Genomic DNA, 57,671 nt, shown 5'->3' on the forward strand with positions numbered 1-57,671 from the left:
TCGATCCAACTGCGCTTCGGGAAGCGGGTACGTGCCCTCTTGTTCGACCGGATTTTGAGTCGCCAAGACCATGAACGGCGGCGGCAAATCGAACGACTTGCCCACGACGGTGATCCGTTGTTCTTGCATCGCTTCCAACATCGCCGCCTGAGTCTTGGGAGGCGCGCGGTTGATTTCGTCGGCCAAGATGATGTTGGCGAACAACGGACCGTGCGCGAACTGAAATTCACGCCGGCCTTGCCCGTCGTCTTGCAGGATATCGGTGCCGGTGATGTCCATCGGCATCAAGTCGGGCGTGAACTGGATACGGCTAAACTTCAACGACATCGTTTCGGCCAACTTGCTGACCAACAGCGTCTTGGCCAATCCGGGCACACCCATCAACAGCGCGTGCCGCCGTGCAAACAGACAGACCAACAACTGATCGATTGTATCGCGTTGCCCGACGACGACTCGCGACAGTTCATCGCAAAGCTGGGCGTGGGCTTGGCCCAAACGATCGACCGCTTGAACGTCATCGTCGCTGAGCGATTCGTTTGCTGCCGAGACCGTCTGAGACATCGTCAAGTTCCTTAAACTAAGAAAAGTTTGGCTACGAAATTCAAGTTTCCAGGCATCCCGATACGGCTACCGTTATAGTCGTTTGGAAGATCGCAATCACGCTTTCGTTCGCGTTCGAGTCCATTTTTTGATGGGAGTTCTGTTCGATGTGGATTTCTGGTTTTCGCCTAGCTGGTTGCCTACCGTGTTTTCTCACCGCGCTGATGACCGTTCCGCCGAGCGGATATTCGCAGGATACGGCGTTGCCGGATGTTGTTGGGCCCGACCACGTTCCTGATGATGCAATCGCGATGGCTGTCGCTTCGCCGAGCGAGTTGATCAAGAATCCGGCGCTCGAATTGTTTCCGGTCGAAGTATTTCGCGTCCAAGTCGAAGAGCAAGTCGGGTTCGACCCCGCCGACATCGAATCGGTCCGTTTCGTCGCCGGTATGTCCGCGAACGGCGAACCGCAATTCGGCGGCGTTTTCACTCACCAGGGTGAAGTCAACGTGGACTTGCTGGCCAGCACCTTGGGCAGCAACGGTGAAGAATCAGAACAAGGAGCACTCCGTTTACGTTCGATCGAAGGCCCACCCGGAACGGTTCTTTGCAACGTATCACCGACGATGATCTACATCGGCATGCGTGACTATCTTGCGCCGATGCTTGCCGCCAAAAACGGCAAGGGCCCGTTGCCTCTTCTGGCTTCGACGATCCCGGCCCGTCCTGGACTCAACGCGGCGATCGCGATGGAGTCGATTCGACCGATGGTCAGCGGCGCGGCGATGGGACAGGCGCACTTGATGGCGCCGTCATTGCAACCGTTGGCCGAAATCCCCAGGTTGACCGACGCGATCAAGATCTATGCAAATTTGGACGGCGCATCAGGGACTCTGGAACTCACTTTCTTGGGCACCGACGTTGACGCGGCAGTTCGGATCGAATCGATCTTGAATGAGTCCTTGGTTGCGGCACGTGAGTTAGCGATCGCCGAAGTCGGCCGCAGTTTGACCACATCAGGTGAATCCGATGCGATGCGCGATGCGATCGACTCTTACGCGGCGCGGGTGACGAAAACGGTGATCGAAACTCTAGCGCCCCACCGCGACGGCGTTCAAGTGACGCTGCGAATCGATTCACCCGTCGGCATCGGCAGTGCCGGTATGATCGCGGGCCTACTGATGCCGGCCATTCAATCGGCTCGTGTGACGGCCGGTCGCATGAGCACGGCGAACAATTTCAAACGAGTCGGACTAGCGCTTCACAACTATCACTCCGCCTACCGAGAATTGCCGCGTTCGGCGATCGCCGACGAGGACGGCAAACCACTTTTGAGTTGGCGCGTTGCGATCTTGCCCTTCATCGAAGAACAAGAGCTGTATCAAAAGTTTCATTTGGATGAACCTTGGGACAGCGAACACAACCTGCCGCTGTCGAAAAAGTTGCCGGCCGCTTTCGAGACGCCGGGAACTCAGCTTCGTGCTGGCGAGACGGTGATCCAGGCCGTTGTCGGGAAGGACATCGGAATGCGTCCGATCGAGTCGACGAAGTTTCGAGACTTCTTGGATGGGCTCAGCAATTCGATTCTCTGTGTCGAAGTACGTCCCGAGGCGGCGGTTCCCTGGTCAAAGCCCGCCGACGCCGAATTTGATCTGGAAGATCCCTTGGCGAATTTGAAAGGGACACCGGACGACGGTTTCCATGTCTTGATCGGTGACGGCGCTGTTTCATTCTTGAATGACAAGATCGAACCGGGGCTGTTCAAAGCTCTTCTGACCCGCGCGGGGAAAGAGATAATCCAAGAGGTGTTGCCGTAACGCGGACGCCCGTCACCTGGGTCCATGGAACTTCATGCGAAAACTTTGACGATGCGGTAAAGTTTGCGGGTTCCGACGGCCGATCAATTGAAACGGGGGTGGGGATGATGTGCGCAGTGTCCACTTGCGCCGGCAAACCACCGTGAAACTTCAAACGACTCTTGGCAACACCTTCTTCGCAGCCGTGCTGGGCATGGCGGTGATGTTGGGTGGTGGCTGTTCGCTGTTCCCGGAAACTCGGCAACGAGATTCGGTACACAATCCGTTTCCACAATTGAAACGGATCGCGATCCTGCCGTTCTATAACCAGTCCAACGAGCCGACGGTCGACACTCAATTGGTCGCCGAAAAATATTACGCCTCATTGCAGGCGATCCCCGGATTCGAAGTGCTGCCCATCGGAGTCACCAAGGCCCAGTGGTTACAGTATGCAATGGCTTACGGTGAACCCACCACCGGCGCCGACTTCCAGCGGTTGGCGCGAATGATGGGCGTCGAAGCGATCGTTGTTGGTTCCGTAACGGACTTCGATTCGTTCTATCCGCCACGAATGGCGATGACGGTTCACTGGTATGCGGCCAACGACGGGTTTCACACCATCCCCGCCGGTTACGGATTGCCGTGGGGCACCGAAGCCGAGAAGCAAATCCCGAAGCGCATCACTCGCGAAGCCGAGTTTGAATTGGCGCGCAGCCAACTAGCGACTCAAACACCGATATCCAACGGGCCCAGCTTGCTGCCGCCGCCCAACGCAACCTTGTCGCCGCCGATGGTGGATCAAGCATCCGTGGAGATGGAAACGCAATGGGAAGATGCTCCCCACGGCGACGTTCCCTATGACAATATGCCGTACGGAGATATGGCATACGGCGATGCCTCGGCTTTCGACTACGCCGACATGGCGGCTCCCCTGCCGCCGGCTTGGCCCGATCCAACCGACTTGATCCCCGATCCACCGTCACCGGTTCGACCGGTTGCGATTGCTAGCACCGAACCGGTGCTCACTCACACACGAATCTATCGCGGGGATGACCCGTATTTCACAAATCGCCTCTCTGACTTCGTTGAAACGGGCGATGATGCGCGTTCGAGTGGTTGGCAGGGTTATCTAAGACGTAGCGATGATTTCATTTCTTTCTGTTGTCACTTGCACATCGTCGAAATGCTTGAATCTCGGGGCGGTGCCGAGCAAAGCGACCTCATCTTGCGTTGGCCCCTGAGCCGATACTGAAGCCAGGTTGGCTAGGCAATATTCTGGCACGCCGGCAAGCCTGGTCGCTTCTTGCATTTTGGACATGGACGCAATGGACACAGAAATCAATGTTCTCGCTTTGGTTAAAGGCGAAGAACGTTTCATTTTTCTTTTCGACGATGAAAACCGTGACGAAACGCTTCGCCAATTGGCGCGTTTCGCGGCCGATCCCGAGTTGGATTTTTCGTGGTACGACGCTGCGATGCTCAGTCGCAAGATTCGCGACGCGGTCCCCAGCGAAGACGATTTCCTAGCGAACGAATTCGACAGCTTGTCGATCGACGACTTCCATTGATCGCAATTCCTGGTTGAGGGACAGTATTTATGCGGAGGGCGATCGCGAGGTTCTTGACGTACTTGGCGTCCGAACGAAACGCTTCGGATTTGACCATCAAGGCCTACCGCGAGGATCTTTTCGGGCTGGTCGATTGGTTGGAATTGAACCACGGCCGAATCCCGGCGCCCAGCGAGTTGTCGCCTCATGATTTGCGAGCCTATCAAGCGGCGTTGCAACAAGCTGATTACGCTCGATCGACGATCTCAAGAAAATTGGCATCGCTGCGTAGCTTCTATAAGTTCGCCATGCGAGAAGGCATCGCGAAAATCAATCCGGCCAAGCCGTTGCGCAATCCGCGACGACAACGCAAGCTGCCCCACGTTCTAACCAACGACGAAGTCGGACGGTTGTTGTTAACGCCGCCCGCTGGTGACGCCGCAGGCCTGCGCGACCGCGCGATCCTGGAAACGATGTACTCGGCCGGGCTTCGGGTCAGCGAACTTGTCGGACTTCAAGACGGCGACTTCGACTTCGATGAACAGATCGTTCGCGTCCGCGGCAAAGGTCGCAAAGAACGGATTGCCCCGCTGGGCTCGTTCGCAATCAAGGCGATACAGCGATACCAGCCGTCTCGCATCCGCGATCCCAAGACGGAATCGCTCGGTCGCCAAGCACCGGTTTTCGTCAATCGCTTCGGCAACATCCTGACCACTCGCAGCGTCGGTCGAATGTTGGAAAAGTACATCGGCATCGCGCAGCTGGATTCACGCACCAGTCCACACACACTGCGACACAGCTTCGCGACTCACCTGTTGGACCGCGGCGCCGACATCCGCAGTGTCCAAGAATTGCTTGGTCACAAAAGCTTGGCGACCACGCAAATCTACACGCACGTCAGCGCAACGAACCTGCGCCAGGTCTACGAACGTGCTCACCCGCGCGCCAACATCTGATTCGTTGGGAATTGACTTGTCGAATGTCCGAGATGACATTGGGATCGCCGACATCCCATCCGACGACGAAAGGCCATCGTGTCCCAATTCCATGCCAAGTTCACGCACCTTTCGAGAATGGCTCTGATTCCGTTCATCGCTTGCATCGCGTTTTTCCTTCAAGCTTGCCTAGCGACACCGGTACAAGCCGCTTCGAACGATTGTCCGAACATCGTTTTGATACTCGCCGACGACCTCGGGTTCTCGGACCTCGGGTGCTATGGCGGCGAAATCGATACGCCGAACTTGGATCGTTTGGCCGCTCGCGGCGTTCGCTTCACCCAGTTCTATAACACGTCACGTTGCTGGCCGACTCGGGCTGCGATGCTGACGGGCTACTACGCACAACAGGTCCGCCGCGACGTTTTGCCGGGCGTCAAAGGTCGAGGCCAAGGCGATCGACCGCACTGGGCGCCGCTGTTACCAGAGATATTGGCGTCCGCCGGTTACCGAAGCCATCACAGTGGAAAGTGGCACATCGATGGCGAACCGATCGAATCGGGTTTTGAACGTACTTACTATCTTCGTGATTTGGGACGACTGTTTCGGCCGCGAACTCACTCGATCGACGGCGACGCGATCGCCCCGGTGACATCGGACGATGACTACTACGCGACGTCCTTCATTGCCGATCGCACGATCGAATTTTTGCAAGATCATCAAGCAAAGTTCGCCGACCAGCCATTTTTGTCCTACGTCGCGTTTAGTGTTCCCCATTTTCCTCTTCAAGCGTCACCCGCCGACATCGCTAAGTACAAGGGCCGTTACGATCGCGGTTGGGACGTGATGCGAGAAGAACGATTCGCAAAGCTGAAACGCGAACTGAAAATTCCCGCATCGCTATCGCCCTTGGAGTCCGACATCGGACCTCCGTACCACTTTGACAATGTGCGCGAGACGTTCGGTGACAAAGAGATCGAACGCGAGATTGCGTGGGACGAATTGACGACCGAACAACAAGAATTTCAATCGATGAAGATGGAAATTCATGCCGCGATGGTTGACCGCATGGACCATGAAATCGGACGCATCTTGGAACAGGTCGACGCCATGGGGGCGACCGACAATACGATGGTGATTTTTCTATCCGACAATGGCGCATCGGCCGAATTGATGGTGCGTGGCGACGGCCATGATCCCCAAGCTGCCAACGGCAGTGCGGAAACCCACCTGTGTCTGGGCCCCGGATTCTCGCGCGCCGCGAACACGCCCTTTCGACGCCATAAGACTTGGGTTCACGAGGGCGGTTCGGCGACGCCGCTGATCGTCAGCTGGCCGGCCAATATTTTGGACGGCGGTGGGTTACGAGACCAAGTCGGCCACGTGATCGATCTTGTTCCAACGATTGTCGAAGCCGCCACCGGGAAAGCACCCCAGTCCGTTACCGACGATGCGCCGCCCCTGCCGGGCAAGAGCTTGTTGCCGGCAATGACTGGCAACCAAGATATCCAGCGAGACTATCTGTGGTGGCTGCACGACGGACACCGGGCACTACGGGTTGGCGACTTCAAGATCGTTTCGAGCGAGGGCCATCCGTGGGAACTGTACGACTTGAGTCTGGATCGGTCGGAATGCAGCGACTTGGCGGCCGACCAGCCAGGCCGATTGGCGGCAATGATCGAGACTTGGCAACGACATGCCGACGAAACGGCGAAAGTGGTATCAGCGATCAATTCGACTTCGAAATCGGGGAAATGAACGGGTTCCGCGACTCGGGTGGTGCCTCCATGACCGCCTGCGTTACTCTTGTCGGACGAATCACGGTTAGCAAACCGCGGGCGATATTCGAATGCGTTGTCGCCAATGTGTCGCTTAGCTTTCCGTCGAACTTTCGCCCAATACGAAGATCATGAAGATGGACCTGACATCCGCTCGGCAATCGGATTTACCTGTGCCGACTGCACCTACCGAGTCGAGACCGACCGCCGCTCGTCCGTTGCCCAACAAAATCGGGTCGACACGGGACTTTTTTCGGCGGCTGTATGGTCCAATCGAACTGCCGCTTGCCGCCGTCGAAGATCGTATCGCGAGTGAATTGCAGAGCCCCTACGAAGCCGTCGGCGAAGTGCTGAGGCACGGTACGCAATTGGGTGGCAAAAGACTGCGTCCGGCCCTGGTTCTGCTGTCTGGGTCGGCCGTTGGAGACATGAACGATGATCATATCGTGCTGGGAACAGTGATCGAGATGGTTCACACCGCGACCTTGATCCACGACGACGTTCTGGACGACGCCGAAACGCGTCGCCACGTCGCGACGGTCAATGCAAAGTGGAACAATCACACCAGCATTCTGTTGGGCGACTACCTTTTCGCACAGAGCTATCGGCTTGCCGCGACGTTGTCGTCAACGACGGCGTGTCGATGGATCGGTGAAGCCGCGCGGTTGGTGTGCGAGGGCGAATTGCGACAGGTGCTGGGCCGCGAGAAACTGGACATCGACGAAGCGAGCTACTTCGACATGATCCGTGGCAAAACGGCGGAACTTTGCCGTGTCGCGTGTGAACTCGGCGCACATCACAGCGGCGGCAGCGCCGAGCAAGTTGCGGCAATGGGCCGTTACGGAAACGCCGTCGGCATCGCCTTCCAGATTGCCGACGATTACTTGGATCTTTGGGGGGATGACGAAACGGTTGGAAAAACGTTGGGTACAGACATCGAGCAGGGCAAAATCACCCTGCCGCTGATTCGATTGCTGGCGACGGCAAATCCGTCCGACCGGGGCCGAATCGAGCGAATCCTGCGAGGACCGGCGAAGGACCGCGTCGAACTGATTCGGCCATTCTTGCAAGCCAGCGACGCTCGGGAATACACGCAATCGGTGGCCGAGCGATTCAGGGGCGATGCGATTTCGGAACTGGATTTCTTGGAAAAATCCCAATCCAAGGCGTCGCTGCTGGCAATCGCCGACTTCAGCGTCGACCGTCGGTTTTAGTTCTGATTGGGCGGGCGACGGGTATGGTTGATTTCCTTGCCCAGAGCGTCCAATTGCGGAGGAGTTCGTGGCATAATAGGGGCCGTCACCGGTTTCCTACCTGAACCTCCCACCCCACCGACCCAGATGCCAAAACTCAATCGTCGCCACTTTTCATCGGTTGCTGCGTCCGCGCTCGCCGTCGCCGCGACCTCACGCCAGACATACGCCCAGAACGCCAATGACCAGAACGCCAATGACCAGGCCCCAAATGACCAGGCCCCAAATGACCAAGCCCCCGGCCCCAATGAACAGATCGAAGTCTGCATCGTCGGCGTTAATAGCCGCGGGATGGAGCACGTTCGAGGGTTCAACAAGGATCCGCGAACAACCATTCGCGCGATCGTTGACGTCGACCGCGAAGTCGGTCAGAAACGAGCCGAGAAGATCCTAGAAGTCCAAGGCAAAAAACCAGAAGTCTTTGTCGATGTGCGCGAGGCTCTTGAATCGGGAACCTTCGATGTATTGTCTTGCGCCACGCCGAATCACTGGCATGCCTTGTGCGGTATTTGGGCGATGCAAGCCGGCAAAGACGTCTACATCGAAAAACCGATCAGCCACAACATCCACGAGGGCCGCGCGTTGGTCGCGGCCTCGGCAAAGTACGGCCGAATTTTCCAAACGGGAACCCAGTGCCGAAGCAGCACCGCCTGCGCCGATGCCGCCAAGTTCATTGCCGATGGCGGAATCGGTGAATGCAACTTTGCTCGCGGCCTGTGTTACAAACGCCGCAAGTCGATCGGAGCCCTGGGGGACTATCCGGTGCCGTCAAACGTGGACTTCGAATTGTGGTCGGGACCGGCACCGTACACCGATCCAAAAGTGACTCGGAAGAGTTTCCACTACGACTGGCACTGGCAACGTCACTACGGAAACGGCGACTTGGGCAACCAAGGCCCTCATCAAACCGACGTCGCCCGCTGGGGATTGGGTGTGAATCGTCACCCCGAATCCATTATCAGCTACGGGTGCCGACTCGGTTACGACATCGAACGCAAGGACCCCGATTACGTCGATGCAGGCGACACGGCCAATACGGAAGTCTCAATTTACGATTACGGCGACAAGTGCTTGGTCTTCGAGACCCGAGGCTTGGATGTTACCGAATCCGCCGGCCCCGAAGTCGACGCGATGTTCGGCAAGGGTGGCGGCAACAAGATCGGCGTCATTTTCTACGGAAGCGAAGGATACGTGGCTCAAGTCTCCTACGATCGCTGCATCGTGTTTGACAAGGACATGAAACCAACGAAAGAGTTCAAGGCAAGGAACGTCGGCGACGCCCACTTCGCGAACTTCATCGACGCTGTTCAGTCACGTGACGCCGCGTCGATCAACGCCGACGCATTGACGGGCCACTTGTCCGCAGCGGTCAGTCACCTGGGCAACATTTCGTACTACCTGGGCGAAGACAACCATTCATCGGTCGACGAAATCAAGAAGGTCGTTTCGGGGATCAAGAGTCTCGACAACAACATCGAAACGCTTGAGCAAACGATCGCGCACCTGGAATCCAACGGCGTCGACTTGAACAAGACTCCGTTGTCGCTAGGGCCAAAACTGAACTTCGATCCCGAAAAAGAAACGTTCGTCGACAACACAGCCGCCGACGCATTGCTGACGCGGGTCTATCGCGAAGGTTTCGAAGTCCCCTCGGCCGACAAGGTCTAAGTTCGTCAACGTTCTCCCGTCTGTGAAACGGCAGAACTGCGAAGCCCGAAGCCCGAAGCCCGAGGTCGCGCGGCGCGCGACCCCGGGCAGGACGCGACGTGACCAATCGTGACAACGCAGGGGTTACACCACGTGAGATCTGTTGATGGGGATGTCGCGACCTTTTTCGAATCTTGCGATTCGCCGAACTGCTTCGGATGACATCATTCGGCAGCATCACTAGTGGTCGCCCGCCCCAGCGTGCTGCTGACTTCCTGCTCGTCGGCCCTCTGTTCGCTTACCACTGTCCGTTTACTTCTGTTCGCTTACCTCTACCTCTGTTCGATGAACTCGGGACGGTTAAGTTTGGGTAGAATGGGTGGCATGAAGATTCGAAATACAACGCTGCTATTGTTCACTTTGTGCTGCTGGAACGCCACCATCGCGGGCGAGACGACGCGGCCCAACATTCTGTTCATCTTTGCCGATGACATCGGACAGGAGGTGTTGCAGTGCTATGGAGGCCAGTCCTACGAGACTCCGAACCTGAATGAACTGGCACGGACCGGCATGAAGTTCACAAACGCTTCTAGCATGCCGGTGTGTCACCCGTCGCGATTGACATTGATGTCAGGAAAGTACCCGTTTCGACACGGCAAGGTGGGCTGGGGAGACTACCCCAAGGAAGCCGAAGCTCACACGTTTTCAAACCATCTGCAACGGGCGGGATACAAGACCGGCATCGCTGGCAAATGGCAGCTTTGTTTGCTGGGCGACGACCCGCTGCACCCCAGGCGAATGGGATTCGACCACTGGGACCTATTTGGCTGGCACGAAGGACCTCGGTACTACGAGCCGATGATTCATCAGAACGGCAAAGTGCGAACCGATACGCTCGGCCACTACGGTCCGGACTTGTACGTTCGAAGCGTCATTGATTTCATGAAGCGGAATCGTGACCAGCCTTTCCTGGCCTACTACTCGATGGCGGTTGCCCACGAAGTCACCGACGACCTGACACCACCGGTGCCACATGGACCGTTCGGGCGTTATGACAATTACGCTGAGATGGTGGCCGAGACGGACCGGAACGTTGGCCGATTGGTGGCAGCGGTGAATGCGCTGGAGCTTAGAGAAAAGACATTGATCTTGTTTGTGGCTGACAATGGAACGCCGCCCGAGATCATCATTCGAGCCGAGGGGAACGATCTGATAAAGGTGCCCGTGGTGTCCCGGTGCAACGGTCTGGATATCCCCGGCGGAAAGAAACAACTAACCAATGCTGGCACCAACGTACCGATGATCGCCAACTGGTCCGGCGCAATCGGGCCGGGCCAGGTGGTTCATGACCTAGTCGACTTCAGCGACTTCTTACCCACGTTCATGGATCTGGCTGGCCAACCGATCCCCGATGACGCCAACCTGGATGGCGTCAGCTTCGCCGATCGCCTGCGAGGCTTAGCTGCTTCCCCGCGTTCGTTTGCCTACTGCGAAGAAGCTGTCTTGCCGAAACCGGGTGGCGTCGAGCCTGATGGCAAAAGCTCGGGATTGAAATGGGTGCGCACCCAGGACTGGAAGCTCTACAACGACGGACGACTTTTTCATATGTCCGAAGATCCACATGAGCAGTATCCGCACGCGGCTTCGGAAGACGAAGTCACACGATCAGCAATACGCACACAGCTCCTTGGATTCTTCGAAGACTTGAACGCACCAGCGAGGGTCAATCGCTGATACGTGCCATTCGTCGACGAAAAGATCGGGGGCAATTCGAACTGGGATGCACGGGGAAGTCCCCGGTGATGCCCGATCACCAGCTTGAGAACTTGCGTGCGGGAAAAGCGTGCCGGACACAGTTTTGGGCGTCGACACCTTTTTACGCTCTACGTCAATGGAATAGGGCTGGCGACCAGTTGTTGCCACAACTGAGTTAGCTCCGATTCGGTGGGCAACGTGCCGCTGCGGTCAATCACGATCCACGGGAGTGCCCTGCGGATGACTCCCTTTTCCAGGAAGTCACCGAACAGCCGCAATCGAAGCAGCGAATCGGTGGAGTGATTGGTCGTGAAGGGGCTGTCGTGCGTCCCCAACAACACGGCGATCGAATGCCCCTTGGACTTGGCAAGTGAAATCGGTGCGACCCCCGATCCACGGACTTCGTCGTCGCCCCACTGGTCCGATGGCACGAACGAATCGATGTCGTCACACATCACGTCGACGTCAATTTTCGGATGCGTATCCAACAAATCTGTTTGGATCGAGATACACGCTTCGACCACCAATCGATCCGATGTGGACGCAATCGGACTTAACACCAACCGCAATGCGAACGACTCATCGCCTTGCGGATAGTTCACATGCCACTGGTTACCACGAACGAATTGCTCGCCCGCGGCCGGCAGTCGGTCGTCGTCGACACTGGCGAGTGAAAGGGCACCGCATTGAATCCCGGCGCTTCCGCCGCGAGCATCGAATTTCCATGGCTCACCACCGCAATGCAGTTGGGCCAATCCGAGTCCATCGGTTGTCCAATGATTCATCGTTGCTCGCGTTTTAAAAGGGGCAAACGTTAGGATTTCGGTTTTGTTCTAACCAGCGTACTCAGCACCAAAGAACTCTTTGCTCTTCTCGACATCTGGCTTGATCGTGCGACTGCCTTCTTTCCAGTTGGCCGGGCAAACTTCGCCGTTCTTTTCGAAGTACTGAAGTGCTTGCACCATTCGCAGCGCTTCATCGACGCTGCGGCCCAATGGCAAGTCGTTGACGACTTGGTGACGCACGACGCCGTCTTTATCGATCAAGAACAAACCTCGCAATGCCACGCCACCGTCAAGCAGCACGTCGTAGTCTCGCGAAATTTGCTTGTTCAAATCGGCGATCAACGGGTATTCGGTCTTCCCGATCCCACCCTGGTCACGCTTGGTGTTCGTCCATGCCAAGTGGGTGAAGTGGCTGTCGATTGAAACGCCCAAAATTTGCACACCCAGATCGGCAAAGTCTTTCGTCCGATCGCTGAACGCGATGATTTCCGTTGGGCAAACGAACGTAAAATCCAAGGGCCAGAAAAACAGTAGGACATGCTTGCCCTTGTAGTCGCTCAAAGAGATGTCTTTGAAAGTTCCGTCGGGCATCACCGCGGTGGCTTTGAAGTCGGGAGCCTGCTGAGTGACCAAAACGCTCATGGGTGTATTCTCTGGGAATCTGGTGGGGAACAAGTGTGATTGGTGATCGCGCGTACGACGTCATCACGATTTGACATCACTATTGGACGAGGGATCGATTTCGACAACCCGTCAAGGCGGTTTTCAGCGGACGATTTCGTCCGGATTGATCAACGAATCCTCCCAAAAATAGCCCTTCTCGCGACGTTCCAGAATGCGTGCGGCACTGCCAATGGCCAGCGGTTTTTCGTCACGCGGCAACCAGGCGGCCAGGCGGTCGGCGACTTTTCGGTGTTCGGTCGAAATTTTGCTGCCCGGCGCCATCAGGTTGTCACGTTCATCGGGGTCGATCGATCGGTCGTACAGTTCTTCGGATCCATCGACATAAACAATGTATCGCCATCGCTGGTCACAAACCGAATGATTGCCGACGTTATGTGTGCAGATCGCCGGACGTTTGCGAACGGTGGTCGGAGACTCGATTTGACGCCTCAGACTGATCCCTTCCAACCCCGGCGAGTGAACGATTCCGACCAAGTCGCATAGCGTCGGGTAAATGTCCAGCAATTCGGCCGGCTGTTCACATCGCAGACGCTCGTTGATCCCCGGGCCTGCAAAAATCAACGGCACATGCGTCGACCGCGCCCACAGCGAGTTCTTGCCCGAGATTGCTTTTTCGCCCAGGTGGTAACCATGGTCGCTCCAAAGCACGACGATGGTGTTGTCGGCGTACGGCGACGCGTCGAGTGCATCCAAAATGCGACCGACTTGGCTGTCGACGAAACTGACACAGGCGAGATACGAACGCACCAACGGCTTCGATTGATTGTTCGCCTTCAACCAACTGGTCCTCGGTTCAGGAAGATCCCAGTGGATGAACCATGACGCCAGTGGAGTGTCTTCGCGGTCACCTTCGACGATCGGCGGCATCGTCACCGATTCTTCCGGATACAGATCGAACCATTTTTGAGTCGCGTAACAGGGTACGTGAGGAAGAAAAAATCCGACCGACAAAAAGAAGGGTTGATTACCGCTGGCGGGCATCTTTTGAATTTCATCAACGGCCCATGATGCCACGGCCCAGTCACCCTTGTCTTCGTCGCGATGATCGAATGTTCCCCAGTCCATCAGATTGTGATTTCCACCTGGCGTTGGGGGAATCAGCTTCTGGTCGGGACGAATCCCCACTTGCGCAGGTGGCCCCCAAACGTCGCACTCCTCGTCTTGAAGTTTCCCTTTGCCGTAACCGCCATGATAAATCTTGCCACCGATCAACGTTCGGTAACCGTGATCATTGAAATGCTGGGGCATCATTCGGACCGACTTGAATTCAGACGTGTCGCGAATCCACGGTGATAGCCCGTAGACACCGGTCGTTGTTGGACGCCGCCCGCTCATCAGCGATGTGCGGCTCGGATTGCAAAGCGGCGCTTGGCAATGAGCATTGGTGAACGTGATACCTCGGTTGGCCAGCCGCTGCATGAACGGTGTTTTCACGTCCGGATGACCGCCAAGGGGTTCGACCCAGTCATTCAAGTCATCAATCGCGATCATCAAAATGTTGGGACGCTGTACGTTGGGACGCTGTACGCTGGGACGCGGTGTTTGAGCATCGGCCGTCGCCGTCAACCAAAAAACCAACATCAAAACAACCCAGCAGCGGATCAACGAAACGGCCATGAAATACACCACGTAAAGGACAGGATGGAATGGTGGGACGGAGTCTGGTCGGACTCATTGAAAGAGCCGGAATCATCATCCTAACCGACACAACCGCGTGGATCATGCCAATCGATAGCAGCGTCACAGTTTATCAACGGATTCACCCCGCTTGGGGTGAACGTGGTAAGCGGCGATCGCGTGACAGCGGTTGCGGGGTAAGTTTCATCGGTGCAAGTCTTGGATCATCGATTCGGATGCAACCACCGCCTGTTTTGCCTCGAGTCCGATCCGTTTTTGATCCGCGAAAAGTTGCCGCCATGCGATCGCTGAAGTTGGCCGCCCTGAACGCTCAAGTCATGTTGACTTCGCCGTTCCGCCGCGCTCGGATAAGGAAGGCCGCCGCCGAAGGCACGGCGCCCATCTCCGTCTCGTTTTATCATCGAGTCGCCGACACATGCGCGAACGATTGGACGATCAGCCGAGAACGATTTCTTCGACACATCGACTACTGTAAATCCCGTTTCGAAATGATCTCGTTGGCGGAAGTTCAACGGCGGGTTCGATCGCAACAGTCGCACAACGCAGCGATGTCCATCACGTTTGATGATGGCTACCGCGACAATTGTGAATTCGCATTGCCGTTGTTGATCCAGCGGGGCATCCCCTGCACGTATTTTGTGACGACGTGTAACGTCCGTGGTCAGATGCCGTTTCCACACGACGTGAAATCGGGCGAACCGTTGGCTGTGAACACGGTCCAACAGATTCGCGAGCTATCCGATGCCGGTGTCGAAATCGGTTGCCATACCCGGCAACACGTCGATTTTTCAAAGGTACACGACCAAGCCACCGTTCGCGACGAAGTCGTTCGAGCGAAATCAGAACTCGAACAAATGATCGGCCGCGAAGTTCGCTACTTTGCCTTCCCATTCGGTCTGCCCGCTCAATTGACCCAGGCAGCGATCGAAGCCGTTTCCGAGGCCGGGTTTGATGGATTCTGTAGCGCCTACGGCGCATACAACTTGGTCGGCCGCGACTGGTTCCATATCCGCCGCTTCCATGGCGATCCTGAATTCGCGCGGCTGAAAAATTGGTTGAGCATCGATCCAAGAAAAGTCCGTCAAGAACCTGAAGTGCGTTACTTCTTGCCGCCGGCAATGTCTTTCAAAGAAACATTCCCGATGATGGGCCGAACAACGCCCCTGTTCGCCCACTAGTCGTCCATTGCCGGCCGGATCCAACCGGGCTAGCGAAATTCGTTCGATGATTCCTGTGTTCAAACCCCAACCTAAACCAACCATGCTGTTTTCGCGCAAACGCCCTTGGCGTCCCGTCCCCAAACGATCGGATGTCGGACCACTACGGTGCGTCTTTGTCATCACCAGCATGCCCGTCGGAGGTGCCGAGACGCTGTTGGTCAACATGATGCGAAAAATGGATCCGGCTCGTATTCGCCCGGAAGTGGTTTGCTTGAAAGAACCGGGCCCGTTGGGCGATGAAATTTCCGGCGAGTTTCCGGTGCACAGCCATTTGATCGGCGGGAAGTTTGATGTGGGTGTTTTGCCGCGATTGGCGAAATTGCTGCACCGCAGACGGGCCGATATGGTCGTCACGGTGGGCGCGGGCGACAAAATGTTTTGGGGTCGTTTGGCGGCTCACATCGCCGGTGTTCCGGTGATCGCGTCGGCACTGCATTCGACGGGATGGCCCGATGGTGTCGGCAAGCTGAACCGAACGCTGACGCGAATCACCGATGCCTTTATCGGCGTGGCAGACTCGCACGGCCAATTCTTACGAGACTTCGAAAAATTCCCCGCGGACAAGGTTCACGTGATTCGAAACGGTGTGGACTGCGCTCGATTTTCGCCAAACGATCAGGCGCGAGCAGATGTTCGCGCCGAACTCGGACTGAACGCCGACACACCACTGATTGGAATCGTCGCGGCGCTTCGAAGCGAAAAGAATCATGCGATGCTGGTTCGTGCGGCGGCGGCGATGCGAGATCGCCAACCCGATGCTCATTGGATCATCGTTGGCGACGGACCCGAGAGAGCCGGCATTGAGTCCTTGGCAGCAGAACTGAACATCGCTGATCGGATTCACTTGCTGGGCACTCGGTACGACACGCCGCGATTGGTTTCTTCACTGGATGTGTTCACGTTGTGTTCGCTGAACGAGGCTTCGCCGGTTTCGATTTTGGAAGCGCTCGCGTGCGAAGTCCCCGTGGTTGCGACCGACGTTGGTTCCATCAAGGAATCGATTATCAACGGCGAAACTGGATACTTGATCGCGGTGGAAGATGACGCGGCGATGGCCGACGCGGTCGACCGTATGTTGTCCGACGCGGCAGCTCGCCAGCAGATGGGAAGCTCGGGTCGCAAGCTGGTCCAAGAAACCGGGTCCCTCGAATCGATGGTCGAAGGCTATACCCGGTTGGGCATCGAACTGTATGACGCCAAAGTTTGCCGACCTGCGACGAAACTTGTCGCCGCCAGATCGGTCACTTCTTGATCCGCAATAGCAACTACGTCGGCATGACCAACGGTTGAATTTTGCGATCGTAGCCGGACTTAACTACTTTGCGGCTGCGAATCGTGCGGCAACGGCGTCCCAATCGACAACGTTCCAGAACGTCGTGACATAGTCGGGACGTCGGTTTTGGTAGTTCAAGTAGTACGCGTGCTCCCAAACATCCAAACCCAAAATCGGTGTGCCGCCGATACCGGCGATGGCTGCACCCATCAAGGGACTGTCTTGATTGGCGGTGCTGCCGATCTTGAGCGATCCGCCTTCGACGTACAGCCATGCCCAACCGCTGCCGAAGCGAGTCGCGGCGGCCGCGCCGAACAGTTCTTTCATCTTGTCGAACGAACCGAACGCCGAATCGATCGCAGCGGCCAGATCGCCGGTCGGGTTTCCGCCTTTTCCGGGGCCCATCACGGTCCAGAACAACGAGTGATTGGCGTGACCGCCACCGTTGTTGCGGACGGCGCCCTTCTTGTCGTCAGGTACCGATCCCATGTCCGAGATCAGGTCTTCGATGGACTTGCTTTCCAACGGAGTGCCAGCGATCGCATCGTTGACCTTGCTGATGTACGCCTGGTGGTGCTTGGTATGGTGGATTTCCATCGTCTTGGCGTCGATGCTAGGGGCGAGTGCATCGTGCGCGTAAGGCAATGCGGGCAAAGTATAGGCCATGGCCGAGGGCTCCTTGGAAAGGGATGGTGAAACCATAAGTTTCCAGGACGATAGCGGTCCGTCCAGCCCCCGCAAGTGCCTAGGCCGAATCCGGACGCATCAATTCGCCCATCAAGTAGCTTCGCAGACTGTTTATTACCTGCGAAAAGCATGCTGCGACGTCCTGGCCGCGTCGATCGCGATTGCGAATTGGTTGCAACTGGGCGTGCACATTGGTGCGATTGAAGGACCGACCGGTCGAACGCTCTTCGCGGCTCTCGCTAAGCGTCAATTGGACTCGCAGAGCCATTTGCTGGTCGGCTCGCCGTCGGCCGCCACGCGAATACGTGGCGTTCATCTTGATCGACACTTGGTTTTCGTCCACGCTGATGATTTCGGCGTTGTGGTCGGCGATGAAGCCTCGCAATTTTTCAATCACCAAATCAACAGGTACCGGCGAGACGATATCGAATTCACCGTTCTCGATCGGCCCTGACCCTGTCAACCATTCCAACCAACCGCGGGTGGCGACGGTTTCGTCGGCCGGTGACTGCATCACATTCCCGGCACCCAATTGGATGACGCGGTTGCGACCGTTGTCTTTTGCTTTCAACAGCGCCCTATCCGATCGCGCCAGTACCGTTTCGGCGGTATCGCCCGATTGAAACTCGGTTACACCGAAACTGGCGGTGACGGCCTCGCCACCCAGCGACGGCAGGGGCGTTGATTCGAGTGCAATACGAATCGCTTCGGCGCGTTTCGATGCAGTTGCGTTGTCACAATTCGGCGCCAACAGTAAGAACTCTTCGCCCCCGTATCGTGCGACCGTGTCGCCATCGCGGCTGTGGGCACGAAGGACGGCGGCAAAGCTTTTCAACGCTTCATCACCGGCGGGGTGGCCGTGAACGTCGTTCACGCGTTTGAAGTGGTCAATGTCACAGATGATCAAACTAAAACTCGGACCGCCGGCGATTGTCGCTTCTGTCAGATCTTCCAATTGATTGTCGAAGTGCGCGCGGTTGGCAACGCCCGTCAATGGATCTTGTGTCGTTTGATGGTGAAGCGCTTCAAGACGCTCTTGCAGCGTCGCTTGATCCGACAAGTCACGCACCGTGACAACGGTACCGTATACGCCGGGGACCGAACCGGCCACGGGCGATACATGCACTTGCACCGGAGTCGGAGTTTTACCGGGCTGCTCGATCATCATCGAACGGACGATCGCGCTGCCCTGGGCCAGACAATCGCGGATCAGACAGGCGTCCTCGTCACGGACGAGGTCTTCGTCTCGCAATCGAAGCGAATCGTTGCTGAATCGTTGACCAACGATCGCGTCGGCGGCGATCGCCGTCAATCGCTGCATCGATGCATTCCAGTGAGTGATGGTGCCTTCGCCGTCGGTGAAGGCGACACCGTCTTTCTGGTTTGCAAACATTTGTTGAAAGAACAGCACTTCGCGTTTGTGGACGACACTCGATGCGGATTTGCGACTGGCGGGTGATTCGGCGACCGTCCCCCAAATCGACGGAGCCGCATTGTCCTGTAATTGACGCAACCAACGATCGACGACGATGCGGTGAAGCATCTCGGGCCGTTCTTCCAGCATGCGGCTGAATTCGCCGACCAATTCGGGATCGAATTGAGTCGACGCATGTTGGTTTAGTTCTTGAATGGCGCGTTCACGGCTCATGGCGGGCCGGTAAACCGTATCCGTCGTCATCGCGTCAAAAGCATCTGCGATCGCCAGCATTCGTGAACCGATCGGCAACGCGCTGCCACGAGGACCATCGCCATGCCGGCGACTGTCGTACCACGTGTTGGCGTAACGGATGATGTCCAGCAATTCGTGATCGCCGGTGCAACCACGCAAGATCTCGCAGCCCAGTTCGGGGATCAGCTCCATCGTCAGTTGTTCGTCGACAGACAATTTGCCCGGCTTCCGAAGGATGCGATCGGGAATCCCGATCTTCCCCAAGTCGTGCAGCAACGCAGCGACCTCGATTCGGTCACGCGTATCTTCGTCCAAACCCAACCGTTGCGCCCATGCCGAACAGGACAGCGCGACTCGCAGGCAGTGCGCAGCGGTCGGGGCGTGCTTCGTTCGCAGCGAATAGAACAGCGACGTTGCCATTCCCAACCGAACGACTGCCAACCGATTCTCGAACGGCAAGTCGCTCGAATCGGCAGCGCCAAATTCCGCAGCAGCGACCGATTCTCGAAGGCCGGCCAGCAAGTTTCCTACCCGAGACGGTGTCGACTGGGAGCCGGAATTCAACGAAAAATCTCTGCTGCTCTCTACCATCACAACGGTACAGTCAGAGTTCGCCGGCATGTTTGTAGGGATTGTATTGGTCATACGGGACAACGCGTCCGGGGAGAGCGGTAAAAGGGTATCGATAAGGAAGCCTACGTCACGTAATCACGGCCGCACGACCGTGTTGTCAACTTGGTCACGCGATGGAGCCCCACCCAGGGGAATGGATCGATCGATCGGAATATCAGGGAATGCTTGCGATCGGCATCATTGCTACCTACTATGCGTCTATCCCTTATTCGTCGATTTCGGATGGGGAGATCGCCGTTTTTGGCGGATTCAACGACTCCCCCCCAGTCAGTGTGGCTTTCATTTGGGGCGATCGGTGAATTCGGCCAATCAGTTTTCCACCTAATGATCGGTGCTTTTCGAGTGAGTCTCTCCGAAGTCGACCGTGCTCTGCTTCAACGATGCCTGGACCAAGCTCCACGCGCGTGGCAAGACTTCGTTGACCGATTCCTGGGGCTTGTCGTCCATGTCGCCAACCACACGGCCCAGTCGCGTGGTTTGACGATCGATATGGCGACACGCGACGATTTGGTGGCGGATGTCTTTCTGACGCTCGTCGCTGGCGACTATGCGGTACTGCGCCGGTTCCGTCGCAACAGTTCGCTGGCGACTTATTTGACCGTCGTCTCGCGGCGAGTCATCGCAAGACGACTGACTCAATCCGCTGCCGAGGTCTCCGCATCAGGCCAGTCATCCAATGGGCAAGCGGGCGGGGAAGGTAACGGTCACCATGAATCCGACATCTCGCGAATCGATGACCGTGAAGAAATTCAGCAACTGATGATGCGTCTGGATTCGACCGAAGCCAATGTGGTCCGGATGTACCATCTAGAAGGCAAGTCGTACGACGAAATCAGCCGCGCCGTTGGCATGAGTCTGAACAGCGTCGGCCCGGTGCTGTCACGCGCCCGTGACAAGATGAAAAACGGCCGCGGCTGATTCCTGCGGCCGATTGATAACAACGGACTTCGCTGTTATTCCGTGACGGGTTCGATCGTCGCCGACATACTGCCCTTGCACCGCGCGATCATCTCGTCTTTACCGAACGCCTTGATTTGGTCGCGTTTCAATTCGGCGTGCTCTAACGTTGTGGTCAGACAGATTGCCTTTCCACCTAGGTCGACCTGTTTGGCGATCTGGAATCCGGCTTCGATCGGATGGTGAAACAACCGCTTCATCATCAAAACGACGTAATCGTAACTATGGTCAGGGTCATCCCAAAGCACCACGTTATAGCGAGGCTGCTTCTTGGGCTTCCGTTTTTCGTCGCGCTGCTGTCTTCGGCTGATCTCGACTTCAGGCTCGGCCACCATTGATTGTTGTTCTGCCATTGTGGACCACACTCCTTGCTATTCAGACTCTTCGTATCATTTCGGCTCGGTACATACGTTTGGTACCATCGCAACACGTTACTATCTGAATAATCGGTGTCCGCGATCGCTGCTTCTATTGTAGCGCGGGCGGATACCAACCGGCAGTCCCAAAAATCCACGAAAAATCAAAGTTGTCCCTTTCATGTCGATGTCCTCGATTCTCAATGCCCTCGAAAAGGACTCTGACCGACACCTGGACGACCTGGTCCAATGGCTCCGTATCGCCAGCGTTAGCAGCGATTCATCTCGGAAATCCGATGTTGCACGAGCGGCGGACTGGTTGATGGACAAGTTCCGCGGCGCCGGTTTGGCAGTGGAACTGGTACCCACCCAAGGCCACCCGATGGTGATCGCCGAAACCGCTCCGGTACCTGGCGCCCCGGTGGTCGTCGTTTATGGACACTATGACGTCCAACCCGTCGAACCGCTTGACCAATGGATCAGTGACCCATTCGACCCAACCGTCCGAAACGGCAACCTTTACGCACGCGGTGCGACTGACGACAAGGGCCAAGTCCTGACGCACGTGCAAAGCGTTTGCGATTGGATCGCCAACGGCGAACCGCTTCCGATTCAAGTCAAATTCTTGATCGAAGGCGAAGAAGAAGTCGGCAGCGAGAATCTGGAACGAATGCTTCCCGACTTGGCCGATCGGATGGCGTGTGATTGTGTCGTGATCAGCGACAGCGGTCAGTACTCCGACGGCCAACCGGCAATCACGTACGGCCTGCGCGGCATTGCGACGTACGAATTGCGAATCGACGGTCCAAGCCAGGACTTGCACAGCGGATCGTTCGGCGGCGCGGTCATGAATCCGGCAATCGCAATCTGCCACGTGCTTTCATCGATGGTCGACAAGACAGGCCGGATCCAGATCCCGGGGTACTACGACGACGTCGTCGATCTCGTCGCGTCCGAACGCGAAGCATGGCAGAACCTGCCGCAAGACGAAGCCGCGTTTGCGGATTCGATCGGCGTGAAAGAACTGTTCGGCGAAACCGGGTATACCGCCGATGAAAGGCGTTGGGCTCGTCCCACGTTCGACGTCAACGGCATCACGGCGGGCCATCAAGGCGAGGGCGTGAAAACGATCATTCCCGCGACCGCGTCGGCGAAATTCAGTTTCCGATTGGTACCCAATCAAGACCCGACGAAGATCACCGCGGCGCTAGAGAAACACCTTGCCGATCACATGCCGCCAGGCGTTCGTTACCAATTGTCGCCCGACCACGGCGCGCCGGGCATGTTGGCGGACACGAATAGTCGGTACATGGCTGCGGCCAACACAGCCATCGAAATGGCCTTCGGCAAGAAGCCCGTCTTGATTCGCGAAGGCGGATCGATCCCGATCGTCACGCGATTCCAAGAGGTTCTCGGGTGCGATTGCCTGCTACTGGGATGGGGTTTGTCGGACGATAACGCACACAGTCCCAATGAAAAGTTCCGCATCGCCGATTACCATCGGGGCATTCGTGCTTCGGCTCTACTTTGGGACCAACTCGGAAAACTTCAACCTTCGGAATCCAAATGAAACGTCGTGAATTTATCCAATTGACTGCCGCGGGTTTGATGGCGACTCAGGGAACCACAACCACCTGGGGACGTGAACCGATCGAGCGGACAGGTCCGCCCCGTTTCCAACTCGGATTGGCCGCCTACTCGTTCCGCGATTATTTCGGGTTCATGAAAGGCAAGCCGCAGAAAGCCGCGCCCGGCGGCCCCGCGCTCGACATGATCGGCTTTCTTGACTACTGCGTCGCCCAGAAGATCGATGCCGCGGAATTGACCAGCTACTTTTTTCGCCCCGACCCGGATGACCAGTATTTCTTGGACATCAAACGCGAAGCCTTCATTCGCGGAGTCACGATCTCGGGAACGGCGATCGGTAACAACTTCACCGTCGGCCGAGGCCCCAAACTGGACCGTGAAGTCGAAGACGCGATTCGCTGGATCGATCGTGCGGCGATCCTGGGCGCGCCTCACATTCGCTTCTTTGCCGGCACCGCTGCTCAATTAGCGTCACACCCCGATCGCATTGTCGAAGCATCGGAAGCACTCGCGCGATGCGCCGAGTACGCGGCAACAAAGGGAATCTTTCTGGGCGTCGAAAACCACGGCAACCTGACCGGCCAACAGATGCTGGAATTGATGGAAAGGACCAACAGTCCCTGGGTCGGTATCAACTTGGACACTGGCAACTTCCTTTCGGATGACCCCTACGGCGACCTTGAAAAGTGTGTCCCCTTCGCCGTAAACGTTCAGGTCAAAGTCGCAATGCGGACGCCCGACAACCAACCCTACCCGGCCGATCTGGACCGGATCGCCAAGATCTTAGAACATGCTGGTTATCAGGGGTTCGTAATCCTAGAATTCGAAGAAGAGAATCCGTACGAACGGATCCCCAACATCATCGAAAAGTTCCGAACCGTTTTTGCGTAGTGCGAACAGCGAATAATTTCGTATCCAGCATTGGTAGTGGATTTTCATAGGCTGCTCGCCCAACACCATGTTTTCTGCCACGCCGATGCGTCGACTACGAAGCCGGCGTGGGACGTCGCGCCGGCGTGTAAGTACAGCAATCGGCCGGGCACACGTCGTGCCATGGGCCGAGCGGGCCGATGGCTTGCTTGTCATCGGTGCGGCCGAGTCGTTCTTCGACCAGCATGCGAATCATTTGCACGAACGTCGGCGACGTGCCCGCCGTCTTCGCCCGTGCCATGGCGATACCACGCTGTTCGCACAACTGGGCCGCCTCTTCATCCAGGTCGAACATGACTTCCATGTGATCGCTGACAAAACCGATCGGAACGATGACCAACGACGACAGTTTGGACGCGTCGTCGGTTTCTGCAATCGCATCCAAAACGTCCGGTTCCAACCACGGTTGTTGGGGCGGCCCGCTGCGGCTTTGAAAAACTAAACGCCAATTCGCCGCGCCGACCGCATCGGCCACCAAACGACTGGACTCTTGCAACTGTTTCAAATAGTCACAATTGTCCGCCATCCCCATCGGAATGCTGTGGGCGGTGAACATGACCAGCGTGTCGTCCGGCTTCACGTCGATCGAAGCCGCCGCCTGACGCACCGCGTCGGCCATCGTTTCGATAAAGCGAGGATGGTTGAAGCCCATGCGAACTTTCTCGACGATCGGGGCGTCTTCGCCGACCTCTTCCTGAGCCGCAATGATGTTCTCGCGATATTGGCGGCAACCGCTATAGCAACTGAACATACTGGTGAAGAATGCCAGCGCCCGCTTGCACCCGTCGTCCCTCATTTGACGAAGCGTGTCGGGAAATAACGGATCCCAATTACGGTTCGCCCAATAGACCGGCAAATCAATGTTCGCCGAGGCAAACTCAGCCTTGATTGCCGCCATCAACTCGCGGTTGTGCTGGTTGATGGGGCTGACGCCGCCGAAGTGCTTGTAGTGTTCGGCGACTTCCAACATCCGCTCGCGCGGCACGTTCTTGCCACGCAAAACATTTTCCAGAAACGGCATCACGTCGTCCTGGCCCTCGGGTCCACCAAAGGAAACGAGCAGGAATGAGTCGTAAGGCATTTCGTTGTTTGTCATGTTTGAACGCGGCTGGAGAGATCAGATGTCGAGTGAGTTACAGTTACCCGTCGTCAAGTCGCGGGCTAAAGTTTATCGCTGAAGCCCTTGTCTTCCAGAGCTTTCACCGCTTCGCGGACGCGTTCCTCGGCGTGTTTGGGCGCTACCAATGTCGCGTCCGCCGTTTGCACGATGATCAAGTCTTCCACATCGATCGTGACAATCGTGTGCCCGGGCTGCGTCATAATGATCGCGCCCTTCGTGTCGATGCCGATGTGCGAGCCGACGACGGTGTTGCCGTGCTCGTCAGGATCGTTCAACCGCGCCAGAGCTTGCCAACTGCCGACGTCATCCCAAGGAAACGGTGCTTCGATCACAACAACATTCTTGTACGTTTCCATGACCGCGTAATCGATCGAAGTTCCTTTGATCGCCGTGAATTCTCGCTCTAGCACGTCGTCGAAATCGGGACGTCCCATCGCGTCGGCAATCGCGTGCAGGTGAACGCTCATCGCCGCCGCATTCGTTTCCAGCGCGTCCAGAATGGTCGAAGCACGCCACACAAAAATACCGCTGTTCCAAAAGAACGTTCCGGCATCAACATAGGATTCTGCTGTCGCACGGTCGGGCTTTTCGCGGAACTTTTCTACCTTGTAGGCATCCACGCCATCGGCTGCGATCTTGTCAGCTCGTTGGATGTACCCGAACGACTCGGCCGGGTAACTGGGCTTGATTCCGAAAGTCACGATACGCGTGGGATCTTCGTCGATCAGCTTTTCCGCAGCCGCCAAAGCAGCCTGGAACTTCGCGTGGGAAGCAATCACGTGGTCCGACGGCATGACCACCATGGTCCCATCGGGATCCGTCCGCTTGATCATCGCGGCAGCCAAGCCCACGCACGGCGCGGTGTCCCGTTTGCAAGGTTCACCAACCACGTTGGCGGCGGGCAACTCGGGAAGTTGTTCGCGGACCGCTTCGACCAGAATTTTATTGGTGACGATCATTTGACGCTCAGGCGGGATCAGGTCGCCCAGTCGATCGACCGTCGATTGGATCATCGTACGTTGACCCGAGAGTGCCAGCAGTTGCTTCGGAACCAATTTACGACTCGCGGGCCAGAAACGAGTCCCGCTTCCCCCGGCCATGATCACAGCGTGCAACATCGAACAAGCTTCCAAACAACGGTTTCTCGGAACGTCCAGCCCGCCTTGGACGCCAATGCAGACATCCCGCGGTACAACTAGCCGAAAACCGTAACCGACGTGGTCGCCGCCGTGAAGATCCCGCAACCGGCCATGGCCGTCACAACTCGATCGCCGAGTCGTGGCTTGCGACTTGTTGCCGCCGTCGCGTCGGCATAAAACGAAGCCGTCACGCTGGCTCGCCCAATCACTTAAAAGTTGAATCCATGTTGCAACTCGGCTTTGTATCCGCCATCACCCCGGATTTGTCGCTCGAAGAAGTCTTTCGGACGGCTGCCGAGATCGGCTATGACTGTGTCGAAGTCATGTGTTGGCCGCTGGGCAAGTCGACGCGACGCTACGCCGGCGTGACTCACATCAACTTGGCCGAACTTGACGATCGCGGCATCGCCTCGATTCACGAGCTGTCCGCCAAGTACGGTGTCAGCATTTCGTCGTTGGGCTACTACCCTAACGCCCTTTCGCCCGACGCGGCCGAAGCCGAACACGCGGTCGAACACATTCGATCGGTGATCACGGCCGCGGCTTTGCTGGGTGTCGGCAACATGACAACCTTTATCGGCCGAGACTGGACCAAAAGCGTTGACGATAACTGGACTCGTTTTTTGGAAACCTGGCAGCCCATCATCCGGCACGCTGAATCCGAAAACGTCAAAGTGGGCATCGAAAACTGCCCCATGCTGTTTACCGCCGATGAATGGCCGGGCGGCAAAAACTTGGCTCACAGTCCGGCGGTCTGGGATCGAATGTTCAATGACATCCCCAGCGATCACTTCGGACTGAACTACGATCCGTCGCACCTGGTGTTTCAACACATGGACTGCATCAAACCGATGCATCAGTTCGCCGACAAGCTGTTCCACATTCACGCTAAGGACGTACGCGTGGATCACTCCATGCTCGATCAGGTCGGCATCTTGGCCCACCCGAACCTGTACCATTCACCGAAGTTGCCCGGCATGGGTGATGTGAACTGGGGACAATTCTTTTCGACCCTGACCGATACGGGTTACCGTGGCCCGGTGTGCGTCGAAGTCGAAGATCGAGCGTTCGAAAAATCGGACGAAGATCGAAAGCTAGCGCTCGTTCAAAGCCATACTTTTCTGCGCAACTTCGTACCACGCCCAATGGTTTGACCGCGAACGATGCTTTCTGTCGCAATCAGAATCCTAGCGGAAAGGCGCGAGCCGTTAACGAGTTCCGCTACGCGAATGCCACGCTGATGCAAACCGCTAGCCCAGTTGTGCAAGCGAACCGTTGCTGTCGCCAAACTTGTCGGTCTTGGCTCCCATTTGCTGCATCATCCATACGTACAGGTTGCAGAGCGGCGTCCCGTTTTCGTAGTTGATGTGGCGACCAGTCTTCAGTTTGCCGCCGGCCGCGCCTGCCAGCACGATGGGCAGGTCGTCGTGATTGTGGCGATCCCCGTCGCTGATGCCACTGCCGTATACCAACATGCAGTTGTCCAGAAGCGTGCCATTGCCCTCGGGAACCTGTTTCATACGCTCGAGCAAGTAGGCGAATCGTTCCAGGTGAAAGCGGTTGATCTTGGCGATATTGGCTTGCTTGTCTTCGCTCTTTCCATGGTGCGAAATCTCGTGGTGCCCTTCGCTGACACCGATTTCGGGATAACTGCGGTTGCTGCCCGCGTTGGTGAACATGAACGAAAGGATTCGAGTGCTGTCGGTCTGAAACGCCAACGTCACCATGTCCATCATCAGTTCGCAATGTTTACTCAGTTCCTTGGGCACACCGCTGGGCCGCGGATAGTCGGGGACTCCGTCTTCAGTCATCCGCAAGCGTTCGGTACCTCCGATGCGTTTTTCGACATCGCGAACCGAGTAGAGGTACTCGTCCAGCTTGCGTTGATCAACAGCCGGCAACGTCTTGTGTAATTGGTTCGCGTCCTCGAGCACGAAATCCAGAATGCTCTTGCGATACTTCTCGCGAACACTCTGCGCCTGTTTGGTTTCCTTGACCGATTGGCCAGCGAACAAGCGATCAAACAAAGATCCCGGATCAATTTCCTTTGCCATCGGATTGGTGGGGCCACGCCATGACATATTCGACGCGTACGCACAACTGTATCCGCTGTCGCAGTTCCCGGCTTGGGCGCTGGCTTCCAAACCCAATTCGAGTGATGCAAACCGCGTCGCGTCACCCACATACTTGGCCGTCATTTGGTCGACGGAAATTCCGTTTTCGATGTCCGCGCCATTCGTTTTACGTGGGTGGGCTCCCGTCAGGAATGCCGCAACGCTGCGCGCGTGGTCACCACCGCCGTCGCCGTGTGCCCGCGCTCCATCGAGCGTCAAGCCCGATAACACATTGATTTGACCCTGGTGATCGGAAAGCTTCGCCAGCGTGGGTGGTAAATCAAACTTGAAGCCTACTTTCTGTGGCGTCCAGTCGGGCATGTGCATGCCATTGGGCACATAGAAAAAGCCCATCCGAACGGGTGGGCCACTCTCGGGACTGGCGGCCGAAAGCAACCGCGTTGGCGACATCACGTCCAAAAATGGCAAGGCGATCGACGTCCCAATACCTCGCAAAACGGCGCGGCGAGAAAAAGAAACAGGCATCAAGAAACCTCGATCGGTAAGAACGACGAAGAGTGGCGTGCGGACAGCGAATCAATTCCAGTATAGCCCATCTGCCAACGAATCGATGATCCGATCGCGGACTGAACGAAACCCACCCACTCGGTCAGGGCAAGACAAATCGGCGGTCCAACAGGTCAGCTCGCCGGTTCAATTCAAACGCGCTTGCGGGGTCAACGTTCTCATAGAGTCTTCCCAGCGAACGGTGAGGTTTGGCATAAACGGGGTTCAACAAGATCGCTTTTTGAAGCGCGAACTCGGCCTTTTCGAACTGTCTTAGCCGACCATAGACAAGCCCCAGATTGTACCAGTCCGACGCCACGCGGCGAATGCTGACGACCCGCTCGTACCGCAACGCTGATTCCTCATTCTGACCGAACTCGTATGCGGCATCGGCAAGGATCGCGAGCGCTTCGGACCGCATGTATGCCGTGGCCTCTCCTGCCTTTTCAATAGGAGTCGCAAGGCCGACCGCCTCACGCCAAAGCAGAAGCTGACGATCGGAATCCATCTCGTCGCCCGCTTCAAGCAATTGTTCGTGGATAAGGCGAGCAAGAATGATGGCTGCCTCATTGGAGGGATTCGGCTCTTTCGAAATCGCTCGCCGCAAGTCATCCATCACCGTGGTCCAGTTTTCGGTCGTCATCACCGTTGCTGGAGCTTTGTTCAACCACCATTCGCCCATTGCAAGTGCTTCGTTCAGCTTACGGTCACTGGATTCGGGCACCGTCGAATCGAGCAAGGCTCGAGGATTCGGAAGTTGGCTATTCGCGAACTGGGCCTCGGCGATCACTTCACCGCCACCATTTAGAACATCAGTAGCCTCGTACACGGCGATTCGATGATTCGTTATGTCCGCATGCGGCACTTCACTTTCTCCACGAGGCATATGACAAGTCACGCACCTGTTGTCTGCCCGATCGATTCTATCCCGCAGGGTTACGCCGCATTCATTCTCCTGATGACACTGGACGCAGTTTTGCTCTAACCGCTTCGCACGCTTATCATCGACGGTTCCTGCTGAGGCATCTGAATGATGCGGATCGTGGCAAGTCACACAGCTCATCGTTGCCGAATTCATGTAACACGCGCTCGCTTCCAACTGCGAAAAATGTCCAACAAACGCGTTATCGCTTTCCTTGCCCACGGCATACTCGCTTTTCGTATCCGACAGCAGATTTCCGGGGCGAAAACTCCACGCGTCGGTCCCCGGTTTCTGGAGCGTCACGTCGCCTTGCAAATGACACTGGGCACAAATCGATTGAATTCGATCTCGGTCAAGGCTCGCTGGATTAACGATCATCGTGGAAGCTAGTGGGTGACCCGATTTGTCACGTTGGCGAAACAACTGCACGTGAGCGTCGCCCGGGCCATGGCATCGCTCGCACCCGATCGCCATTTCATAAACGGTGAACTTCAATTCGTTGTTGTCTTCGCGAGACAGGATTCCCGCATGGCAAAACAGACACTCGTCACTGATTTGGCGTTGAAAGTCGACCGGATCAACAATGTCGAAACCTGGCGACATCTCATACGAATGCTTCTGGGTGTAGTAGGTCAGTGGCGCCTGGACGCAACCATCCGCTTCGTTAATCAGGTACGACTTACCGAAGGCACCGCTTCCAACGACCCAATCAATCGGCTTGCTGTCGACAAGTAGTTCCTCGTTACCGATCGACAGGACGATGTCGTGGATCAGTTGGTTTCCTTGACGAGTCACCCGATGTGAACGTGAACTTCGATCGTGACGGTAACTGACATCGACCACTTCTTCGTCGAGATCCGGGAATCGCAACGAACGACTGTGGTCAGTCAACCGATAGCTTTCGTAGCGATCACGGTGACATTCGACACACTGGTCCGAGCCCGCAAATCCGTCGGGCATCTGGGGATCAAAGCGGAGCGACTTGCGATTCGGTACACTCGGTTCAGGTTCTGACGTCGTAGTTTCGGGGGGTGAAGACGATGTGTCCCGTTCTCGCGAATCGGGACTGCTTGTTCGACGCGAACAGCCGATGTCCGCAACCAAACAAATTGCAAGGCAGACAAACAAGAAAATTCGCAAAGACTGATTCGACTTCATTCGCTTTACTAATTCGGATTGGGATGAACGCGATAGTCTACCTGAATTGGCTGATGCGATCATTCGGAATCGTTTGATGGCCTATCGATCACTCCACTGCCATTTCGCCCATCGCTCTTTCCATGTCGGCGTCTCGATCGATTGCTGGTTGAAGACTCTCTTGGGCGATCGCCTGAAGCCCCTTGAGTCGTTCGGCCAACGCTTGGTCAGCGATCGGTAGGCCAGCGGTGTTTTCCAGATCTTCGATCAGGCGGCGAATGGTGTCGACATCGAGGTAAAACATCGGCTCTCGTCGCGAAAGCGTTCCTTCAGCTCCGCCCCAGTACCCGGCCTGGCGGAGAATGATCTCGTCGGCTTGAACCATCATTCGATCGACGACCCAAGACGCCGGCTGTTCGTTTCGAAGTGCCTTTGATATCTCGCCGATGCTCGGTTTCGATTCCGTCCGCATCGAATACTGGGGCTGTGGATCCCATGTCCTTGGGAAGTCGCCTTCGTTGTGCTGGTCCATCATTGCGATGGCGTCGGCGATGCTGCCGTCTAGCAGTTTCGCATCGACTTGATGAGCGAGCGAAAGTGCAGGCTGGAATCGAATCGCCCCAACAATAAGAACGCCCAACACAGCGAGGGGGATTGCCCAAGACGCGGCGCTGACGTTCGGCAGTGTTCGCGCGACACGTCGTCCGCCTCCTTTGCGCCGCATCCAGACGGTCAATGCGATTGCCGCGATCACCACCGGCAGAAACGACCACCACACCCCGCCCAAGATCACGCCTTGAAAGTCAACGATCATCTGCTGGGTCGTTGTCAGTCGAATCCCACCCATGATGGACACCATCGACATGATCGAATTGATCAACGCAAAGAACGCGATCACCATGCACGGGACCAGGATCCAGAACAGAGACACGGCGAACGGAATTCGAAATTGGATCGACGTGACGCGTGCGAACAGCAAAACTCGCCAGATCGAAACGACGGACAAAGCGGTCAGGTTGTACCGAAGCGCCGTGACTTCATCGGTCATCGATTCGACCGGCACCGCGTAGATCCAAGCCAATGGCGCCGTCAACCAGTAGCCCGTCAAGAAAACGACGGCGTGCTTCCACGGCCCTACCAATCGAATCTTGCACGCGTTCAAACCCGCCCAAAACCACAAAAATAGCACAGACGAAAGCAACAGCGACGCCGCGAATGATCCGAGCAGGTCAGCCGGTTGATGCAACAGGCTGATCCCGTCGTATTCGCGGCCCAAGGCGGCGGTGCAAACGAGGAAACCGGTAAAGAGCCATCCTCGCCGCGCATGAATCACGCGATGAATGCTTGTTCGGACACCCACCAATGCCAAAAAGACATCCCACCACTTTGCATTGTTCGATCCCGCACGCGTTTCGGAAACTTTTGTCATGTTAGCTTTCGTACAAACGAGCGAACGGATTGGATGATCTTACTCCGACGCGCGTGCATGGCTGGACGAAAGACCTGGCTGATCACGTCGGCAAACGCCGATCGCAACTCGTCGGCGGTCATCAGGTCGGGATGGTACACGACATCGAACAACGTGTAACGAGAAAAGTCGCCCTCGAGCAGACGACCGCTTTGACGAAGCGATCGGTACATCGAAGTACCTGGAAACGGAGTTTGCAGAGTCAATTGAACTTCGCCGAAGGGAGCTGTTTCCAAAAAGTCGCCCAGACGTTCGATCGACTGACGTGTTTCGCCATCGGCGCCGACGATGAAGCACGCGTTGACGACAATGCCGGCTTCTTGGATCGCAAGGGCGGCGTCCACCATCCGTTGAAAACCGGCCGTTTTTCGGCCCATACCCGGGTATCGAAAGACGGTTGATTCCAAGCCGATCAAAATTTGCCGGCACCCGCTCCTGGCAATCGCCTTTAACAGTTCGGGCCGGTCGGCGATTCGCCAATCCGATTCGGTAAACCATTTCGCACGGGCACGTCGAAGCGATTCCAGCATGGGGCCGTGATCGCGATCGGATGCGAATGTGTTGTCATCCGCCAACTCGATCCACGGCCGCATATGATTCGCCGTAATAGCTTCGACCTCGAGTTCGATCTGACGATCCGACTTTGTCCTGGGCGGACCTAGCATACGACTGGCCGCACAAAAGCTGCACGCCCAAGGACAGCCTCGCATTGTTTGCATCGCATATCGCGGCGGTGTTGCATCGCCCAACAGACTCCAATCGGGAACCGGTGACTCAGTCATCGCGATGGGTTCGTCCGCCCGCACAAATTGCTTCAGCCGTCCTTCACGCCAATCGCTTAGCAACTTTGGAAAGATTCGTTCTCCGTCACCGACGGCAACCGCGTCGAAGTGATCAACGCATGTTTCGGGCGCGGCGGTGGCGTGCAGACCTCCAATCACGGTCGTCACCGATCGAGAACGAAGCCGGTTGCTAAGAAGGGCGGCTCGATTGACCGCAGGCGTCAAAGAAGAAAAAGCAACGACATCGGGATTCGTAGCCATGATCTGTTCAAGTGTCTGGTCCAGCGGCAGTCCGCCGTCATCCTGGACCAGCGAAACGTCCCAGCCATCGCCGACCGTCGCAGCAAGCGTCAACAGCCCCAGTGGCGGCAGTGAGGCAATCGCGTTGGCCCGCTTTCGCAGACCGGGGAAGCTCAATCCACGACGGAGCAGGTCGGGGTCAACCACACGCAACCCGCTCATCGAAACGAGCGTCAATCGACGGACACGATCACTACGCACTCAAATTCTCTCGACAGCAGAACGGTGGCAAAACGATTCAAAGAGCCTTTGAACGACTCAGCGTTAAAAGGCAGGATCGGATCGGTGCGTGAACGGGAAACTCTTGACGATCGCGATCACGAGGGATGAGAACCGATCGTCGTTCGCTTCAAGCGATTCCAACGCGTCATCGATGACGCAGGGATCGACTTCGCGATGGCCGCGGCCGAGTGCATAGATCAACAGGTTCTCGGCGAGCGTTTTTGCAAAGTCTTCCTTACGTGACAACAGCAAGTCCTTCAGGCCTTCGGGGCCCACAAAGACGCCCGACTTCGGCAACTCGCCCGATGCGTCAATCGGCTGTCCCGCGTCGTGGGTTCTCCAGCGACCGATCGCATCGTAATTCTCTAACGCAAAGCCGATCGGATCCATCTTCGCATGACAGGCGGCGCACTGAGGATCGGCGCGGTGCATTTCGAGCAGTTCCCGTAGCGTCAACGATTTCGTATCCGCGTCGTCGGTCACCAGGGCGGGCACATCGGGCGGAGGTGGCGGAGGCGGATCACCAAAGAACGTTCCGGCAATATAATTGCCTCGCCTGGGAACGTTTGTTCGACCCGGATCGGATTGCAACGTCAACAGAGCCGCCGATACGACCACGCCACCGCGACGTCGGTCGGGCAAGGCGACGCGATGGAAACCCGCATCGACTTGGCTAGGCAGCCCATAAAAGGACGCAAGCCGCTCGTCGACAAATGAGTAATTCGCATCGATAATTTCGGTGATCGGCCGATCTTTACGAACGATCTCGATCAAAAGCCTCTCAACTTCGCGACGCATCGACCGCCGAAGCGACACCGTTGCTTCGGGGAACAGCGTCGCGTCCACTTGGTGCGTCGACAGGCTCCGCAGTTGCAGCCACTGTGCAAAGAAACCTCGCACCAGTCCATCGGCAACGCGATTGCTCTTCAGCATTCTGCTAGCCTGACCTTGCAAAACCTCCGGTTCAAGGATCTGTCCTGATTCGGCAAGCTTGCGCAGGTCTTCGTCGGGCGGCGCTGCCCACAGGAAAAAGCTAAGCCGAGACGCGAGATCCCAGCCGTCCACCGGATACGCGGTTTCTTCGGGCTCGCCATCCGGCGGCGTTTCGATCCGCATGAAAAACCGAGGCGACATCAACACGGCGGACATCGCATTTCGCATGGCTTCGGTGTGGTCCGAAGCTTGCTCGATGGACCGCAAATAGACCTGATTGAGTCCGGCTAGGAACGCTTCGTCGGTGGGGCGGCGAAACGCGCGATCTGCAAATCGGGCAAGCAGCGTGAAGGCGGCTTTGGGCGGGGGAGTATCATCAATCCCAAAGAAATGTTCCTTGATCGTTTCGTCTGTTTCTGCGGCCAGCACAATCGCATCGGCGATCGACTCAGCGGCGACGTGGTAATGATTGACGTCGACAGGCGTCAGCCCACTTGCCGAACCGATACCGGCAAAACCAAAGCTGATAGGTTCAGGCGGAAAATCGTTGCCCGGCCGAATCGGCAGCCCCGTCAAGTCTTCGACGGCCAAGTTGTACTCGTGTCGTGTCAACCGGCGCGCGGCGGGTGTGCCGGGATCGCGCAGCGTCGTGCAATCGATTTGGCCCAGTGTAATATCCAGGAACGTGATGATCTTTTCTCGGTCGTCTGGATCGAGATGACGCGCATCTTCGGGTGGCATTTCGTTGCTGCGAAGTACGTCCGCGACGGCCTCCCATGTCTTTCGGTTGCGCAGAATCAACCGAGGATTTTCGTCCTTGCGAAGATCGACGTCGCCATGGGTTTCATCGTTGCCGTGGCATCGATAACAGTGCCGCGAAACAAGCGGTTGAATGTCGCGGTCCCACGATGGACCGGAATCACCGATGCCTTGGGCGATAGCCGATGCGGCCAAGACGACGAGTGAAGTTCCAAACGATATGGCGGCGAGCGTCCGATTCATGATCAGGTGAGCTTCGAAAATCCGTCGGTGCTGTCGCCGAACGAATCGCGGTCGATGCCGGCTGCTCGTAACATTTCTAAGTAGACGTTGCAGATCGGTGTTGGCTTGGATAACGACAAGTGCCGACCGCCCCGGAATCGGCCTCCGCCACCACCCGCAACCAAGACGGGCAAATCATCATGGTTGTGCTTGTTGCCGTCGCTAATACCGCTACCGTAAAGGAAAGCGACATTATCCAAAAGTGTCGAATCGCCTTCGTTGATTTGCGACATTCGATTCAGCATCCCCGCAAACAACGCCATGTGATGCGAATTGATGCGAACCAATTCGGCGTGTTTTGCGGCGTCGCCTTGATGGTGTGACGTCGAATGGTGCGACCCGGGGGCTTTGATTTCGGGATAGGAACGTCCCGACTTTTCGAACGAGAACATGAACGACGCTACACGCGTCGTGTCCGTTCGGAAGGCCATCGTCAAAATGTCCAGCATCAAATCGACGTGTTCCGCGTACTCCGATGGTATGCCACGTCCGTCGGGCATCACCAATTCAGGCAAGTTGTCAGCCGACTCGCCCTCGTGAAGCGCGCGATTGGCGGGGTCTTCGTTGAACGAAGTCTCGTGGTGTGATGTAGGATCATCGACATGCGTGGCAATCCGCCTTTCAATGCTTCGCAAGCCATCAAGGTATTCTTCGAGTCTCCGCTGGTCCGCGAATCCCAATTGCCGCTGCAGCGATCGCGTGTCTTCCTGGATCAAGTCCAAGATGCTGCCACGGACGGGATCGATATCCACAATCGATTCCGGAGCCGGCGGGACGTTCCAATTCGGGCTCTTGGGTTTGGAGTCCCGAAACAGCCGAGCGAACAATTCTTTGGGGTTTAGTTCCAAGGTCGCGGGCGTCGTACGACTGCGCCACGAGATGTGGGAAAGGTAGGTGCCGCTAAAACCGTGGTCGCCGCGGTGCCCGGGATCGATGCCCAACGCTAGCGAATCGATGGGAGTGCGAATTCCGATTTTTCGAGCGGCGAGCTGATCGACAGAGATGCCACCGACTTCGGGTTCTTCGGAGTGCTTGCAATGGGCGCCGACCAAAAAACCACCGCCGGCCGGCTCGTGGCCTGCCCCTTTGGCAAAACAATGCTTGGCTTCCAAGTTGCTGACGACGACGACACGATCGGCAACCCGTTCGGTCTCCAACGGGCGAAGGATGTCGGGTAAGGCACTCAAGGGGCGGTCGAAGTCGGTGCGGTCGGCATCCTCATGCACCGGATCGGGTCGCCACTGAGGCATGTGGACGCCGTTGGGAACATAGAAGTATCCCAAGCGGACGGGCGGCTTGCCCGGCGTTGCTGCGATCGCCGTCGTTCGATGCATCGCTTCCAACCACGGCAGCGCGACGGCGGCGCCCAAGCCACGCAATACGGTTCGCCGAGAGAATACAGACGACATGGACTACCTTCTTGGGATGCTTGGCCGAGACGCGAATCGCAATGAAAATTGCCGTCGGGGGACAAGGCCGCTTCGATACCGTCATTGTAGACGACAATCGAGCGCGCGTTCAAACAGCCGGTAATTTCTCGGCAACTGAGCCGTCATTAGCGACGGAACGCCAGATTCAGTATCTGCCACGTCGAACGGATCGCTTCCCGGATCGTCAACTTGCTCTCGCCCTTGGTTCGGTCGGTGAAAGTGATCGGGACTTCCGCCATCGCCGCATCCATCCGGTTCAACCGCACCAAAACTTCTTCAAGCACCGAGTACCCGTTGCTTCGCAGCGACGCCAGATCCATGCTGCCGAGCGACGAAACGCGGTAGCATCGCATCGAACCGCTACAATCTTTTACGGGCAGACGCAAACAGAGCGTTGCGAAGCGATTGACGATTCGACTCATCCACTTGCGATGGATCGGCCAGCCCACGATTTGTCCGCCGTCGATGTAGCGTGAGCCCACCACGACATCGACCGGTGGCTGCTGATCCGCGCGATCAAGCAACCGGGGCAAGTCGTCGGGGGAATGGCTGAGGTCGCCGTCTAAATTCAGAAAGAAGTCGTATTTCCCGTCCACTGCCGCTTGCATCGCTGTTCGGATCGCGCCGCCGAGGCCTCGTTCGTATCGGGTCAGCAACTTGACGTGCTTGTCCTGAGACGCCCATTGAGTCACCGCCTGCGACGTGCCATCGGACGAGTTGTCATCAACGATGAGGACGTCAGCCTCGGGCAGCACCAGTCGCAGTCGCTCGATCATCGCCGTGATGTTGCCGACTTCGTTCAACGTGCAAACGCCAACCAGCACGCGGGGAAGAACGTTGGTTTCGATCGGCGCGGCTGCTTGGTTCAATGCGTAAAACTAATCGAGTTGGGCAGTGTGAGTGACGAAGAAGCGACGCGTCGATTCTTTGTAAGGCAAAGCTTCGGGGAACCGGGCGAGCCAAACTTACCAGCGATCCCAAATTACCAGCGATCTACCGGGCGATCAAAAATCTCTTTCATGAGAATCATCTGCTGAACACCGCCGGGTCGCTGCATCGTTGAAATCAAGTCTTGAACCGTGTTTCCGGTAAACACTTTCTTCGCCTGAGCTTGGCGTGGCAACATTCCTCGGACCTGCCTCATTTTCGCGGCAGCCTCTTTTTCCATTCCCGCGGCGACACGTTTGGCTTCCTCGATTCGTTTCATTCGAACGGCGATCGAAGTGCCATCATCGTCATCGTCCACGATTTCGGCCATCAGAATCTCTTCCTGCTGCTCGCTCGCGTTACGCTCGGTGCGACTGTCCGAATACTCCGGTGTTCGCCGTACGTTACTTTCGCTTCGCGTTTGCTCGGCTGCCTTGGCTTGGCGGCGTTCGGCGGCGCGTCTTAGGAAGTCTTCGAGGTCGCCCGACATGGATGATCCATTGGAGGAAAGGATGGAGTGTGAGGTCGAGGTCGTCGCCTAGGTCGAACTCGGCTCGCGAGCTTCCGCAGCCTCGGTTGCGCTCAGGGCCAACGATCGACGCATCTCGGTATCGGCGTTCACGTTTTGCAGTTTGTAATAGTCCAGGACATTCAAATTGCCCGACCGAAACGCTTCGGCCATCGCGACCGGAACGGCGGCCTGGGCCAAAACGACCTGGGCTTTGCTTTGTTGAATCTTGGCCTGGTTCTCTTGCTCTTCGGCGACCGCGGCGGCTCGTCGGCCTTCGGCGCGTGCACGAGCGACTTGGGTGTCAGCCTCGGCTTGGTCGGCTTGCAGGCGAGCACCGATGTTGGCACCCACATCAATGTCGGCAATGTCAATCGAGACAATCTCGAACGCTGTTTGCGAGTCGAGGCGTTTGGCGAGCACGGCTTTGCTGATCACGTCCGGGTTTTCGAGAACGGCCTTGTGACTGGCGGCGCTGCCGATCGCGCTGACGATGCCCTCGCCGACTCGCGCGATGATCGTTTCTTCGGTCGCACCACCGATCAATTGCTGCAAGTTGGCGCGAACGGTCACACGAGCCTTGACCTTCAATTGGATTCCGTCCTTGGCAACAGCGTCGAGCGATGGTTTCGACGAACCGCGTGGCGGGCAATCAATCACTTTCGGATAGACGCTCGTCTTCACGGCTTCCAAAACATCGCGACCGGCCAAGTCGATCGCCGTTGCTTCGCGAAAGGTCAGCGAAATGGTCTTGGCTTTCTTGGCCGCGATCAGGGCACGGATGACCTGTTGAACGTTGCCGCCGGCCAAGTAATGTGCCTCCAGCGCGCCGCTGGTCAATTCAGGATCCACGAGTCCCGCCTGCGTCGCCATGATCTTGCTGCGCACGATCGCCCGTGTGTTGACCTTACGAAAGGTCATCCCCAGCAGATCAAGAAACGAGATGTCGGCGCGAGTCAGTTGTGATTGAATCCACAACCCGAAATATCTCGCGAACACGAAAAAGAAGATCAGCAATAACCCGAACAGAATTGCCGCCACGACCAATCCGAACATGGTCGAGGTTTGCAACTTCTGCTGGGCCAGCAGTTCGAGAGGCAGGTTCAGTCGAAGCATATTACCGATCGCTAAGAAGTGGATCATCAAGAAAGCTAGACAACCCCATCAATTTCACGGCGGACCACTTCAATGTCAACCAGAGCAACGGTTTACGCGACTCGTGGCGACGGAACCTCGCCTACGTTTGCATCGCTAAAGGAATGCGAAAGCGAATATCGGGCGTAAACGGGCGACTTTTCGTCGATCGAGCTGCTTTGCGGATTAAACGGCCCGACCGTTCCAGACGCCTCCAAGGTTGACGCCGCTTAGGTATCGCGGAGCGTCTTGGTGCTGGCGTTTCGAATTTGTTCCAATCCGACGGGGCCACGCTGGCGTGCTTTTCGTGGCATGGGGAGCCAATTGTTGGCAAAGTACCATTCGGCTGTTTGTCGAATCCGCGTCGCCATCGGCATTGCCTGTGCAAAACCAGTGTCTCCCATCAAGTTCGCGGCGCTACACGTCCACGAACCTGCGGTTGCTTCGCGGGCTTTGTCCCAATTCAGGATGTTTGGTCGTCGGCGGATGCGGCCAGCCAAGTCGCTGATCCCGGCGATGCCCCACACAACGGCCTTGGGCATGTGTGCGACAATTGCATTGTCACGACCGACCGCGCGTCCGATCATGCGACCAAGTTCGCCATAGGTGACCACTTCATCGGCGGCCGCAAAGTAGACGCCTGCCGAAGCGTCGTTGCCGTGAGAGCCCATCCGCTTGCCCTTTTCGGCGACCAAGGTGAGCGCACGCACCAAGTCCATGACGTCGATCATCGATACTTCGGTGTCCGCAAGGCCGGGCGAAAAATGAAGGCCCGTTCTGGCGATGCTTTGAAACATCGCGAATCCGTCGGCATCACCTTCGCCCATCACGATTGGCGGGCGTACGATGGTGGTCGGCACGTGACCGGCGTAACGGCGTGCGATAATTTCGCCGGCAAGCTTGGTGATCCCGTAGGTCGATACCGGGTGCGGGATATCCGACTCTGTCAACGGACGGCCCAACCGTGATGGTCCTGCGGCAGCCAACGAGGAAACCAAAACCAGCGTCGTGTTGCCGCCTCGATCGCCGCACGCGCGAGCCACATTGTCAACGCCGCTCTGATTTACATCTAGAAACGTCGATCGGCGAAACGCTTTCGTGACGGCAGCAAGATGGTAAACGACATCAACGTCATGGACGGCCTTGGACACAGAGTCAAAATCGGTCACGTCACCAGTAACGAAGTCCACCTTTGCCGAATCGACCACGCGTCGATTGGACGTTGAACGCACCAAGCAGGTGACGCGATCGCCACGGTCGACCAAGTGCTTGACCAATTGTCGACCGATGAACCCCGTCGATCCGGTTACCAATGCATGAGTCATGATGCCAGTCCTCGCTGTTCAAATTTTGGTCGACGCGGCTATCGCGTCAAACCCAATTGCCAATTCTGTTTATTCGATCGTGCGACTTCCCTCGGCATCGCACCTGCTTGAATCATCGGATCCGAGTGGGATCGGATTGAATCGTTCAACCCATCTGCGGATGATTCAAGTCGCGCCTCGCCTGCCATCCATCGTGATCACGACAACTGCAACTTCAATGCTTATCATTCCGATGAACGAACGATCACATGACCGCGAAACAACGGTGCAATCGAATCCTGGTGGGGTTTAGGGGGGGCTTCGCAGGCGAGGTTCACCGGAAACTTGCCGGCAAGAGCTTTTTTTCAGGATATTCCGCTCGAGCTTGGTATAACAAGTGCAACGATTTTGTCGTGCTATCAACGCACACTTTGATCGAAGGACAACCCATGAAAGTTTTGTTAGCCACCGATGGCTCCGAGAACGCGATTGAAGCGGCGATGTTCTTGAAGCATCTCGCAAGGAAAGAAACATTCGACGTTTGTGTTTACACGGTCTCGTTTGTGCCACAGCATCCGCACAACAGCGCCTTCGAGCCTTGGTACCCGCAGTGGCTGGAACAGGAACGCGATCGTGTGACCATTTTTCAAAACCGAATCAAGACGATCCTGGGTGACTCGTGCCGGAGCATTTCGGTCGGTCATGGATTCGGTGCGCCGATCCCCGAGCTTCTTGATGAAGCCAAACGCACGCAAGCGGACCTTGTTGTGGTCGGGGCGAAAGGGCATACGACGCTGCATCGACTTCTGCTAGGAAGCACGTCGGACAGCATCGCCACCCATGCCGAGTGTTCCGTGCTGGTCGTTCGCGGCCGAGTCGATTCCGAAGGCAAGCCCTTTTCGGTGATCGGCAATCCACCCAAGATTCTTTTTGCATACGACGGATCCAAGGGGTCTCGAGAGGCCATCGACGAGCAGTTATCGTTGAATTGGAGCCCTGCGACCCAAGTTAACGTGATCAGTGTGGCAACCGCGGCCTATGCGTTTTTTGACGACACGTTCGCAGCCATGGCCGCGCAATTCGAAGCCGAACAAGCTGAACAAACTCGGCTAGAAGCGGAACACATCAGCGGTGAAATCGCAGCAAAGTTCCCCTCAACGACAGTCGAAGTCCCGCGTGCAAACCACATCGGTGACGCCATCGTTTCGGCAGCCGAAGCAAACGTGAACGACTTGATCGTGATCGGTGATTCCGGTCACACGCTGATCGGCGACCTGCTGCTGGGCAGCACGTCGAAATACGTGCTGCGTCACGCGCCCTGCAGCGTTTGGATCTCGCGACATCATCGTCGCGAAAAATAAGTAGCATCACACCTTGAGAGTGCCCCGAATGTGAAATCTTTTCTAAGCGGCTGAATTAAGTCGCTGTTACCATCTTTTCTCGAGGGAGATTGCTGTGAGCATTGATTTGACCACCCGGTACGGGAGCCTGACGCTCAGGTCGCCGATTGTTGTTGGTGCCTGTCCGATGAGTGTCGACGAACAAACTCGTATTGCGATCGAATCTTCAGGAGCGGGCGCGATCGTTTTGCCATCGCTGTTTGAGGAACAAATCAGCCTTTGGAATCAATCGCGAGGCAAGTCGCTTTCCGATCAAGAGCAGCAACGGGTCACGCAGTGCAATGCATTAGCCGAAGCGACGTACTGTGGAAATGCCGAGACGTACCTGTCGATTGTCAACCGCGCCAGCGAGCAGATGCACATTCCCGTCATTGCCAGCTTGAACGGCGAGAGCGAGGGAAACTGGCTCGATTTTGCCGGCGAAGTCGAAGAGGCCGGTGCGGCGGCAATCGAGTTGGCGGTCCACCATTCCGATGCCCTGCATCAATCAGGGCCGCGCCAGATCGAAGAGTCGTTGGTACGGTTGGTGACCAACATCAATCAAGCGATCTCGATTCCTTTGTACTTGAAACTGGAACGAGACTACACCAGCTTGGGCCATCTGTCGCGACAATTGAGTTCCGGCTGTCAGGGTTTGGTGATGTACGGTCGAAAACCAAACGTCGAAATCTGCCTGGACTCGCTGTCGGTGCGGACGCATTGGGGTCTGACCGAACCGGGCAGCATCAATCAATCGCTCGGGGAGATCATGCGAGTTCATTCGTCTTGCCCAACGATGTCGCTGGCCGCGTGCGGCGGAATCAGCAGCAGCGAGGACGTGATCCGGTCCCTTTTGGCGGGCGCCGACGTCGCGATGGTGACGTCCGCGATCTATCGGCACGGACCCGATGTGATTCGCACGATGAACGATGGCCTGATGGAGTACATGAATCAGCACCAGCTGACGTCCATTGTAGAACTGCAAGAGCAGCGGCCGCTCGAATTCGACCAAGGTGCCCAGCGAAATGCCTATGCGAAAGCGCTGTCATCGCGAATCGATCCACCCGCCGACAGCAACTCGAATTTTCATGGTGACCGATACGGGCACCTGGACCGAAGATCGGCAGAACAGGCTGGCCACTGATCGGTGCGCCGACGAACACCGTGAAGGAAGTTCAAGCCATTGGCGGTGGATCGACGGCGACGCTTGGCAAGTATTCACGCTCACTTCAATGTGTGCTGAATCGATGTCCGCACAACACCGGGCGCGCATGAACGCACACTCGGCAGTCTAAAGCGTGCGATTCGAGCGCGCTCGATTTTCGGGTTTATCGCGACTCGGGCTCAAAACCAAGTAAAACCAGCTCGAAAGTGTGGCGTTCCGACGCATTCACACTAGCGTTGCCGAATTGGGGCTCCAATGGCACCGCACTTGTTATCAAATGCATATGAAGCCATCTCAGTCGGTTGAGACGGCACGGAAATCCGCCGACGCAAACAAACGCTCTCCATGGCCACTGTTACCGATTCTGATTCACACGAATCGCCTTCACGTTCCACCAGCGATGCCCAACTCGAACACTTTAGCTACGACGACAGCATCGTCCGCATGTTCGTCACTGCCACGATCCTCTGGGGTTTGGTTGCAACCTTAGCGGGATTGATTGTCGCAATCATTTTGGTGTTGCCATGGTTGACCGGCGGGTTGCCCTGGTTTTCGTTCGGACGACTGCGACCGCTTCACACCAATGCGGCCATCTTCGCATTTGCGGGCAACGGTATCTTCGCGGCGATCTATTACAGCACCCAGCGATTGTGCAAGGCGCGAATGTGGAGCGACGCACTTAGCCGCATCCATTTCTGGGGCTGGCAAGCCATCATCGTTTCGGCCGCCATCACGTTGCCGCTGGGGATCACCCAGAGCCGTGAGTACGCCGAATTGGAGTGGCCAATCGATTTGGCCATCGCCGTGATCTGGTTGTTCGTGTTCGGCGGCAATTTCTTGATGACGTTGATCCACCGTCGCGAACGCCACATGTATGTCGCGATTTGGTTTTACATCGCGACGATCGTGACGGTCGCGCTGCTTCATGTATTCAATAACTTGGTCGTGCCGGCCGGATGGTTCAAAGGCTATAGCGTCTACGCCGGTGTCCAAGACGCATTCATGCAGTGGTGGTACGGGCACAATGCGGTGGCCTTCTTTTTGACGACGCCGTTCTTGGGATTGATGTATTATTTCCTGCCCAAAGCTGCCGAACGTCCGGTATTCAGCTACCGGCTGAGCATCATTCACTTCTGGTCACTCGTATTCATCTATATCTGGGCCGGTCCTCACCACCTGCACTACACCGCGCTTCCCGAATGGGCCAGCACGCTGGGCATGTTGTTCAGCTTGATGCTTTGGATGCCATCGTGGGGTGGGATGATCAACGGCCTGCTGACGCTTCGCGGCGCCTGGCACAAAGTCGCCGTTGATCCGGTGCTGAAGTTCTTTGTCGTCGGCATCACATTCTACGGCATGAGCACCTTCGAAGGTCCGATGCTGTCGATCAAGGCGATCAACGCGCTCAGCCACTACACCGACTGGACCATCGCCCATGTTCACTCGGGTGCGTTGGGTTGGAACGGGTTCATGATTTTCGGCATGCTGTATTGGCTGATGCCGCGACTCTACCAAACCAAAATGTGGAGCCAGAAGCTGATCAGCTTGCACTTTTGGACGGGCACGCTGGGGATTCTTCTTTACATCATTCCGATCTATGCCGCGGGCCTGATGCAAGGTTTGATGTGGCGAGCCATGGACGATACCGGTCACTTAGCCTATCCAGATTTCATCGAAACGATCCAATCGGTTGTACCACTCTGGTGGCTTCGTATCGGCGGCGGATTGTTGTACGTCAGCGGCGTGGTGATGCTATGCATCAACACGATCATGACGTGGAGCAACCGACCGGCCACGTACGAAGTGCCCGTTTACTCGGCGCCCCGCTTGACGAAAGCGTACGAAGACGAAGTCAGCAAAACCGATCCGCTCAAGGACGTGCCGATGTTGGAACTCGGCAAGAAAGTGGACGCCCTGGGTCGAATGGGCTGGCACCGCCGCTGGGAACGATTGCCGGTCAAGTTCACGGTCTTGGTGACGATCGCGGTTCTGGTGGCGACGTTGTTCGAATTGGTACCGACGTTCCTGATTCGTTCGAACGTTCCAACGATCGCAACGGTAAAGCCGTACACTCCGCTGGAACTCGCCGGCCGACACATTTTCGTTTCTGAGGGCTGTTACAACTGCCACTCGCAAATGATTCGGCCGATCGTTTCGGAAACCAAGCGGTATGGCGAGTACAGCAAACCGGGCGAGTTCATTTACGATCGCCCGTTCCAATGGGGAAGCCGTCGAATCGGACCGGACTTGGCGCGTGAAGGCGGCAAGCAAAGCAGTTTTTGGCATTGGACTCACTTCGAGAATCCAGAACTTGTGTCGCCCGGATCGGTCATGCCCAGTTACGAGCACTTGTTGACCCAAGACTTGAAGTTTGACGCCATCAAACCGCATGTCGTTGCCGCCCGTTATCTCGGTGCGCCGTACACGGACGACGACGTTGAAAACTGTGAATCCATTTCGCGGCGGCAAGCCGAATTTGTCGCGGCGGAAATCGTTGGACAAGGCGGTCCGGCGGCGATGCACGAAAAGCAAGCGACGGCGCTGATCGCATACCTGCAACGCATCGGCACCGACTTGTTCCGTACCGATCCACCGCCCGCCGACGCAAAACCGGCGGACGATGGGGCACCTGCGGATGAATTGCAAACGGGCGACGAATCAGCAACCGTCGACGAATCGGGTGCGGCCGAAGAGGAAGCTCAGGTTGCCGCCGAATAGCGAACGCGGTTCATCACCATATTCATTTTTTCAAACTCACAACGAACCATTTCATGATCAAAGACCTAGTGTGCGCCTTGGACTTTTCGGCCTATGCCGAAGTGGCGCTGGGGCTGTTTGTGGCCGCCTTTGCCGTCATCTTTTACGGCGCGATGAAACTCAGCAGCAATGCATCGGCCCGTTTCGCATCGATCCCGCTTTCCGACGATGTAGAGGACCCTCGCGATGAGTAGTCACCAACGCCCCGCCGACGAAATGGCAAGCGACGACGTTCCAAAAATGGACCACTCCTACGATGGGATCGAAGAATACGACAATCCGCTGCCGGGTTGGTGGAAGTGGTTGTTCATCGGATCAATCGTGTTCAGTCCCTTTTACTGGATGTTTTATCACGGTGGTGCGGCCGGCCGCAGCGTGGAAGACCAATACGGGATTGCCCTGGCTGCGAACACGCGGCTTCAATTCGCCGAAATCGGCGATTTGTCGCCCGATGCGGATACCATCGTCACCTATCTGCACAAAGCAAGTTGGGTGAAGGTTGGTGAATCGGTTTTCAAAGCGAACTGCATTTCGTGTCACGGGCGCGAGGGCGAAGGCAAAGTCGGTCCGAACCTGACCGATCAAATGTTCAAGAACGTTGTGAAAATCGAAGACATCGCTCGCATCATCAATGAAGGTGCGGGCGGCGGCGCGATGCCAAAATGGTCCAACCGATTGCATCCCAATGAAGTCGTCTTGGTTTCGGCTTACGTGGCAAGCCTGCGCGGCAAAGAACTGGAAGGACGCATCCCCGAAGGGAAAGCCATTCCTCCCTGGCCCGAACCCAAACCAGAAGCCGACGTCGAAGCCAAAGCCGAGGCAGATCAAGGAAAATGAGTTTCGCGTTGCCGATATCGTCTGCGCTATCCCCTTGCTCGGCATGTCCGTCCCAGCGGTGTGGAAACGTTTCTGCGGTGCATGCCTTTGCGACGGATTCCGGTGGATCAACATCGCCGCTCTTGGATTCGCCCGAGCACGTGCTGAGCACCTTAGAGGCAGACGGCAGCCGGCGATGGTTGCGGCCCAAATTGGCGCCCGGCAATTGGTGGAAGAAACGACGTGTGGTCGCCTACCTGTTGATGGTTGTGTTTGTCGCGATCCCTCACTTGCGTATCGGGGGTAAGCCGCTGATCCTGCTTGACATCGTCGCTCGCCAATTCACGGTTTTGGGCCGAACGTTCTATCCGACCGACACGATGTTGTTAGCGTTGTTGATGCTTTCGGTATTTGTTTCGATCGTCTTGCTGACGGCGATCACCGGCCGCGCCTGGTGTGGCTGGGCGTGTCCGCAAACGGTGTACATGGAGTTTCTGTTTCGTCCGATCGATCGGTTCTTTGAAGGAACAACGGGCAAAGGCGGAAAACCGAAGTCAGGCCGGAATGCGTTTTGGCATGTGGCAAGGATCGCGGTTTACTTGGTCCTTTGCATGTTCTTGGCGCATACGTTTTTGGCGTACTTTGTCGGCACCGAAAAACTGGCCCAATGGGTTCGCAGTTCACCAATCCAGCATCCGGCCGCATTTTTGGTCATGGCCGGCACGACGGGACTGATGCTGTTCGACTTTCTGTTCTTCCGCGAACAGATGTGCTTGATCGCCTGTCCGTACGGACGTTTTCAATCCGTCATGCTGGACGAGCAGTCGTTGATCGTTGCCTATGACCCCGTCCGCGGTGAACCGCGGAAAAAGGGAAAGCGTGTCGTCGACGAAACGACGGGCGCGACCGCGGGTGATTGTGTCGATTGCAACCAGTGCGTGGTTGTTTGTCCCACGGGAATTGACATTCGAAACGGCTTGCAAATGGAGTGCATCAATTGCACTCAATGCATCGACGCGTGCGATTCGGTCATGGACAAGGTCGACCGACCTCGCGGCTTGATCCGCTACAGCTCGCAAGACGCGATCGCCCGAAAACCGAAGAAGCTGGTTCGCGCAAGAACAATCATCTATCCGCTGATCCTGTCGATCGTGCTAGGCGGATTCGCATATGCGATCGGTGTGAAATCAGGCTTCGACGCACGGGTCATTCGTGGCAAGGGCAACCCGTTTACGGTCGAAAAAGGCGGAATGGTTTCCAATTCGTTTCACTTGCGGATTGTGAATCGGACCGATGTTCAACAAAACTATCAGTTGACGGTTATTTCCCCGGATGGCGCGAAGCTTGAGGTCATCGACGTGGATAAACTGACACTGCAACCTGGCGACTCGAGACTTGTACCTTTTAGTCTTCGATTTCCGACTCGCACGACCTTTGGCGACGGGAACGAGGAAGCAAAGTTAGAGATCGCGGACGAGAGCGAAAACGAGCGAGTCGTCGATTTCCGAATCCTCGGACCAAGAATATGAATACGAATCCAAACAACATGGCCGATATGTCAACGTCAAGTCTTGGGCAATCCGATGCATCAAAGAACGAACGCCGAGCGAAACGGTTTTGGGTCTCGTTGGTCGTGACGCTTCTAGGCATCCAATTGCTGATCGGATTTGTCGCCATCCGGCTTGCGACGGGCGATCCATCCGCGGCGATTGTTCCCGACTATCACAATGCGGCGCTGAACTGGGACGTGTCGCAACGTGCGATCACCGCGGCGGACCGAATGGGGTGGACCGTATCGATCGCGACGTCGGATGTTGCCGACGCACGGGGTATGCGGGCAACAGAAATTTCGATCTTGGATGATCAAGACCAGCCTGTCGATGATCTGCGTATCATGGCCAGTATTTACCACCACGCGCGGGCTGCGAACGTTCAAACCTTTGCGATCGAATCCATCGGTCAAGGTCGTTACCTGACGCTCGCTCCGATGCAACGACCGGGGCTTTGGCAAATGGAATTGATGATCGAGGGCGCAGAACAGTTGATCAAGAAGTCCAGCGAGATCACCGTCTTGTAGTGGGTTACCGACTGCGCGGCCCAAACGTAAATCTTTCACTTTCGTCGAATCAAGCATGTTGATTTTGATCACTGCCGTCGTCACCGCCAGCCTGCTTGGCAGCATGCACTGCGTAGGCATGTGTGGCCCGTTGGCCATGTGGGCCAGCGGGATCGGTGATCGTGCGTCACGAAGTACGGTCGTGGTGGCGACGTCGATGTATCACATCGGACGATTGACAACGTACGTGATCGCTGGCTTGATCGCCGGATGGATCGGCAGTGCGCTGGACGTCGGCGGAAACTGGATCGGCGTTCAAGTGGCTGCGGCGCGAGTGGTCGGTGCAATCATGGTACTGATCGGCGCGTGGAAACTGTGGTCGATCGTTGGTGGTTCATCGGCAGGTGCCAAACCGTTGAAGCTGTCGCGCGTCAGCGGCGTGCTGGTGAAGTTGCGGCCACGTCTGTTTCGCTTGCCGATCGTGACGCGTGCCTTTGCGACGGGACTTCTTACGACGCTGCTGCCCTGTGGGTGGCTTTACTTGTTTGCGTTGTTCTCGGCCGGAACCGCGGATCCGATCAAGGGCGGCGTGGTGATGGCGGCGTTCTGGGTGGGCACCGTTCCTGCGTTGACTGCGCTCGTCGCCGGGTCGCAGATGCTGTCTCGCAGGTTCACGATGGCAGTTCCCGCGATCGCCGCCGCAATGCTGATTTTGACGGGTTGCTTTACGGCATCGGGACGCGGTTTCGCAAACCTGGATGCAATTGCCCGCTTGCAGTCGTCGGTCGATGTGGGGCTGGACGGCGTTGATCCCGCCGAATTGGTTTCGGAAGTTCAAGATTCGGCTTCAAAGCCGTTGCCTTGCTGCTGTGTGGGCGAGAAGGTTTGCGACGGCGAAGTTTCCGAAGAACTTGACGTGGATCACGAAGCAATTCTGGCCGGTCCCTAGAGCCATGCCAGCTAGAGCCATGCCAGGACAATCAACACGTGACGTCAACGGTTCGACGTCGTCCGGACGTGTCGAATTGGATTGCATCCATTGCGGACTTCCGACGCCGTGCGCTTTTGATACGGATCCGTCGACCGTGTTTTGCTGCAACGGTTGCCGTGGTGCGTATGACCTGATCCACGGCTGGGGCCTGCAGGACTACTACGCGCTTCGCGACCAAGTGTCGGGGTCACCGGCCGGTCCGGCGGGCGGCGAGAAGTCTCGCTACGATGCGTTCGACAGCGACGCCTTTTTAGGTGATTCGGCGCCAAGATTGCAAAGTGATGGAATGGCGACCGCCGAGTTTGCCGTTCACGGACTGCACTGTGCCGCGTGCGCTTGGTTGATTGAGAACGCAGCAGCCCGTACATCGGGCTGGCAATCCGCCCGTGTGCAAATGAGCGATCACACGCTAAGAGTGATGTTCGATCCCAGCCGGATCGTACTCAGCCAGATCGCAAGGTTGATGGATCGACTCGGTTATGAGTTGGCCCCCTTGGCGGGCAAAAGGCATGACCATTTTCGAATCGAGAATCGTCGGCTGTTGATGCAAATCGCGGTGGCGGGTTTCTGCGCCATGAATGCGATGTGGATTGCGATCGCCCTGTACGCGGGCGATGCATCGGGCGTGGAAGCGAACCATCGGTTTTTCCTTCGCGTGATCGGTACGGGATTGGGCGTCGTCGCTGTCTTGATTCCCGGACGCACGTTCTTTCGCGGAGCCCTGGCGTCGTTGCGGACAAGGACGCCGCACATGGATTTGCCGGTCGCATTGGGGCTTTCCGTCGGCACGATTGCGGGGCTGGCCAGTGCCGTTTCCGGTCGGGGCGACGTTTATTTTGATTCACTTGCCGTTCTGGTGTTCCTGCTGCTGATCGGTCGATGGATTCAATTTCGTCAACAACACCGCGCCGCCAAGGCGGTCGATTTATTGCTGCGAGTGACACCGATGCACGCCCAGCGTGTGACCACCGACGGGGCTACCGAATGGGTGCTTGTCGACGTCCTTGCCATCGACGACGTCATCCGAGTTGCAGCTGGGGAAAGTATCGCCGCCGACGGATACATCGTCGCTGGCGAAACGATGCTGGATCGTTCGCTGCTCACCGGCGAGAGTCAACCGGTCGGGGCTAACCAGGGTGACGAAGTCTCGGCGGGAACGATCAACCTTGTTCGCAGTGTTGACGTGCGCGTTGCGGCAACCGGCCGTGATAGCCGCATTGGCAAAGTCATGCAGTCGGTCGAATTGGCGGCATCGACGCGAACTCCGATCGTCCAGTTGGCCGACCGAATCGGTGGAGTGTTCGTGGTGGTCGTCACTTTTTTGGCGTTGCTGGTGATGGTGGTGTGGTGGTCGTCGGGGTGGGAATTAGCGGCGGCGCACGCGACGTCGTTGCTGATCGTCGCGTGTCCCTGTGCGCTTGCCTTGGCAACACCGCTTGCGATTGCCGTCTCGTTGGGTCGCGCCGCGAAACAGAAGATACTTATACGTGATGGTTCTTCGCTTCAACAACTTGCAAAGCCAGGCACGCTTTGGTTCGACAAGACGGGGACGTTGACCCAAGGTCGCCCGACGGTGGAATTGATCTTCGGTTCCGACGAAGCTGTCCGTTTGGCCGCCCAGATCGAACGAGGCTGTTGTCACCCGACCGCCGAAGCGATCGTGCGATTCGTCGGTCAGGGCGTCGATACTTGGCCCGATGCGAAATCGGAGTTTTTCCGAAACGGAGTGATCGGAGTTGTCGACGGCTTGACCGTCGCGGTCGGCAATGTCGACTTCATGGAACAGCAAAGTGTCCTCGTCGGCGATCCGATCTTCGACGCAATTTGCACGGCCGTCGGTCGCCATGCCAGTCCCGTGGTGATCGGGGTCAATGGGGAAGCCGTGGCCGTGGTCGGAGTCGCGGACCCGTTGAAACCACACGCGGCCGAAACGATCCAGGAATTGCAAAGGCTCGGCTTTCGCGTCGGAATTTTGTCGGGTGATCACAGGGACATTGTCGACCGGGTCGCGGTTCAACTTGGCGTCGATTCCGAATTGGCCCACGGAGGCCTTTCACCGGAAGATAAACTCTCTATCGTTCAGCAGCGAAGCGATGGCAACGTTGTGATGGTGGGCGACGGTGCCAATGACGCTGCTGCTCTGGCTGCCGCCGACGTGGGGATCGCGGTCCGTGGGGGTGCGGAAGTCAGTTTGCAGGCGGCGCCCGTTTTCATTGCATCAGGTGAGTTGACGAGTGTGATCTCGCTGATCGGCGGTGCGCGTCGCACGTCATGGTTGATCGTTGTCGCATTCACGGTTTCTCTGGCTTACAATATCGTGGCGGTTGGGTTGGCGATGTGCGGTATCATCAACCCGTTGTTGGCCGCCATTTTGATGCCCATCAGTTCGGTTTCGGTATTAACATTGACGTTGCTATGGCCGACCTTTCGTGCGGCCAAAGAAAGAACAAATTCATGAGCGTCATCTACATTGCCCTTCCGATCGCATTGGCCCTCGGCGCGGCAGGCATGATTGCTTGTGTCATTTGCATTCGAAGCGGACAGTACGACGACATGGATACGCCTTCGATGCGGATGTTGATCGACGATCGTCAGCTTGATGAAGACATCGACACTGATTCTCCTTCGACGAAACAACAGCCTTGAGTACCGACGAAAAGCTGCTCGAAAGCGAGCGCCGCTTGCGGTCAGTCCTAGAGGCAGTCGTCGACGCGATCATCACGATGGGTGAGAACGGGTTGATCGAGTCGTTCAACCCGGCGGCTGAACGAATCTTTGGGTATCGAGCCGAGGAAGTCATCGGCGAGAACGTCAAGATCCTTATGCCCGATCCCTATCGCACGAAACATGACGACTATCTGCGTCACTTTCGTCGTACCGGCGAAAAAAAAATCATCGGTATCGGCCGTGAAGTCGAAGGCCGCCGTAAAGACGGAAAGATCTTTCCGATGGACTTGGCTGTCAGCGAAGTCTTTCTTCCCGATCGAAAATTGTTCACCGGAATCATCCGCGACATCACCGATCGAAAAGCGGCTGAGGCTGCGATCGTCGAGAGCGAACGGCGGCTGTCGACTCTCTTGGGCAACTTACCCGGCGCAGCCTACCGACGTTGGAACGATGAAAATTGGTCGTTCCAATTCATCAGCGATGGTTGCCAAGACATTTGTGGCTATACGCCAGACGAATTGGTCGCAGGCGATCCGACTTGGTGCGATTTGATCGATTCTGGCGATTGCGACGAACTTCGCGAACAGGTTCGAGATCGACTGCAACGAAGCTTACCTTTCCAAGCGGTCTACCGTATTCGCCATCGCCTTGGCGAGATCCGAGTTGTCTTAGAACAGGGAGTCGGAATTTTTTCGGATGACGGAACCTTGTTGGCGATCGAAGGGTTCATCTCTGATACGACCGAGTTGCAGAAGGCTCGCGAGAAACTGATGCAGTCCGAGCGTTTGGCGGCGATGGGTCAAATGTTGTCGGGGATCGCGCACGAGAGTCGAAACGCGTTGCAGCGGATCCAGGCCAGTGTGGACATGCTCAACATCGAAATCGCGGAAGACTCCGAAGCGGCTGGCGACGTAGCGAAGATCGCCCGAGCCCGCGATGACCTGCAACGATTGTTTGAAGAATTGCGAAGCTTCGCCGCGCCCATCCACTTAGAAACATCCATCGCGGATGTATCGGCAGTGCTGCAACAAGCCTGGAGCCATTTGGAAGCGACCGTCGGCGGTCGTGAAGTGCAATGGAATGTCGAAAACAAAGATTGCGATTGGACATGCCGTGTCGATGTGTTTCGTATCGGCCAGGTTTTCCGAAATCTGATCGAGAACAGTTTGGCGGCATGTAGCGATCCGGTGCGACTGGATGTGCTTTGCGAACCTACAAGTCTGGCGGGCGAATCTGCCATAGCAATCACGTTTCGCGACAACGGGCCTGGATTGACCGACGAACAAAAACGGCGAGTCTTCGAGGCCTTCTTCACCACCAAGACCAAAGGCACCGGGCTTGGGATGGCGATTGCCCAACGCGTGGTCGAATCCCACGGCGGAACGCTCTCGACGGGCACCGGCGATCACGACGGAGCCGAATTTGTGGTCGTGTTGCCGCGGGCGACGCCGTCGGACGCGGCCGGTTTCTAGCGGCACGCGTGGAAGATTCCCATTGATGGAATGCAACTTGCGTTTTATCCATTCGGAACCGTTTCACTGGGAAACGTCACACCGATCCGCCGGATCGGATCGACCGCCTGGCCTCGAAAACACGTTGCTTTGCGTAATCGACTCCCCTTTTCGCCGGGGCGTTTCGGAATCCAAGCAACCCTTGGCCATGTGAGCGTCTGAAGACCGTAGGTGTGCACATTAGCGCGCTTTCGCGGATCTGAGCTATTCTTGAACGTGACGACTCGACGAACAAAAAGTATTTTTGAAATGAACGACACCTCGATCGAACTCTTGCTCGTCGAAGATGAAGACGATTTCCGAGAGACCTGTGCCCGTTGGATGGAGCGAAAAGGGCACCGCGTCACGGCAGTATCCAACGGTGCCGAAGCACTTGGACTTTGCGAGAGTCGCAGTTTTCAAGTTGCCGTTTTCGATATGAACATGCCGGGTATGTCGGGCATCGAACTGCTGCAACGTGTCCAACAAGCGGGTTTCGATATGGAGGTCATCATCTTGACGGGACAGGGAACGATCGAGTCGGCCGTGTCAGCGATGAAGATGGGTGCGTGTGACTATTTGACGAAACCCTGTTCACTCGGCGATCTTGAACATCACTGCATGCTGGCGCGGACGCGCGGTGAATTGCGTCGCGAGAACGTGCAACTCAAAGCGGTCATTTCTCGCAGTCGGCCCAAACTGCCCTTGGTTGGCGAAAGCGGATCGATGCGAGCGGTCGCGAGAATGATCGAAAAGGTCGCGCCGACGGACCGACCTGTACTGGTTCAAGGCGCCAGCGGTACCGGGAAGGAAGTGGTGGCTCGCGAGATCCAGCAGCGTAGTCCGCTTCGCGACAAGCCCTTTGTGACGATCAACTGCGCGGCGCTTCCGGAACAGTTGGTCGAAAGTGAACTGTTCGGCCACCAAAAAGGTTCCTTCACCGGAGCCACGGCAGAGAAGCCTGGGTTGTTTGAAATCGCTGACGGGGGCACGTTGTTCATTGACGAGATCGGCGAATTGCCGCTCACGCTTCAGCCGAAATTGCTGCGCGTGTTGGAGGATGGATCGATGCGGCGGATCGGTTCGGCCAAAGAGCGAATGGTGCACGTCCGGATCATCGCAGCGACCAATCGCGACCTTGCCGCGGAAGTCGAAAAGGGTAACTTTCGCGAAGACCTCTTCTATCGCATCAATGTGCTGCCGCTTCAGCTTCCGTTGCTTAGCGAGCGTGAAGGAGACATCGACCGCTTGATCGAACACTACCTGCCAAAGCCATGGATCGTTGAACCCGACGTCCGTGCGGTATTGAATCAATATCCCTGGCCTGGGAACATTCGCCAATTGATCAACGTGATCCAGAGGGCCACGATCCTGGCCGAGGGCACTCGAATCACGATCAACGATCTTCCACCGGAAATTGTGAATTCCGTGAGAAACGACTTGACCCTACGATCAACCCGAACCGTCGTCGATCAACCGGGCGAGTTGAAGGGGCTGGGCACAAACACGTTCCAGGCGAACCCGTTACCTGCGAATACAACGTCGACTCGTACCACCGCTTCGACGGCGAGTCCTGATGGCGGAGCGGCCACGCTGGATGACATCGCCAAGGCACACGTGCTCGATGTTCTTGCGTCAGAAAATGGCAACAAGGCGCGAGCCGCACGGAGACTGGGAATCCATCGTCGCAAACTCTATCGGTTGCTTGAGCGATTCCAAGAATCGGATGTTGTCGAAGACTCGCGTGACGAATCAAACGTCTGATTTGCGATTTTCGTCCGCATGGTTTTTTCCGATCAGGTCCAGCAGTTCGCCGATCTGGCGATGTGATTCGATTGGGTGGCGTAACGATTTATCGACAAGAACTTCATAGCGATTTTGTCGACCCACCTTTTCGCGTCGGATGAAACCTTCTTCTTCTAAATCCTGCACGATCCGCTGAACCGCTCGTTCGGTAATACGAACACGCGCCGCAACCTCTCTGAGAACCATTTCTGGATCGGCGTGTAAAACGACCAAAACGTGAGCGTGATTGGTCAGAAACGTCCAACGATGCGAGGCCTCTTTGGGCTTCGGTGCGTCGGATCTCGAGCTCTTGGGTTCCGCCGCCTGGGAGGAACGACCGGCGGACGTGGTCTTCGATGCGCGAGTGGCCAAAACGCGAAATCCATGATTTTGCGGGTTCGGGCACCGCAACCGCTGCGAAATCTGCCCGTCGCCTCCACTCTAGCACACATCGTGCGAAAAAACATTCGTGAAACAGCGGACGTAAAAACTCGTATTTTGGCCGATTTCCGCGTTTTCGTGGCAATGAATCCTCATGACGGGCATCAAAACACACGAAGAACAATTGACGACAACTTTGTCGTGTTATATGTTTCGTGTCACACGATTCACATTTCTTAAAGGTTGCATTCGATGAACGGCGCGCTACTTTGGATGATCACGCTACCCGCGGCCGGGATGGTCAGTTTTCTGCTGATTCCGTCGGCGGTGGCTAATCGACACGTGCATTCGATCCGGTCGGTCGCCACCGGCTTAGCGGCGGCTCAGTTCCTGATCTCGGTCGCCGCAATGCTGTTTTGGCTTGCCTCCGGTGGCGCCGCCCAGCAAGTCAGCCTGTTCCCGCCCGGCGGGTCGTCGGCGGTCGCAGTGAGCCTGAGGTACGACGGCGTTTCAGCACCGATGCTGGCACTGGTCAGCTTCATTGGCTGGGTGATCTGTCGCTACTCGATCCGTTACCTCGACGGCGAAGCGACGCAGGGTCGGTATTTTCGTTGGACCGCCGGCACGATCGGCGCGGTGACGTGGATGGTGATCTCGGGCAACCTGTTGATGTTCTTTGCGGCCTGGGTTGCGACCAGCATGGGTCTGCATCATTTGCTGTTGCACTATCCCGATCGACCGCTAGCAGTCCGAGCGGCTTGGAAAAAATTTGCGTTCAGCCGCCTGGGCGACGCTGCTTTGATTGGCGCGATCATTATTGTCTATCGCCAATTCGGAACGTTTGAGTTCGATCAACTGTTCGCAGCGGTCGAAGGTCTTCAGGCCAGCGGCCAAGCTGATGCGACTGGCTTGAATGCAACCCACTTGATCGGTTGGCTGATCATGTTCGGCGCAGTCACCAAGTCGGCCCAGTTGCCATTTCATTCTTGGTTGCCATTGACGATGGAAACTCCGACGCCCGTGTCTGCTCTGATGCATGCGGGGATCGTCAATGCGGGCGGCTACCTGATCATCCGGACCAGCCCGTTGGTCGCGTCGGCTCCCATGGCGATGACCGTTTTGGCAATCATCGGCGCCACAACCACTTGCTTCGCAGCGACCGTCATGCTGACCCAAAACAGCATCAAGCGATCGCTTGCCTATTCAACGATCGCACAAATGGGATTCATGATGTTGCAGTGCGGCCTCGGCGCATTTTCCGCAGCGATGCTTCACATTCTGGCTCACTCGCTGTACAAGGCCCATGCGTTCCTTGCCAGCGGTAGCGTCATCGCCAATCGGACGGCGACGGACGTTCCCAATCAGATCCGACAAGAGACGCGATCGGCAACAAACGATTCGGGAGCTCTGGCATCCAAATTACTGTGTGTGGCCGCTGCGGCGATTGCCATCGCCATCATGTCTGCATCTATGTACGCATTCGGAGTTTCGCCGTCAGCCAAACCGGGCGGCTACGTGATGGGTTT

Annotated in this window: 48 protein-coding genes (2 of these 48 running past the window's edge); 27 read left to right on the plus strand and 21 right to left on the minus strand. The window is 56.7% G+C overall.

Features of this window, described 5'->3' with window-relative positions:
* Positions 1-561 carry the 5' portion of an AAA family ATPase gene (locus Poly51_RS24390; protein WP_146461020.1) on the minus strand. The gene continues 453 nt to the left of window position 1, outside the view, so 561 of the gene's 1,014 nt are visible here — the first part of the coding sequence; its start codon is at positions 559-561; its stop codon lies beyond the left edge, outside the window.
* Between the two features lie 203 nt (positions 562-764).
* Between Poly51_RS24390 and Poly51_RS24395 the strand changes: the two genes are divergently transcribed.
* From Poly51_RS24395 to Poly51_RS24430, 8 genes are all read left to right on the plus strand, one after another.
* On the plus strand, positions 765-2,357 hold the full coding sequence (locus Poly51_RS24395) for a DUF1559 family PulG-like putative transporter (RefSeq protein ID WP_186775778.1): 1,593 nt from the start codon (positions 765-767) through the stop codon (positions 2,355-2,357).
* 193 nt (positions 2,358-2,550) lie between these two features.
* Positions 2,551-3,588 carry a hypothetical protein gene (locus tag Poly51_RS24400; RefSeq protein ID WP_146461650.1) on the plus strand — a complete coding sequence of 346 codons (1,038 nt, stop codon included), beginning with the start codon at positions 2,551-2,553 and terminating at the stop codon, positions 3,586-3,588.
* Between the two features lie 73 nt (positions 3,589-3,661).
* Entirely contained in the window at positions 3,662-3,904 is a 243-nt protein-coding gene (locus tag Poly51_RS24405; protein ID WP_146461025.1) for a hypothetical protein, read from the plus strand.
* A gap of 29 nt (positions 3,905-3,933) precedes the next feature.
* A complete protein-coding gene (gene xerC, locus Poly51_RS24410) occupies positions 3,934-4,839 on the plus strand; it encodes a tyrosine recombinase XerC (RefSeq protein WP_146461027.1) in 906 nt (301 codons plus the stop codon).
* A 78-nt stretch (positions 4,840-4,917) separates the two neighbouring features.
* Positions 4,918-6,576, plus strand: coding sequence for an arylsulfatase (locus Poly51_RS24415; RefSeq protein WP_146461029.1), 1,659 nt, complete (start codon positions 4,918-4,920; stop codon positions 6,574-6,576).
* A gap of 151 nt (positions 6,577-6,727) precedes the next feature.
* Positions 6,728-7,810, plus strand: coding sequence for a polyprenyl synthetase family protein (locus Poly51_RS24420; protein WP_246114736.1), 1,083 nt, complete (start codon positions 6,728-6,730; stop codon positions 7,808-7,810).
* A 126-nt stretch (positions 7,811-7,936) separates the two neighbouring features.
* Positions 7,937-9,517, plus strand: a complete 1,581-nt coding sequence (locus Poly51_RS24425; protein WP_146461031.1) for a Gfo/Idh/MocA family protein — start codon at positions 7,937-7,939, stop codon at positions 9,515-9,517.
* Positions 9,518-9,880: 363 nt separating this feature from the next.
* The gene (locus tag Poly51_RS24430; RefSeq protein ID WP_146461034.1) at positions 9,881-11,230 is read left to right on the plus strand and encodes a sulfatase-like hydrolase/transferase; all 1,350 of its coding nucleotides are present in this window, start codon (positions 9,881-9,883) and stop codon (positions 11,228-11,230) included.
* A gap of 149 nt (positions 11,231-11,379) precedes the next feature.
* On the opposite strand, the gene Poly51_RS24435 is transcribed toward Poly51_RS24430, so the two are convergent.
* The 3 genes from Poly51_RS24435 to Poly51_RS24445 all read right to left on the minus strand — a co-directional run bounded on the left by Poly51_RS24435 (position 11,380) and on the right by Poly51_RS24445 (position 14,337).
* Positions 11,380-12,036, minus strand: a complete 657-nt coding sequence (locus tag Poly51_RS24435) for a hypothetical protein (RefSeq protein WP_146461036.1) — start codon at positions 12,034-12,036, stop codon at positions 11,380-11,382.
* A gap of 48 nt (positions 12,037-12,084) precedes the next feature.
* A complete protein-coding gene (locus Poly51_RS24440; protein WP_146461038.1) occupies positions 12,085-12,678 on the minus strand; it encodes a peroxiredoxin in 594 nt (197 codons plus the stop codon).
* A 123-nt stretch (positions 12,679-12,801) separates the two neighbouring features.
* Entirely contained in the window at positions 12,802-14,337 is a 1,536-nt protein-coding gene (locus Poly51_RS24445) for a sulfatase (protein ID WP_246114737.1), read from the minus strand.
* Between the two features lie 299 nt (positions 14,338-14,636).
* On the opposite strand from Poly51_RS24445, the gene Poly51_RS24450 reads away from it, so the two are divergent.
* Entirely contained in the window at positions 14,637-15,536 is a 900-nt protein-coding gene (locus tag Poly51_RS24450) for a polysaccharide deacetylase family protein (RefSeq protein ID WP_246114738.1), read from the plus strand.
* A 169-nt stretch (positions 15,537-15,705) separates the two neighbouring features.
* The gene (locus tag Poly51_RS24455; RefSeq protein ID WP_246114776.1) at positions 15,706-16,830 is read left to right on the plus strand and encodes a glycosyltransferase; all 1,125 of its coding nucleotides are present in this window, start codon (positions 15,706-15,708) and stop codon (positions 16,828-16,830) included.
* A gap of 63 nt (positions 16,831-16,893) precedes the next feature.
* Here Poly51_RS24455 and Poly51_RS24460 read toward each other — a convergent pair whose 3' ends face one another.
* Both Poly51_RS24460 and Poly51_RS24465 read right to left on the minus strand, forming a co-directional pair.
* Positions 16,894-17,517, minus strand: coding sequence for a superoxide dismutase (locus Poly51_RS24460; protein ID WP_146461043.1), 624 nt, complete (start codon positions 17,515-17,517; stop codon positions 16,894-16,896).
* Positions 17,518-17,596: 79 nt separating this feature from the next.
* Positions 17,597-19,771 (minus strand): sensor domain-containing diguanylate cyclase/phosphohydrolase, encoded by a 2,175-nt coding sequence (locus Poly51_RS24465; protein WP_186775779.1) that lies wholly within the window; start codon positions 19,769-19,771, stop codon positions 17,597-17,599.
* A gap of 411 nt (positions 19,772-20,182) precedes the next feature.
* Between Poly51_RS24465 and Poly51_RS24470 the strand changes: the two genes are divergently transcribed.
* A complete protein-coding gene (locus Poly51_RS24470) occupies positions 20,183-20,758 on the plus strand; it encodes an RNA polymerase sigma factor (protein ID WP_146461047.1) in 576 nt (191 codons plus the stop codon).
* Between the two features lie 35 nt (positions 20,759-20,793).
* Here the strand turns inward: Poly51_RS24470 and Poly51_RS24475 are convergent, their stop codons facing one another.
* Positions 20,794-21,150: an ATP-dependent Clp protease adaptor ClpS gene (locus tag Poly51_RS24475; RefSeq protein ID WP_146461049.1), complete on the minus strand. Its 357-nt coding sequence runs from the start codon at positions 21,148-21,150 to the stop codon at positions 20,794-20,796.
* 190 nt (positions 21,151-21,340) lie between these two features.
* On the opposite strand from Poly51_RS24475, the gene Poly51_RS24480 reads away from it, so the two are divergent.
* Together Poly51_RS24480 and Poly51_RS24485 are read left to right on the plus strand one after the other, a co-directional pair.
* Positions 21,341-22,723, plus strand: coding sequence for a dipeptidase (locus tag Poly51_RS24480; protein WP_146461658.1), 1,383 nt, complete (start codon positions 21,341-21,343; stop codon positions 22,721-22,723).
* Positions 22,720-23,631, plus strand: a complete 912-nt coding sequence (locus Poly51_RS24485; protein ID WP_186775780.1) for a sugar phosphate isomerase/epimerase family protein — start codon at positions 22,720-22,722, stop codon at positions 23,629-23,631. Before Poly51_RS24480 ends, Poly51_RS24485 begins: the two co-directional genes overlap by 4 nt.
* Positions 23,632-23,725: 94 nt before the next feature.
* Here the strand turns inward: Poly51_RS24485 and Poly51_RS24490 are convergent, their stop codons facing one another.
* From Poly51_RS24490 to Poly51_RS30710, 3 genes are all read right to left on the minus strand, one after another.
* Positions 23,726-24,766 carry a ferrochelatase gene (locus tag Poly51_RS24490; protein ID WP_146461050.1) on the minus strand — a complete coding sequence of 347 codons (1,041 nt, stop codon included), beginning with the start codon at positions 24,764-24,766 and terminating at the stop codon, positions 23,726-23,728.
* Positions 24,767-24,831: 65 nt separating this feature from the next.
* The gene (locus tag Poly51_RS24495; RefSeq protein ID WP_146461052.1) at positions 24,832-25,908 is read right to left on the minus strand and encodes a mannose-1-phosphate guanylyltransferase; all 1,077 of its coding nucleotides are present in this window, start codon (positions 25,906-25,908) and stop codon (positions 24,832-24,834) included.
* A 77-nt stretch (positions 25,909-25,985) separates the two neighbouring features.
* Positions 25,986-26,138 (minus strand): hypothetical protein, encoded by a 153-nt coding sequence (locus Poly51_RS30710; RefSeq protein ID WP_186775781.1) that lies wholly within the window; start codon positions 26,136-26,138, stop codon positions 25,986-25,988.
* 15 nt (positions 26,139-26,153) lie between these two features.
* On the opposite strand from Poly51_RS30710, the gene Poly51_RS24500 reads away from it, so the two are divergent.
* A complete protein-coding gene (locus Poly51_RS24500; protein ID WP_146461053.1) occupies positions 26,154-27,083 on the plus strand; it encodes a sugar phosphate isomerase/epimerase family protein in 930 nt (309 codons plus the stop codon).
* Between the two features lie 96 nt (positions 27,084-27,179).
* Here the strand turns inward: Poly51_RS24500 and Poly51_RS24505 are convergent, their stop codons facing one another.
* The 10 genes from Poly51_RS24505 to Poly51_RS24550 form a co-directional block, all read right to left on the minus strand.
* Positions 27,180-28,529 carry a DUF1552 domain-containing protein gene (locus tag Poly51_RS24505; RefSeq protein WP_146461054.1) on the minus strand — a complete coding sequence of 450 codons (1,350 nt, stop codon included), beginning with the start codon at positions 28,527-28,529 and terminating at the stop codon, positions 27,180-27,182.
* 124 nt (positions 28,530-28,653) lie between these two features.
* A complete protein-coding gene (locus tag Poly51_RS24510) occupies positions 28,654-30,432 on the minus strand; it encodes a tetratricopeptide repeat protein (RefSeq protein ID WP_186775782.1) in 1,779 nt (592 codons plus the stop codon).
* Positions 30,433-30,718: 286 nt separating this feature from the next.
* Entirely contained in the window at positions 30,719-32,038 is a 1,320-nt protein-coding gene (locus Poly51_RS24515; protein ID WP_146461058.1) for a hypothetical protein, read from the minus strand.
* Positions 32,035-33,360 carry a B12-binding domain-containing radical SAM protein gene (locus Poly51_RS24520; RefSeq protein ID WP_246114740.1) on the minus strand — a complete coding sequence of 442 codons (1,326 nt, stop codon included), beginning with the start codon at positions 33,358-33,360 and terminating at the stop codon, positions 32,035-32,037. The genes Poly51_RS24515 and Poly51_RS24520 overlap by 4 nt, the downstream gene beginning before the upstream one ends.
* 63 nt (positions 33,361-33,423) lie before the next feature.
* Positions 33,424-35,316, minus strand: coding sequence for a DUF1592 domain-containing protein (locus Poly51_RS24525; RefSeq protein WP_146461059.1), 1,893 nt, complete (start codon positions 35,314-35,316; stop codon positions 33,424-33,426).
* Positions 35,317-35,318: 2 nt separating this feature from the next.
* Positions 35,319-36,764: a DUF1552 domain-containing protein gene (locus tag Poly51_RS24530; protein ID WP_146461060.1), complete on the minus strand. Its 1,446-nt coding sequence runs from the start codon at positions 36,762-36,764 to the stop codon at positions 35,319-35,321.
* Positions 36,765-36,910: 146 nt separating this feature from the next.
* A complete protein-coding gene (locus tag Poly51_RS24535) occupies positions 36,911-37,654 on the minus strand; it encodes a polyprenol monophosphomannose synthase (protein ID WP_261344129.1) in 744 nt (247 codons plus the stop codon).
* 113 nt (positions 37,655-37,767) lie between these two features.
* Positions 37,768-38,202 carry a hypothetical protein gene (locus tag Poly51_RS24540; RefSeq protein WP_146461062.1) on the minus strand — a complete coding sequence of 145 codons (435 nt, stop codon included), beginning with the start codon at positions 38,200-38,202 and terminating at the stop codon, positions 37,768-37,770.
* 48 nt (positions 38,203-38,250) lie between these two features.
* Positions 38,251-39,276, minus strand: coding sequence for a flotillin-like protein FloA (floA, locus tag Poly51_RS24545; RefSeq protein WP_390621808.1), 1,026 nt, complete (start codon positions 39,274-39,276; stop codon positions 38,251-38,253).
* A gap of 308 nt (positions 39,277-39,584) precedes the next feature.
* The gene (locus Poly51_RS24550; RefSeq protein ID WP_146461063.1) at positions 39,585-40,679 is read right to left on the minus strand and encodes an NAD-dependent epimerase/dehydratase family protein; all 1,095 of its coding nucleotides are present in this window, start codon (positions 40,677-40,679) and stop codon (positions 39,585-39,587) included.
* Between the two features lie 428 nt (positions 40,680-41,107).
* On the opposite strand from Poly51_RS24550, the gene Poly51_RS24555 reads away from it, so the two are divergent.
* From Poly51_RS24555 to Poly51_RS24610, 12 genes are all read left to right on the plus strand, one after another.
* A complete protein-coding gene (locus tag Poly51_RS24555; RefSeq protein ID WP_186775783.1) occupies positions 41,108-42,019 on the plus strand; it encodes a universal stress protein in 912 nt (303 codons plus the stop codon).
* Positions 42,020-42,113: 94 nt separating this feature from the next.
* Positions 42,114-43,181 carry a dihydroorotate dehydrogenase gene (locus Poly51_RS24560; protein ID WP_146461067.1) on the plus strand — a complete coding sequence of 356 codons (1,068 nt, stop codon included), beginning with the start codon at positions 42,114-42,116 and terminating at the stop codon, positions 43,179-43,181.
* Positions 43,182-43,547: 366 nt separating this feature from the next.
* The gene (gene ccoN, locus Poly51_RS24565; protein WP_146461069.1) at positions 43,548-45,920 is read left to right on the plus strand and encodes a cytochrome-c oxidase, cbb3-type subunit I; all 2,373 of its coding nucleotides are present in this window, start codon (positions 43,548-43,550) and stop codon (positions 45,918-45,920) included.
* 53 nt (positions 45,921-45,973) lie between these two features.
* The gene (locus tag Poly51_RS24570) at positions 45,974-46,153 is read left to right on the plus strand and encodes a hypothetical protein (protein ID WP_146461071.1); all 180 of its coding nucleotides are present in this window, start codon (positions 45,974-45,976) and stop codon (positions 46,151-46,153) included.
* Complete coding sequence (locus tag Poly51_RS24575; protein ID WP_246114741.1) at positions 46,146-46,796, plus strand: cbb3-type cytochrome c oxidase N-terminal domain-containing protein; 651 nt, start codon at positions 46,146-46,148, stop codon at positions 46,794-46,796. The genes Poly51_RS24570 and Poly51_RS24575 overlap by 8 nt, the downstream gene beginning before the upstream one ends.
* 77 nt (positions 46,797-46,873) lie before the next feature.
* Positions 46,874-48,304 (plus strand): cytochrome c oxidase accessory protein CcoG, encoded by a 1,431-nt coding sequence (ccoG, locus tag Poly51_RS24580; RefSeq protein WP_246114742.1) that lies wholly within the window; start codon positions 46,874-46,876, stop codon positions 48,302-48,304.
* On the plus strand, positions 48,301-48,852 hold the full coding sequence (locus Poly51_RS24585; RefSeq protein WP_246114743.1) for a FixH family protein: 552 nt from the start codon (positions 48,301-48,303) through the stop codon (positions 48,850-48,852). Before ccoG ends, Poly51_RS24585 begins: the two co-directional genes overlap by 4 nt.
* Positions 48,853-48,907: 55 nt before the next feature.
* Entirely contained in the window at positions 48,908-49,780 is an 873-nt protein-coding gene (locus Poly51_RS24590) for a sulfite exporter TauE/SafE family protein (protein WP_146461074.1), read from the plus strand.
* 19 nt (positions 49,781-49,799) lie between these two features.
* Positions 49,800-52,280, plus strand: coding sequence for a heavy metal translocating P-type ATPase (locus Poly51_RS24595; RefSeq protein WP_146461075.1), 2,481 nt, complete (start codon positions 49,800-49,802; stop codon positions 52,278-52,280).
* Positions 52,277-52,468 carry a cbb3-type cytochrome oxidase assembly protein CcoS gene (ccoS, locus tag Poly51_RS24600; protein WP_146461077.1) on the plus strand — a complete coding sequence of 64 codons (192 nt, stop codon included), beginning with the start codon at positions 52,277-52,279 and terminating at the stop codon, positions 52,466-52,468. The genes Poly51_RS24595 and ccoS overlap by 4 nt, the downstream gene beginning before the upstream one ends.
* Positions 52,465-53,961: a PAS domain S-box protein gene (locus Poly51_RS24605; protein ID WP_146461079.1), complete on the plus strand. Its 1,497-nt coding sequence runs from the start codon at positions 52,465-52,467 to the stop codon at positions 53,959-53,961. The genes ccoS and Poly51_RS24605 overlap by 4 nt, the downstream gene beginning before the upstream one ends.
* Positions 53,962-54,249: 288 nt before the next feature.
* On the plus strand, positions 54,250-55,743 hold the full coding sequence (locus Poly51_RS24610; protein ID WP_146461081.1) for a sigma-54-dependent transcriptional regulator: 1,494 nt from the start codon (positions 54,250-54,252) through the stop codon (positions 55,741-55,743).
* Here Poly51_RS24610 and Poly51_RS31705 read toward each other — a convergent pair.
* A complete protein-coding gene (locus Poly51_RS31705) occupies positions 55,732-56,175 on the minus strand; it encodes a helix-turn-helix transcriptional regulator (RefSeq protein WP_315853685.1) in 444 nt (147 codons plus the stop codon). The genes Poly51_RS24610 and Poly51_RS31705 overlap by 12 nt on opposite strands.
* Before the next feature lie 222 nt (positions 56,176-56,397).
* Here Poly51_RS31705 and Poly51_RS24620 point away from each other — a divergent pair, with 222 nt between their 5' ends.
* Positions 56,398-57,671, plus strand: the 5' portion of a protein-coding gene (locus Poly51_RS24620; RefSeq protein ID WP_146461085.1) for a proton-conducting transporter transmembrane domain-containing protein. The gene runs 346 nt beyond the window's last position; 1,274 of the gene's 1,620 nt are visible here — the first part of the coding sequence; the start codon lies at positions 56,398-56,400; its stop codon lies off the right edge, out of view.

Origin of the sequence: Rubripirellula tenax (assembly GCF_007860125.1) — a bacterium.
GTDB lineage: Bacteria > Planctomycetota > Planctomycetia > Pirellulales > Pirellulaceae > Rubripirellula > Rubripirellula tenax.

Bases quoted from the DNA above. Each gene is read 5' to 3' on its own strand.
- Poly51_RS24590 (WP_146461074.1), top strand. From the start codon at position 48,908: ATGTTGATTTTGATCACTGCCGTCGTCACCGCCAGCCTGCTTGGCAGC.
- Poly51_RS24475 (WP_146461049.1), bottom strand. From the start codon at position 21,150: ATGGCAGAACAACAATCAATGGTGGCCGAGCCTGAAGTCGAGATCAGC.
- Poly51_RS24595 (WP_146461075.1), top strand. From the start codon at position 49,800: ATGCCAGGACAATCAACACGTGACGTCAACGGTTCGACGTCGTCCGGA.
- Poly51_RS24435 (WP_146461036.1), bottom strand. From the start codon at position 12,036: ATGAATCATTGGACAACCGATGGACTCGGATTGGCCCAACTGCATTGC.
- Poly51_RS24540 (WP_146461062.1), bottom strand. From the start codon at position 38,202: ATGTCGGGCGACCTCGAAGACTTCCTAAGACGCGCCGCCGAACGCCGC.
- Poly51_RS24405 (WP_146461025.1), top strand. From the start codon at position 3,662: ATGGACACAGAAATCAATGTTCTCGCTTTGGTTAAAGGCGAAGAACGT.
- Poly51_RS24440 (WP_146461038.1), bottom strand. From the start codon at position 12,678: ATGAGCGTTTTGGTCACTCAGCAGGCTCCCGACTTCAAAGCCACCGCG.
- Poly51_RS24525 (WP_146461059.1), bottom strand. From the start codon at position 35,316: ATGAATCGGACGCTCGCCGCCATATCGTTTGGAACTTCACTCGTCGTC.
- Poly51_RS24585 (WP_246114743.1), top strand. From the start codon at position 48,301: ATGAATACGAATCCAAACAACATGGCCGATATGTCAACGTCAAGTCTT.
- Poly51_RS24485 (WP_186775780.1), top strand. From the start codon at position 22,720: ATGAAACGTCGTGAATTTATCCAATTGACTGCCGCGGGTTTGATGGCG.
- ccoN (WP_146461069.1), top strand. From the start codon at position 43,548: ATGGCCACTGTTACCGATTCTGATTCACACGAATCGCCTTCACGTTCC.
- Poly51_RS24515 (WP_146461058.1), bottom strand. From the start codon at position 32,038: ATGACAAAAGTTTCCGAAACGCGTGCGGGATCGAACAATGCAAAGTGG.
- Poly51_RS24555 (WP_186775783.1), top strand. From the start codon at position 41,108: ATGAAAGTTTTGTTAGCCACCGATGGCTCCGAGAACGCGATTGAAGCG.
- Poly51_RS24445 (WP_246114737.1), bottom strand. From the start codon at position 14,337: ATGGCCGTTTCGTTGATCCGCTGCTGGGTTGTTTTGATGTTGGTTTTT.
- Poly51_RS24530 (WP_146461060.1), bottom strand. From the start codon at position 36,764: ATGTCGTCTGTATTCTCTCGGCGAACCGTATTGCGTGGCTTGGGCGCC.
- Poly51_RS24505 (WP_146461054.1), bottom strand. From the start codon at position 28,529: ATGCCTGTTTCTTTTTCTCGCCGCGCCGTTTTGCGAGGTATTGGGACG.
- Poly51_RS24550 (WP_146461063.1), bottom strand. From the start codon at position 40,679: ATGACTCATGCATTGGTAACCGGATCGACGGGGTTCATCGGTCGACAA.
- Poly51_RS24480 (WP_146461658.1), top strand. From the start codon at position 21,341: ATGTCCTCGATTCTCAATGCCCTCGAAAAGGACTCTGACCGACACCTG.
- Poly51_RS24430 (WP_146461034.1), top strand. From the start codon at position 9,881: ATGAAGATTCGAAATACAACGCTGCTATTGTTCACTTTGTGCTGCTGG.
- Poly51_RS24490 (WP_146461050.1), bottom strand. From the start codon at position 24,766: ATGACAAACAACGAAATGCCTTACGACTCATTCCTGCTCGTTTCCTTT.
- Poly51_RS24455 (WP_246114776.1), top strand. From the start codon at position 15,706: ATGCCCGTCGGAGGTGCCGAGACGCTGTTGGTCAACATGATGCGAAAA.
- Poly51_RS24500 (WP_146461053.1), top strand. From the start codon at position 26,154: ATGTTGCAACTCGGCTTTGTATCCGCCATCACCCCGGATTTGTCGCTC.
- Poly51_RS24425 (WP_146461031.1), top strand. From the start codon at position 7,937: ATGCCAAAACTCAATCGTCGCCACTTTTCATCGGTTGCTGCGTCCGCG.
- Poly51_RS24495 (WP_146461052.1), bottom strand. From the start codon at position 25,908: ATGTTGCACGCTGTGATCATGGCCGGGGGAAGCGGGACTCGTTTCTGG.
- xerC (WP_146461027.1), top strand. From the start codon at position 3,934: ATGCGGAGGGCGATCGCGAGGTTCTTGACGTACTTGGCGTCCGAACGA.
- Poly51_RS24460 (WP_146461043.1), bottom strand. From the start codon at position 17,517: ATGGCCTATACTTTGCCCGCATTGCCTTACGCGCACGATGCACTCGCC.
- Poly51_RS24610 (WP_146461081.1), top strand. From the start codon at position 54,250: ATGAACGACACCTCGATCGAACTCTTGCTCGTCGAAGATGAAGACGAT.
- Poly51_RS24450 (WP_246114738.1), top strand. From the start codon at position 14,637: ATGCGATCGCTGAAGTTGGCCGCCCTGAACGCTCAAGTCATGTTGACT.
- Poly51_RS24575 (WP_246114741.1), top strand. From the start codon at position 46,146: ATGAGTAGTCACCAACGCCCCGCCGACGAAATGGCAAGCGACGACGTT.
- Poly51_RS24400 (WP_146461650.1), top strand. From the start codon at position 2,551: ATGGCGGTGATGTTGGGTGGTGGCTGTTCGCTGTTCCCGGAAACTCGG.
- Poly51_RS24420 (WP_246114736.1), top strand. From the start codon at position 6,728: ATGAAGATGGACCTGACATCCGCTCGGCAATCGGATTTACCTGTGCCG.
- floA (WP_390621808.1), bottom strand. From the start codon at position 39,276: ATGTTCGGATTGGTCGTGGCGGCAATTCTGTTCGGGTTATTGCTGATC.
- Poly51_RS24510 (WP_186775782.1), bottom strand. From the start codon at position 30,432: ATGCCCGACGGATTTGCGGGCTCGGACCAGTGTGTCGAATGTCACCGT.
- Poly51_RS24395 (WP_186775778.1), top strand. From the start codon at position 765: ATGACCGTTCCGCCGAGCGGATATTCGCAGGATACGGCGTTGCCGGAT.
- ccoS (WP_146461077.1), top strand. From the start codon at position 52,277: ATGAGCGTCATCTACATTGCCCTTCCGATCGCATTGGCCCTCGGCGCG.
- Poly51_RS24570 (WP_146461071.1), top strand. From the start codon at position 45,974: ATGATCAAAGACCTAGTGTGCGCCTTGGACTTTTCGGCCTATGCCGAA.